This window comes from Yoonia sp., assembly GCF_017854565.1.
GTDB lineage: Bacteria > Pseudomonadota > Alphaproteobacteria > Rhodobacterales > Rhodobacteraceae > Yoonia.
Map to the genome: position 1 here is coordinate 1 of NZ_JAFMHJ010000025.1, position 50,130 is coordinate 50,130.

41 protein-coding genes and 2 pseudogenes are annotated in these 50,130 nt (G+C 59.4%); 27 read left to right on the plus strand and 16 right to left on the minus strand.

Annotated features, from left to right (window positions below; translation table 11 throughout):
• Nucleotides 1–279: 279 nt before the first annotated feature.
• Nucleotides 280–477, plus strand: a pseudogene (locus QZ196_RS11065) (Tn3 family transposase); the annotation flags it as partial.
• Between the two features lie 447 nt (nucleotides 478–924).
• The gene (locus QZ196_RS11070; RefSeq protein WP_296426386.1) at nucleotides 925–2,091 is read left to right on the plus strand and encodes a Hint domain-containing protein; all 1,167 of its coding nucleotides are present in this window, start codon (nucleotides 925–927) and stop codon (nucleotides 2,089–2,091) included.
• Between the two features lie 3 nt (nucleotides 2,092–2,094).
• Here the strand turns inward: QZ196_RS11070 and QZ196_RS11075 are convergent, their stop codons facing one another.
• From QZ196_RS11075 to hemB, 4 genes are all read right to left on the minus strand, one after another.
• Nucleotides 2,095–2,685, minus strand: a complete 591-nt coding sequence (locus QZ196_RS11075) for a nucleotidyltransferase family protein (protein WP_296426389.1) — start codon at nucleotides 2,683–2,685, stop codon at nucleotides 2,095–2,097.
• Entirely contained in the window at nucleotides 2,682–5,090 is a 2,409-nt protein-coding gene (locus QZ196_RS11080; RefSeq protein ID WP_296426391.1) for an FAD-dependent oxidoreductase, read from the minus strand. Before QZ196_RS11080 ends, QZ196_RS11075 begins: the two co-directional genes overlap by 4 nt.
• Nucleotides 5,091–5,210: 120 nt before the next feature.
• Entirely contained in the window at nucleotides 5,211–5,768 is a 558-nt protein-coding gene (locus QZ196_RS11085) for a YSC84-related protein (protein WP_296426393.1), read from the minus strand.
• 167 nt (nucleotides 5,769–5,935) lie between these two features.
• On the minus strand, nucleotides 5,936–6,934 hold the full coding sequence (hemB, locus tag QZ196_RS11090) for a porphobilinogen synthase (RefSeq protein ID WP_296426395.1): 999 nt from the start codon (nucleotides 6,932–6,934) through the stop codon (nucleotides 5,936–5,938).
• A gap of 123 nt (nucleotides 6,935–7,057) precedes the next feature.
• Between hemB and QZ196_RS11095 the strand changes: the two genes are divergently transcribed.
• Together QZ196_RS11095 and mfd are read left to right on the plus strand one after the other, a co-directional pair.
• Complete coding sequence (locus QZ196_RS11095) at nucleotides 7,058–7,582, plus strand: hypothetical protein (RefSeq protein WP_296426397.1); 525 nt, start codon at nucleotides 7,058–7,060, stop codon at nucleotides 7,580–7,582.
• Nucleotides 7,583–7,621: 39 nt separating this feature from the next.
• A complete protein-coding gene (gene mfd, locus QZ196_RS11100; RefSeq protein ID WP_296426399.1) occupies nucleotides 7,622–11,068 on the plus strand; it encodes a transcription-repair coupling factor in 3,447 nt (1,148 codons plus the stop codon).
• A 6-nt stretch (nucleotides 11,069–11,074) separates the two neighbouring features.
• Here the strand turns inward: mfd and QZ196_RS11105 are convergent, their stop codons facing one another.
• From QZ196_RS11105 to QZ196_RS11115, 3 genes are read right to left on the minus strand one after another with little or no spacing between them, the layout of a single operon-like run.
• Nucleotides 11,075–12,301, minus strand: a complete 1,227-nt coding sequence (locus tag QZ196_RS11105; RefSeq protein WP_296426400.1) for a multidrug effflux MFS transporter — start codon at nucleotides 12,299–12,301, stop codon at nucleotides 11,075–11,077.
• The gene (locus QZ196_RS11110) at nucleotides 12,298–12,942 is read right to left on the minus strand and encodes a DsbA family oxidoreductase (RefSeq protein WP_296426401.1); all 645 of its coding nucleotides are present in this window, start codon (nucleotides 12,940–12,942) and stop codon (nucleotides 12,298–12,300) included. Before QZ196_RS11110 ends, QZ196_RS11105 begins: the two co-directional genes overlap by 4 nt.
• Entirely contained in the window at nucleotides 12,929–14,443 is a 1,515-nt protein-coding gene (locus QZ196_RS11115) for a class I adenylate-forming enzyme family protein (RefSeq protein ID WP_296426402.1), read from the minus strand. Before QZ196_RS11115 ends, QZ196_RS11110 begins: the two co-directional genes overlap by 14 nt.
• A 64-nt stretch (nucleotides 14,444–14,507) precedes the next feature.
• Between QZ196_RS11115 and QZ196_RS11120 the strand changes: the two genes are divergently transcribed.
• The gene (locus QZ196_RS11120; RefSeq protein ID WP_296426403.1) at nucleotides 14,508–15,137 is read left to right on the plus strand and encodes an XRE family transcriptional regulator; all 630 of its coding nucleotides are present in this window, start codon (nucleotides 14,508–14,510) and stop codon (nucleotides 15,135–15,137) included.
• Between the two features lie 41 nt (nucleotides 15,138–15,178).
• Here QZ196_RS11120 and QZ196_RS11125 read toward each other — a convergent pair whose 3' ends face one another.
• Together QZ196_RS11125 and QZ196_RS11130 are read right to left on the minus strand one after the other, a co-directional pair.
• Entirely contained in the window at nucleotides 15,179–15,826 is a 648-nt protein-coding gene (locus QZ196_RS11125; RefSeq protein ID WP_296426406.1) for an MIP/aquaporin family protein, read from the minus strand.
• Nucleotides 15,827–15,982: 156 nt separating this feature from the next.
• Nucleotides 15,983–17,797, minus strand: coding sequence for an extracellular solute-binding protein (locus QZ196_RS11130; RefSeq protein WP_296426408.1), 1,815 nt, complete (start codon nucleotides 17,795–17,797; stop codon nucleotides 15,983–15,985).
• A gap of 270 nt (nucleotides 17,798–18,067) precedes the next feature.
• Here QZ196_RS11130 and QZ196_RS11135 point away from each other — a divergent pair, with 270 nt between their 5' ends.
• Nucleotides 18,068–18,841, plus strand: coding sequence for a 3-hydroxybutyrate dehydrogenase (locus QZ196_RS11135; protein WP_296426410.1), 774 nt, complete (start codon nucleotides 18,068–18,070; stop codon nucleotides 18,839–18,841).
• Nucleotides 18,838–19,869, plus strand: coding sequence for a patatin-like phospholipase family protein (locus QZ196_RS11140; RefSeq protein WP_296426412.1), 1,032 nt, complete (start codon nucleotides 18,838–18,840; stop codon nucleotides 19,867–19,869). The genes QZ196_RS11135 and QZ196_RS11140 overlap by 4 nt, the downstream gene beginning before the upstream one ends.
• Here the strand turns inward: QZ196_RS11140 and QZ196_RS11145 are convergent.
• The 5 genes from QZ196_RS11145 to QZ196_RS11165 form a co-directional block, all read right to left on the minus strand.
• On the minus strand, nucleotides 19,862–20,464 hold the full coding sequence (locus QZ196_RS11145) for a LysE/ArgO family amino acid transporter (protein WP_296426466.1): 603 nt from the start codon (nucleotides 20,462–20,464) through the stop codon (nucleotides 19,862–19,864). The genes QZ196_RS11140 and QZ196_RS11145 overlap by 8 nt on opposite strands.
• 3 nt (nucleotides 20,465–20,467) lie before the next feature.
• Nucleotides 20,468–21,196, minus strand: a complete 729-nt coding sequence (locus QZ196_RS11150) for a DUF502 domain-containing protein (protein WP_296426413.1) — start codon at nucleotides 21,194–21,196, stop codon at nucleotides 20,468–20,470.
• Between the two features lie 80 nt (nucleotides 21,197–21,276).
• On the minus strand, nucleotides 21,277–22,182 hold the full coding sequence (locus QZ196_RS11155; protein ID WP_296426415.1) for a pseudouridine-5'-phosphate glycosidase: 906 nt from the start codon (nucleotides 22,180–22,182) through the stop codon (nucleotides 21,277–21,279).
• Nucleotides 22,179–23,072, minus strand: a complete 894-nt coding sequence (locus tag QZ196_RS11160) for a PfkB family carbohydrate kinase (protein ID WP_296426417.1) — start codon at nucleotides 23,070–23,072, stop codon at nucleotides 22,179–22,181. The genes QZ196_RS11155 and QZ196_RS11160 overlap by 4 nt, the downstream gene beginning before the upstream one ends.
• A 38-nt stretch (nucleotides 23,073–23,110) precedes the next feature.
• Nucleotides 23,111–24,037, minus strand: coding sequence for a DUF4198 domain-containing protein (locus tag QZ196_RS11165; RefSeq protein ID WP_296426419.1), 927 nt, complete (start codon nucleotides 24,035–24,037; stop codon nucleotides 23,111–23,113).
• Here QZ196_RS11165 and QZ196_RS11170 point away from each other — a divergent pair.
• Nucleotides 24,036–25,250, plus strand: coding sequence for a HupE/UreJ family protein (locus QZ196_RS11170; RefSeq protein WP_296426421.1), 1,215 nt, complete (start codon nucleotides 24,036–24,038; stop codon nucleotides 25,248–25,250). The two genes, QZ196_RS11165 and QZ196_RS11170, sit on opposite strands and share 2 nt — an antisense overlap.
• A 54-nt stretch (nucleotides 25,251–25,304) precedes the next feature.
• Here QZ196_RS11170 and QZ196_RS11175 read toward each other — a convergent pair whose 3' ends face one another.
• Nucleotides 25,305–26,717, minus strand: a complete 1,413-nt coding sequence (locus QZ196_RS11175) for a hypothetical protein (protein ID WP_296426422.1) — start codon at nucleotides 26,715–26,717, stop codon at nucleotides 25,305–25,307.
• A 254-nt stretch (nucleotides 26,718–26,971) separates the two neighbouring features.
• Between QZ196_RS11175 and rpsB the strand changes: the two genes are divergently transcribed.
• Nucleotides 26,972–27,748 (plus strand): 30S ribosomal protein S2, encoded by a 777-nt coding sequence (gene rpsB / locus QZ196_RS11180; RefSeq protein WP_296426425.1) that lies wholly within the window; start codon nucleotides 26,972–26,974, stop codon nucleotides 27,746–27,748.
• 73 nt (nucleotides 27,749–27,821) lie between these two features.
• The gene (tsf, locus tag QZ196_RS11185; RefSeq protein WP_296426427.1) at nucleotides 27,822–28,694 is read left to right on the plus strand and encodes a translation elongation factor Ts; all 873 of its coding nucleotides are present in this window, start codon (nucleotides 27,822–27,824) and stop codon (nucleotides 28,692–28,694) included.
• 230 nt (nucleotides 28,695–28,924) lie between these two features.
• Here the strand turns inward: tsf and QZ196_RS11190 are convergent, their stop codons facing one another.
• Nucleotides 28,925–30,031 (minus strand): GSCFA domain-containing protein, encoded by a 1,107-nt coding sequence (locus tag QZ196_RS11190; protein WP_296426429.1) that lies wholly within the window; start codon nucleotides 30,029–30,031, stop codon nucleotides 28,925–28,927.
• A gap of 127 nt (nucleotides 30,032–30,158) precedes the next feature.
• Between QZ196_RS11190 and aroQ the strand changes: the two genes are divergently transcribed.
• The 17 genes and pseudogenes from aroQ to QZ196_RS11275 all read left to right on the plus strand — a co-directional run.
• On the plus strand, nucleotides 30,159–30,605 hold the full coding sequence (gene aroQ, locus QZ196_RS11195) for a type II 3-dehydroquinate dehydratase (protein ID WP_296426431.1): 447 nt from the start codon (nucleotides 30,159–30,161) through the stop codon (nucleotides 30,603–30,605).
• Nucleotides 30,602–31,363, plus strand: a complete 762-nt coding sequence (locus tag QZ196_RS11200; protein WP_296426433.1) for a LuxR family transcriptional regulator — start codon at nucleotides 30,602–30,604, stop codon at nucleotides 31,361–31,363. Before aroQ ends, QZ196_RS11200 begins: the two co-directional genes overlap by 4 nt.
• Nucleotides 31,364–32,063: 700 nt before the next feature.
• Nucleotides 32,064–32,639: a DUF4255 domain-containing protein gene (locus tag QZ196_RS11205; protein WP_296426435.1), complete on the plus strand. Its 576-nt coding sequence runs from the start codon at nucleotides 32,064–32,066 to the stop codon at nucleotides 32,637–32,639.
• Nucleotides 32,636–33,382, plus strand: coding sequence for a hypothetical protein (locus QZ196_RS11210; RefSeq protein ID WP_296426437.1), 747 nt, complete (start codon nucleotides 32,636–32,638; stop codon nucleotides 33,380–33,382). Before QZ196_RS11205 ends, QZ196_RS11210 begins: the two co-directional genes overlap by 4 nt.
• Nucleotides 33,383–33,395: 13 nt before the next feature.
• On the plus strand, nucleotides 33,396–35,609 hold the full coding sequence (locus QZ196_RS11215; RefSeq protein WP_296426438.1) for a cadherin-like domain-containing protein: 2,214 nt from the start codon (nucleotides 33,396–33,398) through the stop codon (nucleotides 35,607–35,609).
• A 23-nt stretch (nucleotides 35,610–35,632) separates the two neighbouring features.
• Nucleotides 35,633–36,091, plus strand: a complete 459-nt coding sequence (locus QZ196_RS11220; RefSeq protein ID WP_296426440.1) for a phage tail protein — start codon at nucleotides 35,633–35,635, stop codon at nucleotides 36,089–36,091.
• Nucleotides 36,092–36,096: 5 nt separating this feature from the next.
• Nucleotides 36,097–36,552: a phage tail protein gene (locus QZ196_RS11225; RefSeq protein ID WP_296426442.1), complete on the plus strand. Its 456-nt coding sequence runs from the start codon at nucleotides 36,097–36,099 to the stop codon at nucleotides 36,550–36,552.
• 1 nt (nucleotide 36,553) lies between these two features.
• Nucleotides 36,554–36,730, plus strand: coding sequence for a hypothetical protein (locus tag QZ196_RS11230; protein WP_296426446.1), 177 nt, complete (start codon nucleotides 36,554–36,556; stop codon nucleotides 36,728–36,730).
• Nucleotides 36,731–36,736: 6 nt separating this feature from the next.
• Entirely contained in the window at nucleotides 36,737–37,423 is a 687-nt protein-coding gene (locus QZ196_RS11235) for a peptidoglycan-binding protein (protein ID WP_296426447.1), read from the plus strand.
• A gap of 4 nt (nucleotides 37,424–37,427) precedes the next feature.
• Nucleotides 37,428–39,206 carry a phage baseplate assembly protein V gene (locus QZ196_RS11240; protein WP_296426450.1) on the plus strand — a complete coding sequence of 593 codons (1,779 nt, stop codon included), beginning with the start codon at nucleotides 37,428–37,430 and terminating at the stop codon, nucleotides 39,204–39,206.
• Between the two features lie 13 nt (nucleotides 39,207–39,219).
• Entirely contained in the window at nucleotides 39,220–39,510 is a 291-nt protein-coding gene (locus QZ196_RS11245) for a PAAR domain-containing protein (RefSeq protein ID WP_296426451.1), read from the plus strand.
• 2 nt (nucleotides 39,511–39,512) lie between these two features.
• Nucleotides 39,513–39,953, plus strand: coding sequence for a GPW/gp25 family protein (locus QZ196_RS11250; RefSeq protein WP_296426453.1), 441 nt, complete (start codon nucleotides 39,513–39,515; stop codon nucleotides 39,951–39,953).
• 17 nt (nucleotides 39,954–39,970) lie between these two features.
• Nucleotides 39,971–40,897 (plus strand): hypothetical protein, encoded by a 927-nt coding sequence (locus QZ196_RS11255; RefSeq protein WP_296426455.1) that lies wholly within the window; start codon nucleotides 39,971–39,973, stop codon nucleotides 40,895–40,897.
• Nucleotides 40,898–41,013: 116 nt separating this feature from the next.
• Nucleotides 41,014–44,895, plus strand: a complete 3,882-nt coding sequence (locus tag QZ196_RS11260; protein ID WP_296426457.1) for a hypothetical protein — start codon at nucleotides 41,014–41,016, stop codon at nucleotides 44,893–44,895.
• Nucleotides 44,892–45,704 (plus strand): hypothetical protein, encoded by an 813-nt coding sequence (locus QZ196_RS11265; RefSeq protein ID WP_296426459.1) that lies wholly within the window; start codon nucleotides 44,892–44,894, stop codon nucleotides 45,702–45,704. Before QZ196_RS11260 ends, QZ196_RS11265 begins: the two co-directional genes overlap by 4 nt.
• Nucleotides 45,701–47,899, plus strand: a complete 2,199-nt coding sequence (locus tag QZ196_RS11270) for a hypothetical protein (RefSeq protein ID WP_296426462.1) — start codon at nucleotides 45,701–45,703, stop codon at nucleotides 47,897–47,899. The genes QZ196_RS11265 and QZ196_RS11270 overlap by 4 nt, the downstream gene beginning before the upstream one ends.
• Nucleotides 47,896–50,130, plus strand: a pseudogene (locus QZ196_RS11275) (hypothetical protein); the annotation flags it as partial. The gene QZ196_RS11270 and the pseudogene QZ196_RS11275, both read left to right, overlap by 4 nt.

Here is a 50,130-nt window from a genome sequence, read left to right on the forward strand (position 1 = left end):
CCCTCAAGTGTAAACTTTAGCCAGTCAAATGTCTCACGCTTATTGGCACGGAGGGTCCGCCTGATGATGTCCGCCCAAGCTAAATGGCGCAAACGCAACGGGGCCAATCGGCTGCCCGAGATCGTTCACGGGATTGCGTTCAAGGACGGGATCAAGCAACTTCAAACCGCCGGCTGATCACGCCGTCACCAACTTTTGGGCATAGCTCTTCTTCCCGTGCCCATGAGTCATCTCTTTTGCTGCACATTACGCTATCAAAGGAGCGGCACCAAACCGCGACAGGTCCACTATCGTATGGCCGGGCTGAACCTGCTCACAGCGAACATCATCTACTGGAATACAAAGCACCTCGGACAGGCGGTCGCCGCGCGAAAACGTGCGGGGCTCGACTGGTCGCCAGAGCTCTTATCGCATATCTCGCCCCTTGGATGCGCGCATATCCTGCTCACTGGAGAGTACAGATGGAAAAACCGGTAACGAACGCGCTTAGGGTGTCATTCTGCACCCAGCCGGATCAGACCCCACACAGGTGGATTGTGCAATTTGCTACGGTGTCCGGACGTGAACGCCAAAACGCCATAATATCGGCAATTTTCAAAGATAAGCGAGAAAATAACGGGCTTGCAGCATGTTTTGACCGCCCAAGGAGTAGTCAAAGCAAAAATATGGCTAGCTGCGATGTGCATCCGGGTTTATAACATACCCGAATTGTGCAGACGTAATTGGTTGCAGCGTATGTCTGCATTCCCGGGCCAAGCCGAATGAGTAAGGAACACTAGGGCGAACGACACGAAAAACAGATCGGCGGCGCATTTGCTGATCTGCGGTATTGACGACAAGATAGTGCGGCCTGGATGTGCCCGGTGTTTGCGATGGTTCAGGGTCCGGTCACAGGTCCGGTATCCAGTAACGGTAAGGTTTGTTATGACGGTTTTTAAGCTTGATTGGTCAAAGGCCAATACTGATGGCAGCTACTTGTTGACTGGCTCGGGCGATTGCGTAGCCGTTGCTGTTGCCACATCGGCCAATATCGAAAAAGATCAAAAAGCGAACAGCGCGGGTGCGGGATCGGGTCACGTTGCACCAACCATTACCACGCTTTCATTTGACCAGCCTGTGCAGGACTTCGTTTTCAACCTGTCCGACAGCGCAGCCCGGATTGGTGGTCTGGGCGACAAGATCACGTTGATCACGTTGGATGCGTATGGCAATCACGCAAAGGCTTCGTTTACCGATCAGACATCACGACAAATGGACGCGGGTACCACGCAGGCCAGTGTTCAGGTCGCCATTAAGGGACCGATCATGGGCCTGCAGATCATCTGCGACGTGGATGGCGGCAGCGATCAGCCAGTGGTCAGCGCTATATCGTTCTGCACGGTCGATCCTGACAGCTATGCCATGGATGTGGATTGCATAACCTATGATGCCGACAACCCCACAAGCGGCGTTGTTGCCTTCCTTGATGGGTCGACCATGGCGTTTTCAAAGATTGCGCATGCCGTTCCGTGCTTTACCCCCGGCACCCGAATCGCAACACCCAAAGGCGAGCGGCTGGTGCAGGACCTCAAGATCGGGGACAGGATTCTGACCCGCGACAACGGTATTCAAAGCATCGTCTGGGTCGGCCATCGGTCAATGACCAAGGCGGATCTGGCGGTAGCACCCGAACTGCGTCCGGTCTTGATCCGCGCGGGCACCCTTGGTGGTGGCCAACCAGAACGGCACATGCTGGTGTCACCAAATCACCGCGTCCTGATCGTATCCGAGATGGCACAGCTTTACTTTGAAGAAAGCGAAGTCCTGGTCGCAGCCAAATACCTGACCGATATCAATGGCATCGACGTCGTAAACGTGCCCGGCACGACTTATATCCACTTCATGTTCGAGAATCACGAGGTTGTGCTGTCGGACGGCGCGTGGACCGAAAGCTTCCAACCCGGTGATACCACGCTTCAGGGCGTCGAAGACGCACAGCGGGCTGAAATCTTTGCATTATTCCCTGAACTCACGACAAAAGAGGGGCTGCATAGCTACAGTTCAGCGCGCAAATCCTTGCAAAAACACGAGTCCGTCTTGCTCTTGAAGTAAGCTTCAGGCACCAGAGCCGCGCCATGCCGCCCAATCTTCGGGAGTGTCCAGATCAAGGCGCGCACGGTTTTCAGGCAGTCGCGTCAAATGGGTCTGGCCGCGCCGCTGCCGCACAATTGTTTCACCGCCGGCGTCACCGTGCAGCGCGGCGAATTCGGGGCGCAAGCTGTTGTCAAAAATGATAGGATGCCCCGGCTTTCCATCACCCGTCGCACCACGCCAAATCAGGTGGTCGGGGTGCGCGATACGCGCGTGAAGAACCGTCAAAAGATCATCCGTTTCAATAGCGACAAGGTCCGCAAGGACAATCATGAACGCCGGGCAGGCGGGCAGGCGGGCTATCGCACAGCGCATCGTCCCTGACATGCCTTCAGCGGCTTCTGGCACGATAATGGGCGTCACATCCAAATCCGCAATCACAGCCGTACGTGGATGATCCGCGGCAGGCACTGCCACAAACACCGGGTGGCCTGTGGCAAGGGCGCGTTGCGCTTGCAGGCGCAAAAGCGGGATGCCCGCGACCTGCTCCAACATTTTATCGGCACCCCGCATCCGGCGCGATCCACCGGCGGCAAGGATCACGATCGGGATCATCCGCGCATGACGCTGCCATCGGGATCAACCAACGGTGTCGTCACCCGTGTCGCTTTGCGGCGTTGCCCCATGATTTCTATCTCCACCTGTCGCCCGCCAACGGCGTCCGCACGGGGGATCAGCGCCATCGCAATGGATTTCCCCGCGTGGTGGGAATAGCCGCCTGATGTGCAAAAGCCTTTGACGTCACCATCAATGAACACCGGTTCATAGGCGACGACATCTGCGTCATCAGCATCGACTTCGAACGCGACAAGCGTGCGGGCAGGGGGATTGGCCCTCTCGGCCTCGGCTGCGGCGCGCCCAATAAAATCGACATTCTTTTTGAAACTGATAAAGCGGTCCATCCCGGTTTCGGCCGGCGTATAATCCGGCGAGAATTCACGCTTCCACGCGCCAAAGAACCGGTCCAACCGCAGCGACATCATCGCGCGCATACCGAACGGCGCAATGCCCATTGACTGGCCCGCATGCCACAGCGTCCACCAAAGTTGGCGCTGATCCATCGGATCGCAGTATATTTCATATCCTAAATCGCCGGTATAGCTGACCCGCTGCACAATACAGGCCACCTGGCCGACGGTCATGCGCCGCACGTCCAGAAACTTGATCCCGGCCACGTCACCGCGCGTGCACGCCCCAAGCAGATCACGTGCCTTGGGGCCTGCAATCTGAAAACCCGTGCGCCGGTCAGAGATATTTTCGACATGGGCATGGGGTGCCGCGTTCTGGATGAACCAGCGGTGGTGAATTTCTTGCGCGCCGTAGCTTGCGGTCAGTTGAAATTCGGTCTCAGCCAGACAAGACACGGTGAAATCGCCCCAAAGCCGCCCACCGGGTGACAGCATCGGTGTGAGAGACATGCGCCCGACCTGTGGAATCCGGCCCGCCATGATCCGATCCAGCCATGCGCGCGCGCCGCTGCCCGTGACGCTGAATTTACCAAAGTTCTGGACCTCATTGATGCCAACACCGCCGCGCACGGCTTTCACTTCGCGCGCAGTCGCATCCCACGCATTTGAACGTCGGAAAGTTGGCGTTTCATAGGTTGGGTCGTTATCCTGCGCAAAGTAGTTAGCCACCTCAAGCCCGAATTGATGCCCCCAGACCGCGCCAAGATCGCTGAAAATATCATACATTGGCGTGGTCCGGTGCGGACGGGCGGCGGGCAGTTCCTGATTGGCATACGCGACCGAGAAACGGTTTTGGTAATTCTGGACCACCTTGGGGCGCGTGTAGCCCGGCGTAATCCATTTGCCGTACCGCGCCACATCAAGCGCGGTGACACCGCGCTCGCATTCGCCCTCTATCATCCACTGTGCCAACATCAGCCCGACACCGCCCGCCTGACTAAACCCCGCCATGACGCCGCACGCCGACCAATAATTTTGGTGCCCCGGCACGGGACCAACCAGCGGATTACCATCAGGTGCAAAGGTGAACGGCCCGTGGATCACAGATTTGACGCCAGCCGTGGCCAATACCGGGAACCGCCGATACGCAAATTCAATCGAGGCTTCAACTTTGTCCAGATCGTCAGGCAGCAGTTCGTGCCCAAAATCCCATGGTGTGCCATCCACCGCCCAAGGTTTGCAGGGCTTCTCATAGAACCCGATGCAAAGCCCGCGCCCTTCCTGCCGCAAATAGCTTTCGCCACCGGGGTCGATCACATGCGGATGTTCGCTGTCGCGGTTATAGATTTCGGGGATGTCATCTGTGACGATATACTGATGTTCCATCGGGTGCAGCGGCGTGTAGATGCCCGCCATCGCACCAACTTCGCGCGCCCAGAGCCCGCCCGCATTCACCACATGTTCGGCATGGATCGTGCCCTTTTCGGTCACAACGTCCCATGTGCCGTCGGCCCGATGGTTTGTCTCGATAACCTTGCAATGCAATGCGATCGTGGCCCCGCCCATCCGCGCGGCCTTGGCATAGGCGTGCGTTGTGCCGGACGGATCAAGATGCCCGTCAAGCGGATCAAACAGCGCGCCCACGATGCCGTCAAGGTTGGTAATCGGCGCGATTTTTGCGATCTCGGCTGGGCCGACAATTTCCGTATCCAGCCCCATATACCGATGTTTGGCGCGTTCCGCGACCAGCATGTCAAAACGGTCTTGGTTATCTGCCAACGTCAGGCCGCCAACATGGTGCAATCCACACGACATGCCGGTGATTGCTTCCAACTCTTTGTAAAGATTGATGGTATAACCCTGCAGCGCAGCCATATTGGTGTCGCCGTTCAGGGTGTGAAAACCACCTGCGGCATGCCATGTGGACCCTGATGTCAGCTCTGACCGCTCAATCAGCATCACATCAGACCAGCCCAGTTTGGTCAGATGATAAAGCACAGAGGCGCCGACGACGCCGCCCCCGATGACGGCAACGCGTGTTGTGGTTTTCATGGGTGACCTCCGCTTTCACTTTAACCCACCATGCCGTTGCAGATGGTAACCGCCGAGCCGCAACGCGACATTTTGTGTCGCAAACGCGCCCCACCGGCAAAGATCAACGCGGCGTGATCGCTATGGAATGATGCGCGTGTATTTGGTGCCTTCCAGCGTGGCGCCCAACCGCAGTCCGGTTTGCGCGAATACGACCGCGATCACGGGCGACAGGCTGGTCGTCGTTTCAGCGCGCAGGGTTTCGCCCTTTTCGTTGATCGCATATTCGACATCTGCGCCGGCGGCCCAACCGGCGGACTGGCGGAAGTCCATCAATGCTTCATTCGTCATGAAGAACAAGACATGGCTAAATTGCTGTGCGCCAATCTGCAGGCCCGCGCTGCCCGATGCGGACGAATAGTAGTCCACTGTCGATTGCCCGACGCGCAACGCACCCCGGCCATACGACCCGCCAATCCCAAGGCCGATTTCAGTGACAAGCGGCATGACCAGCATCCCCGATGCTCTGCTCGCAAGATCACGGGTGCCGGGATAGGTCGTATACATAAAATTCAATGTACTATCGACACGGGCGTCGATTGTGGCGGCGCCTGCACCACCGATACCGTTGCCGCATGCGGCCAAAGTCGTGGTTGCCAACGCACCAAGCGCAAAGCTGCGCCGAGAAAAACTGCTCATGGTCTGTTCCGCCTTATTTGCCTGGAATGAGGCTGTTGTCGCCCCTAATACGCAAAACTATAAGCAAAAGTCGGCGTGCTGTCACGCGCAAGGTTGCGGCGACCTGATATTGGGCATGGCGCGACCCGCCGTTGTCCCCCATGCGATCCTGCGCAGGCCTCAAGACATTACCCGTTCAGCAGCTTTGCCGCCTTTGGGGCAAAATAGGTCAGGATGCCATCGCACCCCGCGCGTTTGAAGGCGAGCAGGCTTTCCATCATCACTTTTTCACCATCAAGCCACCCGTTTTGCGCCGCGGCCTGCAGCATCGCATATTCGCCACTGACCTGATACGCATAGGTTGGCACGCCAAACGCATCTTTGACCCGACGGCAGATGTCGAGGTACGGCATGCCGGGTTTGACCATGATCATATCAGCCCCTTCCATCAGGTCGCGTTCGACCAACCGCAGCGCTTCGTCAGAGTTGCCGGGGTCCATCTGATAGGTTTTCTTGTCTCCCGTCAGCGCCGATGACGCCCCAACCGCATCGCGGAACGGCCCATAGAACGCCGACGCATATTTGGCGGTATAGCTCAGGATGGCAACGTTTTGATGTTTTTCAGTCTCTAACGCAGCGCGAATTGCAGCAATCCGACCGTCCATCATGTCGGAAGGCCCAAGGATATCGGCGCCGGCGTCCGCTTGGGCCAGGGCCATTTTCACCAGCGCCTCGACCGTCCGGTCATTCACGATTTCGCCATTCTCAACAAAGCCGTCGTGGCCGTTGATGTTATATGGATCCAGCGCGATGTCGGTCATGATGGCAATGTCGGGCGCGGCATCCTTGATCGCGCGGATCGCTTGATTGGTCAGGTTGTCCGGGTCCCAGGCCATCGCGCAGTCTTCGGTGCGCGCCGCCATGTCGGTGTAGGGAAACAGGCAGATCGCCGGAATACCCAGCGCCTGCGCCTCGATTGCGGCTTTGACCACGCGGTCCACGGTCTTGCGCGTCACACCCGGCATGGATGCAACGGCGGTTTCATTATCGTGCCCGTCCATGACGAAAACCGGCCAGATCAAATCGTCCACCGTCAGCGTATTCTGCCGCGAAAGCGCGCGAAGCGCTGGCGTTTTGCGCATCCGGCGCAGGCGTGAAGCAGGAAAGGGGGCAACGGTCGGTTTCATGGGGCAGCCTCTTGCAGCGATAACAATTCTTGGTCGCATGGATTTTGCCACATCACAAGTCTGGGCAAGCGCCAGTCGTGTCGTTAGTGTCCGCACAACACGCAATGATGAATGAGCCCACCGATGAACTGGAACGACGCCATCTTGCAAGTGATTGATCTGCGGACGTTCTCCAACATTTGGTATTGGCTTGCGGTGGCGGTATCATGGTCGACGGTCAGTCATTGGATCATTGGCGTCCCGTTCGACATGATATTTCGGGCCCGGCGCAACGGCGGCGATGCCCTGTCTGACCTCGAGACATTAGTCGCCATCAACGTCCGCCGCCTGATGACCATCACCGCGCTGGGGGGCATGTGGATTACGGGGTTTATCAGCTTTGTGCTGACCAGCTTGGCCGCAATGGGCTTTTACTATGGGTTTGAACTGGCACAGGGGTTCTTTTGCCTCGTCTTTCCCATGTCATTGGTCGGCGTGATGACGATGCGGATAACGCGGCGGTATAGCGTGCAGCAGCCCGCCGGCGAAACGCTGGCGCGCGAACTGCTGCAGCTGCGGTTCTGGATCCAGGTGATCGCCATGATTTCCATCTTTTTCACCGCGATGTACGGGATGTATCACAATCTTTCCGTCACACCGGGTTTCTGAGTGGTTGACACCGTGACGCTGCACGGTAGTTGATCGCCCATGTCTGATCCCAACCATATCACCGTCAGTGGCGCCCCCGAGGGGTTTGATGCGCAGTTGATTCTGTCCGAGGTCGCAAGAACAGGCCCGATCATCCACGTCGCGCGCGATGATAAACGTCTGGCGGCAATGCAGGCCGCGCTTGGATTTTTCGCACCCGAGATGCCGGTGTTTGTTTTTCCCGCATGGGACTGCCTGCCCTATGACAGGGTGTCGCCGAACGCTGATGTCTCTGCCGCGCGCATGGCGACGTTGGCCGCATTGGTACACGGGATGCCAAAGCAATTTGTGCTGCTGACCTCGCTGAATGCGGCAATGCAACGGGTCCCCGCACGGGCGGTCCTGCGAGAAGCGGCGTTTACCGCAACAGTCGGTGAACGGCTTGATGAAACAGCGCTGCGCGGGTTCCTGGTCCGGATGGGATTTACGCAAAGCCCGACCGTCCTGGAGCCAGGCGATTATGCCGTGCGCGGCGGGATTATTGATATCTACCCGCCGGGGCAAAGCGGCCCGGTGCGCCTTGATCTGTTCGGTGATGTTCTTGACGGTGCCCGCCGGTTTGATCCGATGACCCAGCGGACGACCGAGAAGCTGTCGGAGATAGAGCTGGCGCCGGTGTCCGAAGTGATCTTGGATGACCCTGCCATCACGCGATTTCGCCAAAATTACCGGATCGAATTTGGGGCCGCAGGCACCGATGACCCCCTGTATGAAGCCGTCAGCGCCGGTCGCAAGCACGCCGGTGTCGAACATTGGCTGGGCTTCTTTCAGGACAACCTTGAGACCCTGTTCGATTATCTGCCCGGCGCAACAGTGACATTGGATGATCAGGCAACCCCGACCCGGCTGGCCCGCTGGGACAGCATTGCCGACCAATATGGCACGCGGATGCATGCGCTCAACCAAAAGGGGCGGGTGGATAGTGTATACAAACCTGCACCGCCGAATTTACTTTACCTCAATGATGATGCGTGGGGCGCGGCAGTTGCGGACCGGCGGCTGTTGCAACTTTCCCCGCTTAAGCAGGCAATTGGCCTTGGTACGATTGACGCGGGCGGGCGCATAGGCCGCAATTTTTCGCCTGAACGCCAACAGGAACATATAAGCCTTTTCAGCGCATTAGCAGATCATATTCGTGCAAGGCTTGCGGTTGGCCCCGTTGTTGTCGCGTCCTATTCCGAAGGCGCGCGCGAGCGGCTGGAAGGTTTGATCGAAGACGAGGGGATCGTCGAAACCATCGCCGTCACGGATTTTTGCCGGGTTGGCAAGCATGGGGTGCATCTGGCGGTCTGGCCGCTTGAACATGGCTTTGAAGCGCCCGGACTGACGGTGATTTCCGAACAAGACGTGCTGGGCGATCGTCTGATCCGCCAGACCAAGCGCAAGCGCCGGGCCGAAAATTTCCTGTCCGAAGCAAACAGCCTGAACCCCGGCGATCTGGTGGTCCATGTCGATCACGGTGTCGGTCGTTTTATCGGCATGGAGGTGGTAACGGCACTGGGTGGGGCACATGAATGCCTGTTGCTGGAATATGCCGAAGATTCAAAGCTTTACCTGCCTGTCGAAAATATCGAACTGCTGTCCCGATATGGTCATGATACCGGCCTGCTGGACAAATTGGGCGGTGGTGCGTGGCAGGCCAAAAAGGCCAAACTCAAAGAGCGTATCCGCCAGATTGCCGAACGCCTGATCCGGGTCGCGGCGGAACGGGCCTTGCGCACCGCGCCCGTTCTCGACCCGCCCGACGACATGTGGGAACAGTTTTTGGCACGCTTCCCCTACGCCGAAACCGACGACCAGCTTGCCGCGATCGAAGACGTCCTCGAGGATTTATCGTCGGGCAAGCCGATGGATCGGCTGATCTGCGGTGATGTGGGCTTCGGCAAGACCGAGGTGGCGATCCGCGCGGCCTTTGTTGCCGCGCTTTGCGGTGTGCAAGTGGCGATTATCGCGCCGACGACATTGCTGGCGCGGCAGCATTACCAGACCTTCGCAGAACGGTTTCGCGGCTTTCCGGTGAACGTGCGGCCATTGTCGCGGTTTGTATCCGCCAAGGACGCAGCCCTGACCCGCGACGCGATCACCAAGGGGACGGTGGACATCGTCATCGGCACCCATGCGCTGCTGGCAAAGGGCGTGCGGTTCAAGAACCTTGGCCTGTTAGTCATTGATGAAGAACAGAAATTCGGTGTGCAGCACAAAGAGCGTCTTAAGCAATTGCGCACCGATGTACATGTGCTGACCCTGACCGCGACACCTATTCCACGCACCTTGCAGCTGTCACTGTCAGGTGTCCGCGATCTGTCGATCATCGGCACACCGCCCATCGACCGGCTGGCGATCCGGACCTATGTCAGCGAATTTGACACGATCACCACGCGCGAGGCGCTGCTGCGGGAACATTATCGCGGCGGACAATCGTTCGTGGTCGTGCCCCGGATCACCGACATGGTCGAAATGGAAGAATTCCTCAAACGCGAAGTGCCCGAAGTCTCCTTTATCACAGCGACCGGCCAGATGGCGGCAGGCGAACTGGATGACCGGATGAATGCATTTTATGATGGCAAATATGACGTGCTGCTGGCGACAACCATTGTGGAATCGGGTCTTGATATTCCAACGGCCAACACGATGATCGTTTGGCGTGCAGACATGTTTGGTTTGTCGCAGCTCTATCAAATTCGTGGGCGCGTTGGCCGGTCCAAAACCCGCGCCTATGCCTATCTGACGACAAAACCGCGGCAAAAGCTGACCGATACCGCGCAAAAGCGGCTGCGCGTCCTGGGGTCGCTGGATACGCTGGGCGCGGGATTTACGCTGGCAAGCCAGGATCTGGATATCCGCGGTGCGGGTAATCTGTTGGGCGAAGAGCAGTCCGGTCAGATGCGCGAAGTCGGCTACGAGCTTTATCAGCAGATGCTGGAAGACCAGATCACCGCGATCCGGTCGGGAACCGCCGAAGGCATCATTGACGATGGACACTGGGCGCCGCAGATCAATCTGGGCGTGCCGGTCCTGATCCCCGAAGAATTTGTGCCGGATCTGGACGTGAGGCTTGGACTTTACCGGCGCTTGTCGGAATTGACCACCAAGGTCGAACTGGAAGGCTTTGCCGCCGAACTGATTGACCGCTTTGGCAAACTACCCCGCGAGGTGAATACGCTGATGCTGGTGGTGCGGATCAAGGCGATGTGCAAGCGCGCCGGTATCAGCCAGCTTGACGCGGGACCGAAAGGGGCGACCATCCGGTTCCACAACGATAAATTTGCCTCGCCTGCCGGGCTGGTTGATTTCATCAATGACCAGCGCGGGCAGGCCAAGATCAAAGGAAACAAGATTGTCGTGCAGCGCGATTGGGCGGTCGAACGTGACAAGATTCAGGGTGCGTTCAACATCGCGCGGGATTTGGCGCAAAAGCTGTCTGATGAAAAGAAAAAGGCGAGGTAACGCTCCCTATGCCTCGCCCGGCCTTTTGATCATCGTGGTCAGCCAAAGCGCGAGGCCCGCACAGACCAACGCACCCACCGCCATCGGCATTGGCGTGCCGTCGAATGTCAGGGCAATCGGGGCCGCAATCAAAACCGCGCCAACAGTCGAAACCGCCGCAATAACCGACGCGGCAAGCCCGGCAATATGACCCATTTCCTCCATGGCCAGTGCGTTGAGGTTCCCGATCGTCAGACCCGCCTGAAAGAAATTGGCAGTCACCCAAAGCACGTAGGTCCCGAAGGCAAGCCAATAAGGGCCATTGGCGGCGGTGATCACGATCATCAACAATGTGATGCCGATCTGGGCGCTATACATCGCCTTGATGATGGCCCGCATTCCCAGCCGCACGACGATCCGGGCATTCAAGACGCTGGCCGATGCCGCGAAAATAGCGATGCCACCGAACCACAAATGAAACACATCGCCCTGCCCAAAGGTGATGTCGAATACTTGCTGTGTCGATGAAAGCACGGTGAACAGCATGCCGAATGTCAGGGTTTGGATCAGGATCGACAGCCGTGCGGTGCGGTGGGCGAACATCTCTTTTATGGCATCGACGACGCTGCGCACCCGAAGCGGTCTGCGGTTTTCAGGGGCCAGCGTTTCGGGCTGGCGCACGAGCAACCAGATCATCGAGGCCATGGAAAACAACACAAACGTGACAAAGATCGCCCGCCAGCCAAAACCAAGAATGATGTAATACCCCATGGTAGGGGCCAGTGCCGGGACCAACGCGAAAACCACCATCACGAACGACATGATCCGCGCCATATCACGACCGCTGTAAAGGTCCCGCACCAGCGCCATCGCAACGACACGGGGGCCGGCCGCCCCCAAACCCATCACAACCCGCGCCGCCAACATCGTCTCCAGCGTCGGGGCGGCCCATGCCACGGCACAGGCGCAGATATACACAAATGCCCCGCCCACAACGACCGGCTTGCGCCCAAAGGCGTCGGACAGGGGGCCTGTAAACAATGTCCCCAAACCCATGCCCAACACAAAGCTGGTGATAATCAGTTGCGCCTTGTTTGGCGTGTCCGGTGCAAGCGCGGCACCGATTTCGGGCAATGCGGGTAGCATCGCATCAATGGAAAACGCGACAGTTGCCGCCAGCATTGCCATCAGCGCGATGAACTCTGTCTGCGGTAGCTGTTTGTGCGGCCTGCTGCCCGCCGGGAGGCTGATCATCCAGCAGCCTTGATTTGTTCCATGATATCCTTGATCACCTGCGCCCACACCTCTGGCGGCTGTGCGCCGGGCACGGCGTGTTGCTGGGCTACGATGAATGTCGGCACCGAATTCACGCCCATCTCGCGGCTGTGTTGATCACGCGCACGGATATCGGCGATGTCAGAATCGCTTTCCAGCAGGCGGGTCACCATGGCGGCGTCCATTTCAGCGGTGTCAGCGATATCTGCCAGCACCTCGTGGGCACCGATATCGCGCCCCTCGACGAAATAGGCTTTGAAAAGCAAATCAACGACATAGCTTTGCCGCTTCTCGATACCGGCCCAATGGATCAACCTATGTGCGTCAATGGTGTTCGGCGTCGTCTTCATGGCGTCGAAATTGATGGTGGCACCCGTGCTTTGGGCCTGTGCCACGACAGGCGCATAGGCTTTGACCGCAGCGTCCTTGCCGCCGAACTTACCTTCAAGATAGGCGCGGCGATCCATACCGCCCGCAGGCATGTCGGGGTTCAGCTGGAATGGGTGCCATTCGACCGTAAACGGGTGATCGGGGACGGCTGCCAATGCCTTGTCCAGATTGGTTTTGCCGATATAGCACCACGGGCAGATCGGATCGGAAATAATATCAAGCTTGACCATGTGCGGCCTCCCATTCGGTTCGCAGCACACGCCGCAAAAGTTTGTTGTTGGCCCCGCGCGGCAGCGCATCCATTGCGATATACATGCGCGGCGTCTTATAGGTCGCAAGGCGGGCGGCCACCCAATCGCGCAGTTCCGCTTCGTCTATCACGTCTGTCGCCACGTAAAAGGCCGCAATAACGAAGGTTCCTGTGCGAACTTGCACAGCGCAGGCGCCGGCTTCGGAAATTGCCGGATGCGCGGTAAGCACGTCTTCGACTTCGACCGGACTGACCCGGTAACCGCCTGCATTCATCATGTCATCTGCGCGCCCGGCATAGGTGATCGCCCCGCTGGCGTCCATGATGCCGATGTCACCGGTCATGAACCAATCACCTTGAAACCGCGCGGCGGTTTCGTCGGCGGCCCCAAGATAGCCCAGCATCAGACCGGGGTCGGTCGCGTGGATTGCGATGGTTCCCGGTGTCCCGCGCGCGACGGGCCCGTCAGGACCGATCAACGCCACCCGGCGCCCGGGCTGCGGATAGCCTGATGTCCCTTTTGGGGCGGGATTGGTCGGGCTGCCAGAAATGAAGGTCGAACATTCGGACATGCCAAACGCCTCGTAGATGGGGGTGCCGGTGGCGTTGCCCCACGCGGACGCATAGTCATCAGCCAGTTTTTCACCGGCGGACAGACCGTGGCGCAGCTGCGGCAGCGGTGGCATTTGCGCCCGCAGCACGCGGCGGTAGACGCCGGGTGCGGCCGCAAAAATCGTCGCGCTGTGATCTGCCAGAAGACCAGGCAACTGGTCTGCGGTGACGCCATTTGCCGGGATCAGCGCTGTTGCACCGACCGACCAGGGGTCCATCAGCCCGGTGCCCAGCGTATAGGTCCAGTTGAAAGCACTGGCATGCATGACCCGGTCGTCTGCGCACAGGCCATACCAGCCATGCCACATCATCTGCCGCGCCCAGATCGCGCGGTGCGCATGCACAACAGGGCGTGGTTTGCCGGATGTTCCCGAGGTGTAGATGATATAGGCGGGGCGCTCCGGGTCGCCCATGTCATAGGCGGCGGGTGGCAGGTTCCAGAATGCGCGCAGGCTTTCCGCCGGGCGGAACGGGCCGGGGGCTGCAGCCAATCCTGCGGCCCGGATGGTCAGCGCAGGCTTGATTGTCGCGACAATGTTTTCTACTTCTGGCGTGGTCAGCTGCGACGAAACCGGAACCGGGATGATGCCCCCCGCGATAGCCCCCAGATAGGTGATTGGAAATTCGGGCGTATTGCCCAGTTGCAGCAACAAGTGATCACGGGGTTTCAGGCCCAGTTGCCGCAGCCCCGTCGCCGTGCCCAAGACGGCCTCTTCAATCTGCGCGTAAGTAAAGGTTTCCGGCGTCGGCCCCACGATTTGCAGGGCCGTCTTACGCGCCAGCTTTTGGGCATGGGTCAGCACGTGACGGGCCATATTGAATGGCGTCGGCGCGGGGGGGAACCCGCTGGCATTTGTCAGCGACAGCATGACTGATCGCTAACGGCATGGCGGGGCAGTTGCAAGATGCCGGGCTGCGGCTTATGACAAGCATATGTCCGATATTGACCCCAACAAGCTGATCCGCATTGCCCGTGAAAATGGAACCACTACCGTTGCAGAGCCTTTGGACCTTGGCGCGCGGGTCCGCGCGTTGCGCAAAGCCCGCGACTGGACGCTGGAGCAAGCCGCGCAGCAGGCTGGTCTGGCGCGGTCAACGTTGTCGAAGATCGAAAACGGCCAGATGTCACCGACCTATGACGCGCTGAAAAAGTTGGCCATTGGCCTGGAAATTTCTGTGCCGCAATTGTTTACGCCCCCGTCCACGGATCAGGTCAACGGGCGCATGGCCGTCACCCGAAACGGTGAGGAAGCCTCGAAAATCACGACCACCTATGAACATGCGCTGCTGGCAGAAAGCCTGACCCAAAAGAAGATGTTGCCATACCGGGCCCGTGTCCGCGCGCGCAGCATGGATGATTTTGACGGCTGGATTCGCCACGACGGCGAGGAATTTCTATATGTGCTGACCGGTCAGGTGCGGCTTTACACGGAATTTTATGAACCCGTCGATCTAAAGCGCGGCGATAGCGCCTATTATGACGCCGCCATGGGCCACAACGTCGTGTCGATCAGTGCGGACGATGCGACGATCCTTTGGGTGACGTCGCTTTCTCGGAACTGACCTGCGCCTCCGGCGGGGATATTTTTTCTCGGAAGAAGCGGTTAGTCTTTTGAAAACAGCAGCGGCAGCACGACTGCCGCAATCCCAACGGCAATAATTTGCATGGCTATGAACATTGGCACATGAGCGGGGTTAATACCTGCGAAGGTATTGGTTAACGCTCTTGCGATGGTGACTGCAGGATTGGCAAAGCTGGTGGATGACGTGAACCAATACGCGCCGGCAATATACAGCGCGACCAACGGCGGAACGGCATCGACCCGGTGCTTTATGCCGCCAAAAATCACGAAAAGCAGGCCGAACGTGGCGATAATTTCCGAAAACCACTGCGATATCCCGGTCCGGTCGGTGTTTGAAAACTGCAGAATTGGCAGGTCGAACATGATATGTGCCGCCCAGACTCCGATGATCGCGCCAATGATCTGCGCAATCACATAGGCGATTGCGTCGGCAACGGTGATGTCGCGTCGGATCAAGAACGCGAGGGTGACTGCGGGGTTGAAATGGGCGCCTGATACCGGGCCAAGCGTGGTAATCAGTACATAAAGGATGCAACCTGTCGCGATAGCATTGGCCAGCAGGGCCACGGCGGTGTTCCCGTCGGCCAAAGCCGCGCCCATGATACCAGAGCCGACCACACCAATTAGCAAAAACGCGGTCCCCAGACCTTCTGCGAGCAGTTTTTGCATGGCCTAGGTGCCGATCTGGTTCAGGGCCGTTTGAAGCGCGATAGGGCAGGCCGCGTTACCGGCGCACAAAACAGGGATGCTCATGACAGCTTTCGTTTGTTTCGGCCTCGCCTAAGGATGAAATGTAACGCCACGGTGACAGCGGGGCCGGACACGTTATTCTGCGTACCACCACACATCCGGTTGCCAACCCGGCCAGTCACCAAAGATCGGCACAGTGTCTGGGAAATGCAGGCTTTTGGAATGCGCCAAGCGACTGATATTCCATTGGTAAATCGGGATGACATAGCGCCCTGTGGTTAACACGCGGTCCAGCGCATGCACCGCTGCGACAAAGTCATCCTGACTTTCCGAGGTCAGCAACCGCCCGATCAATGCGTCCACTGCGGGGGATTTGACACCCATCAGGTTGCGCCCCCCCGGTTGATCCGCCGATGCTGCGCCAAAGTAGTTGTACTGCTCATTTCCCGGCGAAAGCGACAGACCGACCCGGTAGTAGGTCATGTCAAAATCTTGACCGTCTGTCCGTTCCTTGAACTGGGCACTGTCGGCGACCGTGATTGTCGGGGTCACACCGATGCGCAACAGTGACTGGGTAAACATGTCAATGATCGACTGATTTTCGGAACTGCCGGTTTGCAGCAGAATGTCGAAGGTAAAGGGCGTGCCGGCCGCATTCTTCATCACGCCGTCTTGCACGGTCCAGCCCGCCGCTTCCATCTGTGCAAGGGCGGCGGCGGTGCCGGCGCGGTTCCGCTCGGTCCCGTCGCCTTGGGGCAGGGCGTATCCGTCCAGCGCGCCCGGCAACAGGTCATCCACAAACGGCGCGAGAAACTCCGCAACCCGCCCCTCGGCGGGGCCGTCCGACATGGCAAGCGGCGAATTTGACCAATACGACGTGATACGTGGTTGCGCAGAGCCTGTCATCGCTTCGTTGATAAAGGCGAAATTGAACGCATGCAGCATCGCATCCCGGACCCGCCAGTCTGCAAACTGCGCGCGGCGGGTGTTCATCACAAATCCGGTCATGCCGGACGGGCGTTCATGCGGCACGACGGACAGGACAACATCACCGTCTTGCACGGCCGGGAAATTGTATTGGCTCTCCCAGCGCGCCACGTTGAATTCACGGTTGGAATTCACTTCGCCGACCTTGAACGCCTCGAACGCGGCGGTCTCATCGCCAAAAAACTCCAGACGCACTTCGTCGATGTTGTTGGTGCCGACCCGAAAGGGGATGTCATCGCCCCAATAATCGGGATTGCGGCGCAGCGACACAAATCGCCCGGCCTCGAAATCATCAATGACATAGGGCGCGGATGTGATGGGCACTATTTCGACCGTGCTATCTTCAAAGACAACGCCATCCCATTGCGCCTTTTTCAAGATTGGGCGCAGACCGGCCAGCAATGCAAGCTCGCGGTCCTCAATATTAAAGGTAAAGCGCACGGACCGATCACCGGTTTGTTCCATGCTTGCGACCTTGGCCCAGAATCCTTGATATCGGGGGTGCCCAACCGTGCCGAGCGTTTCATAAGACCACATCACATCTGCGACGGTCACAGGGGACCCATCCGAGAATTTGGCCCCCGCGCGCAGCGTGAACTCTACCCATTCGCGATTCGGTCCTGTCTCAATCGATTCGGCCAAAACACCGTAGAGCGTGAATGGTTCATCAAGCGAGCGCCCCATAAAGCTCTCTCCGAGGAAAAACCGTAGCTGCCAGGGCACCGATCCTTTGCGCACGAATGGGTTCAGGCTGTCAAAGCTGCCGACCTCAGCCGTCGCGATGCGACCGCCTTTTGGGGCCTCCGCATTAACATAGGGCAAAGACACAAAATCCGGTGGCAGGGCAGGGTCGCCATACATAGCTATGCCATGCTGGGGTTCGGCTGCTACGAAACTGCCTGCCGTGATCAATGCAACTGCTGCGGCAAACCGCCTCGCTGATGCGCCATATTGTGCCGTCATTTTGGGTCTGCCTCTTGGTTTCGTTTCATTGTTAACGACGACCTTAAAGATGCTTCTCAACCTTTTCAAACTTTTAGCTTGGATGCGGGCAAGGGATTGCTTATAAAGAAGTCACTGCTCGATAGGTTTCTTGCCTGTATGAAACCTGACTCAATAACTTTACGCCCGCCTTGTGCGGGCGTTTTTTTATGGGCAATCGGTGGGTGTGGGTGGCTTTTGCAGGTGCAGCATATATGGTGAGTCGCAACGCAATATATTGGAGCCCATACTATGTCTCTTGCAGGAAAAACCGCCGTCATCACTGGATCAAATTCCGGTATCGGATTGGGTGTGGCCCGTGAGTTGGCCAAGGCTGGCGCAAATATTGTCCTGAATTCATTTACCGACACCCCCGAAGATCACGCGCTGGCCGCTGAAATCGCCAAAGTGACCGGCGTCGCCGCGAAATATGTGCAGGCCGACATGTCCAAGGGCGATGACTGCCGCCGCCTGATCGCCGCAGCCGGTGGCTGCGATATATTGATCAACAATGCAGGTATTCAGCATGTTGCACCCATTCAGGATTTCCCGACCGACAAGTGGGACGCGATCATCGCGATCAACCTGACATCGGCGTTTCACACGACCGCTGCCGCCGTGACGGGCATGCGTGAAAAGGGCTGGGGCAGAATCATCAACATCGCATCGGCACACGGTCTGACCGCGTCACCGTATAAATCGGCCTATGTTGCGGCGAAACACGGTATCGTCGGCCTGACCAAGACCATCGGTCTTGAGACAGCACAGGACCCCATTACCTGCAACGCAATCTGTCCCGGCTACGTCCTTACCCCGCTGGTCGAGGCACAGATCCCCGATACGATGAAAGAATACGATATGTCGCGCGATGATGTGATCAAGAACGTCATGCTGCAGCGGCAACCCTCCAAGGAATTTGCAACCGTCGAACAGCTCGGTGGCACGGCGGTGTTTTTGTGTTCACATGCGGCGGCACAGATCACCGGGACGACGATTAGCGTCGATGGTGGCTGGACAGCCCTGTGAAGCGGATCAACCTTGCGCTGCAAGGCGGCGGTGCACATGGGGCATTCACTTGGGGTGCACTCTGCCGCATCTTGCGTGAAGATGACATCGAAATCGCTGCAATTTCAGGGATTTCGGCTGGGGCATTGAATGCGGCTGCGTTGAAATCCGGCTGGATCGCAGGCGGTCGCGAAGGTGCGATTGAAAATCTCGAATGGCTTTGGGAACAGGTCGGGGCCATCACCGACCCGCGCTTTACGCAATGGGTGTCGTCCTTGACGCCCAGCGCCCACCTGTGGGCCAAAGCGATCGAATATTCGCCGGCCTATGCCGCGATTGACATGACCTCGCGGATGTTTTCGCCCTACATATATGGCCCGACGCTGCGAAACCCGCTGGAACAGATTGTTGCCAAATTCCACTATGACGCGGTTTGCGCGTCAGACGGGCCGGCGCTGCACATCTGTGCCACCAACGTCCGGTCCGGAAAAATCCGCGTGTTCACCGGGCACGAAATAATGCCAGAGGTGATCATGGCCTCGGCCTGTTTGCCCAGCATGTTTCAGGCGGTGGAATTTACCGATCCCCAGACCGGCAAGTCAGAGGCGTTCTGGGACGGTGGCTATACTGGAAACCCAGCGCTTTTCCCGTTATTTGCCAGTGACTTGCCCGACGATATTCTAATCGTGAACATCAACCCGCTGCGCCGGAAAAATCTGCCCACGGACAGCCAGTCGATCCAAAACCGGATCAACGAGATCAGCTTTAACAGCTCGCTGTTGCGCGAACTGCGTGCGATTGATTTCGTGAACCGGCTGCTGCACGATGGCACTGTTCCAAAAGGCAGAATGAAGGACGTGCTGGTTCATATGATTGCCGATGATGGTTTGATGAATGAACTGAATGTCGCGACCAAGACGATACCCACGCCGATCATCCTTGCCCGCCTGAAAGAGGCGGGAGAGGCGGCGGCGGACATTTTCCTGTCACAGCACAAGGCCGATCTGAACGAACGCAGCACGGTTAATATGTCCGAGATGTTCAGCTAAGCAGCTTGGCGGCCAGCGCCCACATCACCAGCCCGATGAGCAGATCCAGCATGCGCCACGCCCGTGCTGACTGCATGACCGGTGCCAGAAATCGCGCGCCGTAGCCAAGACCGAAAAAGAACACGAACGATGCGCTGACCGCACCGATCCCAAAGGCGGTTTTCGCCGCAATCTCAATGTATTGCGTTGAAACCGCCCCCACCAGCCCCAACGTATCAAGATAAACATGCGGATTAAGCCACGTGAACGCCGCAGCCGTGCCAAGCGTCGCCCAAAGACCGGCTGATTTGCCCGCAATCTGCAACGCGTAGGTGCCCTGCCACGCAGCCCAAAGCCGCAATGCGCCATAGACGATCAAAAACGCCGCGCCGCTCCAAGCCATGATCTGCGGCAACATCGGATAAACCGTGACAATCGCCCCGAAACCGAACACGCCTGCCGTGATCAGCAGGGCATCGGACACCGCACAAAGCAGGCACAGCCAAAATACACGTGCCCGCGCCAACCCCTGTCGCAAGACGAATGCATTTTGCGCTCCGATGGCAAGGATCAACGAAAACCCGGTCGCAAATCCGGTCAGTGCGGGCGCGATCAGCACCTATTCGGTGGCTTGCGCCAAGGCCGCAGCCGCCTTGTCATTGGGATAGACAAGCCCTGCTGAAATCACCAGCTTGGCGGCGTCCTCGACGGACATATCCAGAATCATGACGTCGCTCAACGGCAAGAACAGCAAGAACCCCGATGTCGGGTTCGGCGTTGTGGGCAAAAACACCGTCACGACGGGATCGCCGTTTGATAGCTTGGCATCAATTTCACCCTTGGCGTTGGTCGAAACAAAGGCGATGGCCCAGATACCTTTGCGCGGATATTCCACCAGACACGCCTTGTCGAACGACGTATCGCGTTGTGAAAAGACGGTTTCTGCGATTTGCTTGGCCGCATTGTAGATAGACCGCACAACGGGCATCCGGTCCACCATGCGTTCGCCGATACCCAGAAATGACCGCCCGATCAGCCCCTTGCCAATCCATCCGACCAGCATGGTAAACAGCAAAAAGATAACAACACCGATCCCACGGACATTGACCTGGATTTCATCGTCGGGCGCGCGGCCCAACAGGTGGTTTATCAATTCTTCGGGTTGGTACGCTTGCGGCACGAACGGCCAGACCCAACTGTCAATCCAGCCCACGACCGTCCAGATCAGCCAGAACGTCAGGCCAATGGGCGCGACGATAATCAATCCGGCCAAAAAGTTACTGCGCAGCCGCGCGATTATGCCGGGGCGGCCGCGACGTTTGTTATCGTCATGGTCAGGGTCAATCATTTTTGCATCCAACGAAACATACTGGTCGACAACTAGGCACTGCCGGGTCCAGCGGCAAGCAGCGGGAGCGATTGATTGCGTTATTTGACCATAGCGATGGCAATTTGTGCAGCAAGGCGCGCATTGTTGCGCACAAGGGCGATGTTGGCCTGCAACGACCGCCCCTCGGTCAGCTCAAAAATCCGCCCCAGCAGAAACGGCGTCACCGCTTTGGCGTTTATGTTCCGGGTCTCTGCCTCGGCCAGCGCCTGCGCAATGATTGGCGCCAATATGCCTGCGGGGATTTCGGCGTCTCTTGGGATCGGATTGGCAATCAACTGCCCACCTTTCAACCCCATGGCCGTCCTTGTCTGCTGCGCGCGCGCAATATCGGCGGCACTGTCCATCCGCAGCGGGGCGCGCATGTCTGAAACGGCGGACCAAAACGCGGGCAGCATATCCTGACCATAGGCGATGACCGGAACACCCAGCGTTTCAAGCACCTCAAACGTCTTGGACAGATCCAGAATGGCCTTGGCACCGGCGGCCACGACCGTCACAGGCGTTTGCGCCAATTCATGCAGGTCCGCAGAGATATCGAATGTGTTTTCGGCCCCGCGATGCACACCGCCAATCCCCCCCGTGGCAAAGACGTGGATGCCCGCAAGATGTGCGGCAATCATCGTGGCCGCAACGGTTGTGGCCCCGGTGCCCGCAGTCGCGATACATGCGGCAATATCAGCGCGCGACAGCTTGGCCACGTTTTGCGCTTGCCCCAGCGCGTCAAGTTCATCGGCCTCAAGCCCCACATGCAGCACGCCATGCAGCACAGCGACCGTCGCAGGGGTTGCGCCGCTTTCGCGCACGTCGGATTCCACCAGTCGCGCCGTTTCCACATTATGCGGAAAAGGCATTCCGTGGGTGATGATTGTGCTTTCCAGCGCAACAATAGCCGCGCCGCTGTCGCGGGCTTTGGCGACTTCGGCGCTGTAGGTAATGGGGATCATAGTGGCGTTTCTCCGGACACATAGGTGGCTGCAGCATGCAACGCGCGGGTCAGGGCGGCGGCACGGTTGATGCCTTGGGCCTCGGACGCGATATGGGCTGCCATGAACGTATCGCCTGCACCGGTGACACGGGTCACCATCACAGCGGGCGGTGTTTGGGTGATGATGTCGCCTGCGGTGCCCTCGGATGCCGTGTTGCCGCCATCGGTGACCAGCACACGGTGCGCACCGCGCTCGATCAGGGCCGCAGCGGCAACCTGAGAGCCGACAAATACCGTCTGACACAGCAGACCGGCCTCTTCGAGGTTGACATAAAGCGTGGCCGACGGGTGCCCAAGCAACGCCAACAGCCGCTCTGCCTTGCCCGGCGATGCGGGTGCGACGCGCAAATCGGCGGCCCGGAACATGGGGGAATGGGCGATATCCTGCAGCAGATCGACGGTCAGGTTCCCATCAAGCGCGACAGGCCCCGCAAACGGCGTGTCTGCCGTGCCAAGCGCGCCATTGGACAAGGGGCGCAGGATCTTGTTACCGGCGGCCTCAAGCGAATGTGCATCGGCGATGGCGGCGACCAGACCATTTGCCCCTTCGATCGCCATATAAACATCCGTGGGCAGGTCTTCGGAGCGATAGATATGGTCGCAGATCAACCCCATCCGGCGCGCCTCGGCGATCAGTTCATCGCCTTCTGCGTCCCGCCCGATGGTGGTCAACAGGGCCGGGGTCATGCCAAAGCGGCGCAGCGTCATGGCAATATTCATCGCCACGCCGCCGGGCAGGCGGGTAATGCGCCCCGGCACATCAGAACCGACCCGCATATGCGAGGCGGCGCGCCCGATCACATCCCAAAGGACGGACCCGATACAAAGGATATCCGGTGTCTTGCTCATCGCTGCCTTGTGGCCAAACCGCGCGCCAAGGGCAAGCGTTACTCAGGTACCGCGAACGTCAGGTTCGCCCATAGCGTTTCCCAATAGGACCCGGTAAGTTCGGCAAGCGCATCATTCGGTTCACGCAAAACGACGGCATCCACCATGTAGCTATAACCGGGTTGCACCGGAATGCTGGCAATGCCCTGCGCGTCAGTGCGGTATAATTCCACCGTTACATTTCCATCCGCAGCTTTCTGGAACACTTCGACCTGTGTGTCGGCGCGGACATTTTCACGATAGAACAGTTGGACCCGCATGCCATCTGAAAGATCGTCGGTATATGGGTTGGTCAGCGCCACGATCTCGGTCTCCAGACCGACGCGACGGTCGGCACCAATGCTGTTGCCGACCCCAAACAAGGTCTTGGAATACCGCGAATACACCTCCGAAAACCCATCTTCCGGCAGCCCGCGCTCCCTGTGCCGGGTCAGGACATCGCCAAAGTCCTTGTGGTCCACAAAGTTTTGAAATTTTTCCCAGTTTTCATAGCTCACAGTGGCATTCTTGGCTTGATAGGCGGCAATATTCAGCCCTTCGCCGACCGGTGCCTGCTGCAGCGCGGGCATGTCGCCCGGACGCCCTTGCACGCGTGCGGCCGCGTCATCGGCAAATAGCACAAAATTCGCAAACCGTTGTGGCAGATAGGCTAATTTTGACCCTGTAAAGTTCTGACCATTGACAATATCGGCCTCAAGGCTACCGTCCGCCGCGACCTGATAGGCCACGGGCTCAAGCCAAAACTCGTGCGCCGCAACCGGTGCCGCAACAAGACTAAGAATGAGAGACAGTATGCGCATGATTTTATCCTCTTTGATTTCGGCAAAGGTGTCCTTCATCAGGATATTGTCAAGCTTTGTTCTGATTTGGATCACAACCCTGTCAACCGCCACCGCCCACGAGGTACTGCCGTCAATTGCCGACATGACCCAGGAGAATGGCCGCATTGTCTTTGAAATCAGGGCCAATCTCGAAAGCTTTGTTGCAGGGATCAATCTGACCGAAACCGCCGACACCAACGCGGCGCCACAGGCGTCCACCTATGACCAGCTGCGGGGACTTGACGCTGCAGCACTGGAAGACCGGTTTCGCGCCTTCTGGCCTAGGATGGCCGCCGGGATCACATTGACGGCAGATGGCACCACCTTGGTTCCCACACTGGACGCCGTCAGTGTCGGACCCGTCGGAAACCCCGAATTGGTGCGCGCATCAACCATCCGCTTCAGCGCGGCCTTGCCCGACGCGGCCAGCACGGTACTGGTCGGCTGGGCACCCGCATTCGGGGTCTTGGTGATCCGCCAGATGGGGGTCGATGCGCCCTATGATGGCTACCTCGAAGCGGGCGCTCTTAGCGATCCCATTCAACTTGCGGGTGGGGATCAGGCGACAAGCTGGCAATCATTTCTGCGCTACATTCCGGTTGGGTTCGATCACATCGTGCCCAAGGGCCTTGACCATATTTTGTTCGTGCTGGGCCTTTTCTTTCTGTCAACACGGTTGCGCCCGCTTTTGACGCAAGTGTCCCTGTTCACTTTGGCGCATACGATCACGCTGGCACTGGCCGCTTTGGGATACGTATCAATCCCCGGCACCATCGTAGAGCCGCTGATCGCCGCCTCGATCGTGTTTGTCGCCGTCGAAAATATCTACATGAAAGGCCTGAGCCGATCACGACCGTTCGTGGTCTTCGGCTTTGGTCTGTTGCATGGCCTTGGCTTTGCGTCGGTCCTTGGGGAATTCGGGCTGCCCGAAGGTTCATTTATCCCGGCTTTGATCGGTTTCAACGTGGGTGTCGAAATTGGCCAGCTTGCGGTGATCACCGTGATGTTTCTATGCGTCTGGCAGGCGGTCCGGGTGGACCGTGGCCGCAACGAAGCGGGGCAGGGGCTGGGCTTGTATGCGGCCTTGCTGGTTGGGGCGGTCGTGCTGATCGCGGTGGACCCGGCGCAACTGGCGTTCGTGTTGGACACACCGGTCTGGCTTTTTGCCGGGCCGCTGGCTGCGGTGTTCGCCCTGTGCACGGCGTCGATCCTGTTTCGCGACCAGCAAGAGGCGTTCCGACGGATCGTCGCAATCCCCGCGTCCTCGGCGATTGCCCTTGTCGGGACCTATTGGTTTGTTGAAAGGGTGTTTTTGTAACGCTCTGGGTTCGATGCGCGGTCGCATCGAACCCATTTTGCCTGATCCAGTGACCTACTGAACCGTCACGCCTTCGACATCAAAACCGTCGGCAATGTCAGAACTGACGACCGTCAGCGTGCCAACCCCGTCATCGTCCTGCACCACCTCGACCCCGGTGTCGTCGCTGTCATCGTTGTTGGCGGTTGTGACGTTGGTGATCGTCACGGCTACATCTCCGGCATCTTCCTCTTCAAAGACCATACCCTTGCCGCCGTTAGCGCGCGCACCGGAATGGTCGATAATCCCAGTCACATCGCCCGCACCGTACTCGGACATCTTAAAGCCGTCGTCGGTGTTTTCTTCTGCCGATGTCGCCACGAACGACACATGAATATCGCCCGCACCTTCCTCGTCAAAGTCGATACCTTCATCCAGATTGCCCGCGACGCGCGCACCCAGCATGGTCGCGATCAATGATCCGTCACCAGCTTCGTCCAGATCAATCCCGTCATCCAGATCCAGACCAAAGGCATATTCCGCGACAAAACCGCTGTCATAAAAATCGACTTCACGTTCAATACATGCGTTGTCAGGCGCATCTGTGATGGGGCCGGGGATGGCATCGGCGGCTGTTGTGCCATCATCAAACGCGGCCTCTGCCTGATCCGGCAGGAACGCCCCCAGGACCGACGGATCGCAATAATTGCCATTGGCCGAGAAGACAGAGTCGACGACCAGCACCGTGATATCGCCCGCGTCACCTTCATCCAACTCGACGCCATCCGCGCCGACACCATGGAACGTCGATCCGATGGCGGTGAACGTGATGCTGCCGGGGCCGCGTTCATCAGCGCGCAATCCGTCGGCATCAAAACGACCATAGCCAACGCCATCAATAGTCAGGTTTGTCGCATTGATCACAAGCGACGCAGGCGACCCATCGCCACCACCACCCGCACCGCCGCCACAGGCATCAGCAAGCGAACAATCCGAGATGTGCACACCATGCCCCGCCACATTTTTGACGGTCACATCGGTCAGGTTCAGATGGATGGGGCCGATTGCGTCGATAGGGACACCGATAAACAAACCTTTGCCCGCCGGACCATCCAGATCGCCCCGGTTGTTGATGTCAAAGCCGCCGGGCCCAACCAACGTCAGGCCGGTCAGCGTCAAATCCGCGCCGTTGGGCACCGCTATCAATGTCACATTGTTGCCTGTCATGATCATCTGGCCGGTGCCGACAATGGAAAGCGAGGCGCTGCCTTCGTAGCTGAGAGTGGTTTCGATCGCAACAGGGGTGCCGGCGGCCAGCAATATCTGGCTGGGTGTTTCTGACACGGCCGCCGTTGCCAATGCCGCGCGCAGGCTGCCGGGGCCGCTGTCTGCCGCTGATGTCACGATGATGGTTTCAACCGGCTGTGCCGCAGCAAGACCCGCTGTCAAAAGCATTATGGCCGTTGCCGTCAGTAGGTGCGATTTCATGAATGCGTATCCTTCGATATTGGGTAAGTCTGTCTCGTTTGCCATCTATCATCACCAACGTAACAGTATAAAATCACCCGGTTTGACGCCCATCGGACAGATCCACGCTTGCGCTTTGGCGCGATAGCATCTAATGGGCAGTCACTTAATCCCGCAGGCGGGGGCGGGTCGGCTGGGGAGAAATCCCAAACGATCCACCGGTTGGGCAAATGCCTAATCCCCCGCTGAGGCTGAAACCGGAAAAGGAAAACGACATGGCTCTTCCCGAGTTCTCCATGCGCCAGCTGCTTGAGGCAGGCGTACACTTTGGTCACCAGACCGCCCGCTGGAACCCCAAGATGGGTCAATACATCTACGGTTCGCGCAACGGCATCCACATCATGGACCTGACACAGACCGTTCCAATGTTGGATCAGGCGCTGCAAGTCATCCGTGACACCGTCGCCAAAGGCGGCCGCATCTTGTTCGTCGGCACCAAGCGTCAGGCGCAAAAGCCGATCATGGACGCCGCCGAGAAATCCGCACAGTTCTACATGAACCACCGCTGGCTCGGTGGCACGCTGACCAACTGGCAGACTGTTTCGCTGTCGATCAATCGGCTCAAGCAAATCGACGAAGCCTCCGCAAATGGCTTTGCCGGCCTGACCAAGAAAGAGCGTCTTGGCATGGAGCGTGAGCAGGGCAAACTGCAGGCATCCCTTGGCGGTATCCGCGAAATGGGCGGCGTGCCTGACCTGATCTTTATCATTGACGTCAACAAGGAAGATTTGGCCATCGCAGAAGCCCGCAAACTGGGTATTCCTGTTGTTGCCGTTGTTGATACCAACTGTTCGCCTGCCGGCGTTGACTATGTCATCCCGGGCAACGACGACGCGGCACGCGCCATCGCACTTTATACCGATCTGGCTGCACGTGCAGCCCTTGACGGTATGCAGGCTCAATTGGGCGCCGCTGGCGTTGACATGGGCGCGATGGAAAACCTCGCCGAAGAATACGTCGCCGAAGAAGCTGCAGCCGCAGCCTCGTCTTAAGCGTCACAAAATAGTCGGGCAGGGGGCCTATGTTCCCGCCCGCAGACATTCAAATCCGCTAAGGAGAAGTAACATGGCAATCACCGCTGCAATGGTGAAAGATCTGCGCGACAGCACGGGCGCAGGCATGATGGACGCCAAGAAGGCGCTGACGGAAACAGATGGCGATATGCAAGCCGCTGTTGACTGGCTGCGCACCAAAGGTCTGGCGAAAGCCGCCAAGAAATCTGGCCGCACGGCTGCAGAAGGTCTTGTGGCTGTCGCTGTTCGCGATGGCAAAGGGATCGCTGTCGAAGTGAACTCTGAAACCGACTTTGTCAGCAAGAACGCTGACTTCCAGAAAATGGTTTCCGGGATCGCCGAAGCGGCGTTGGGCGTATCGGACATTGATGCACTCAAAGCGGCTGACATGGGCGGCAAAACCGTCGAGCAGACAGTCGTCGACGCCGTCGCGGTGATCGGTGAAAACATGTCCGTGCGCCGTATGGCCGTGCTGGAAGGTGACAACGTGGTCAACTATGTCCACAACGCTGCTGCACCCGGCATGGGCAACATCGGCGTGCTGGTTGCAATGACCGGCGACAACGAGGCATTCGGTCGTCAGGTCGCGATGCATATCGCCGCTGCGAACCCCGCATCGCTGTCAGAGGCCGATCTTGACCCGGCCGTGGTCGAGAAGGAAAAGCAGGTCCAGATGGACATCGCCCGCGAGTCTGGCAAGCCTGAAGCCGTGATCGAAAAGATGATCGTTGGCCGTATGAAAAAATACATGGCCGAAGTGACGCTGCTGAACCAGCAGTTCGTCGTGAACCCGGATATGACCGTTGCGGACGCCGCAAAAGAAGCTGGCGTTGAGATCACAGGCTACGCACGTCTGGAAGTCGGCGAAGGCATCGAAAAAGTCGAAGAAGACTTTGCCGCAGAAGTCGCCAAGCTGAACGCCTAAGCACTGTACAACGGCACCGTTACAAACGAACGGCCCGCGGGACATACCCGACGGGCCGTTTTTCATGTGCCGCACACGACAACAAAGATTCAGGGGATGTGTCCGAAGACCATGGGTTTGGATCGGCATCAATAAGACGCATAATCAGTATTATGTAATATAAATACCTAACTACATTTGAGCACTTCGTGATGTAACGCACTGATAGTACGTTAACATTCCGAATTTATTCATGTGCTGCACGCAGATGTGCCAGCATTGAACTGCTCCAATTCCATTTCTTCGCAAATGATGTCGTCCTGCGCCAGCGCGGCAGCGACGGCTTGCTCGGTTGCGCTCGGACCAGTGTGATCGGTGCCACCCGTCTGATCTGCGCCGACCCCAAGCCCGTCAAAAAAGTGCTGCATAACATAGTTGACGGCATCAGGTCGGACAGATCGCCGATCAGGCGCAAACATGTCGCGGGACAAACCCGGATGTGTCACCAACTCGTATGACGGGAAATAATCGACGTCATCGTGAAGATCGCAGAACGCACCGGCAGCGGCCCGCAGGATCGACGATCCAACCGTCGACGTCAAAACATGGGTGCGCGGCACAGCCGTCGCAGCAAGCGGCACGGGCGATACGGTCAGCAGCATCCGGATATCGGGATTGATCCGCCGCAACAATGTCCGCACGTCGTGCAGCAGTTCCATCACGTCGGGATACCCAAGGTTGCGAAAACCATGATCCTCAGACGCAAAGCTGCCCGCGATCGTGCCCGGACAACTCGAATAGACCAGACCGCTGGCGCGATTATACCAGCATTCGGTCAGCCCAAGCGTAAAGACAAAGACAGACGCGTCTTTGACACCATTGCGGATCGCAGCAAAGGTGGCATCGCGCGCATCGCATAACTCTTGTTCGGTTTCAAAGCCGCCGGGTTCGATCTGCGGGCGCAGCGGGTCGTAAAACACCCCCTCCTCCGCCCATATTTCACGGTCCTGCGCTGCGGGGTCCAATGCCCAGGTCAGCCATGATTTCAAGACGTCGGGCGTATAGATATTGCCCACGCGGAACGAAAACACTCCAAAGTGGAATTCCTTTTGCAGCGCCGCACTTAACCCGAATGGCGCTGGTTCTGCATTGTGCCATGCAAACCCCGCAGCGCTCAGCGCGCGCCCGATGTGTTGGGCAAAGCACGATCCAACGGTCAGGATCTTTTCATCGCGCGTAATTTCATAGGCCGGCGTCCATAAATCCGCCAATGTCGCTTGCGATGTTGCCGCGCGTGCGACGGACGTCTGCCAGTAGCTTGATCGCGGTAGCCGGGTGTACGGGGTGTTATTGGTCATATGCACACTTTTTAGATTATCCGTTGTCTGATACCAAATGACATGGTTCAAGGACAGCGTAACTAACAAGTCATATTTTGCGCAAAATCTGTTTTGCCGAACAACTCAGAGATGCTAGAGGATACGCATGACACGCTCGATCTTGATCCTGAACGGCCCTAATCTGAACCTGCTTGGCACACGCCAACCAGAGGTCTATGGCCCCACGACGCTGCAAGACATCCAAGACATGTGCAGCGCAAAGGCGGCACAGCTTGGTATCAGCATGGTATTTCGGCAAAGCAATCATGAAGGCGAACTGGTGGATGCGCTGCACGCGGCGCGCGGCACCCATGCCGGTGTGATCCTGAACGCCGGCGCCTATACGCATACCTCGGTCGCGCTGATGGATGCGATATCGTCGATCATGCTGCCGGTGATCGAACTGCACCTGTCAAACATCCACGCCCGCGAGGCGTTTCGCCACAAATCCTATATCGCGCCTGTGGCCATTGGCCAGATTTGCGGCTTTGGCGCTGCGGGGTATCCTTTGGCGATGGATGCACTTGTTTCCTATCTGGGCGACGCGGAATGACCGATTTCGTGCAGCAGCTTGAAAAACTGACAAACGCCCGCACCGTCGAGGAGTTGTGGAACATCCACACCACCCAGATGGTCGCATACGGCTTTGACCGGCTGATGTATGGTTTTACCCGCTATCGCACCTCCAGTTCGCTGGGCGACCCACAGGATTGGGTCCTGCTATCGACGCAAAGCCCGGAATACATGAAGGCCTTCTTCGACGAAGGCCTGTATTACCACGCGCCGATGTTGAAATGGGCCTTGGCCAACAATGGCGCCTGCAGCTGGCGCTGGATGATGGACATGAGCCGGATTGATAACCTCACCGCCAGTGAACAGCGCGTGATGGAATTCAACCGACGCATGGACGTCACGGCTGGCTATACCATCAGTTTCCGTTCCATTTCGGAACGTACCAAAGGCGCAATCGCGCTGACCGCACGGCCCGGCATCAGCCAGGATGCCGTCGAACAGACCTGGGCGCGCCACGGTGATGCGATTATCGTGATGAACAACGTCATGCACCTCAAACTGCTGACCCTGCCCTATTCTGGCGAACGGCACCTGACCAAACGCCAGCGCGAGGTGCTGCAATGGGTCGGTGACGGCAAGACGACGCAGGATATTGCAGTCTTGTTGGGATTGACGCCCGCGACGGTGGAAAAACATCTGCGTCTGGCGCGTGATGCGCTGGATGTGGAAACCACCGCACAGGCCGTGCTCAAGGCCGCGTTCTACAACCAGATGTTTATCATCGACGCCGAAGCCTGACGCCGGCTTGTCGCGTTTGCCCCAAGGGCACAGATCACAACCCAGCGCAGGGTCAGGTTTCCCTGACTTTCTTAACGCTACGTAACTTGCCACAGTGGCGGTGTTCCGTGAGTGGTGGCCTTAGGCCTGGGAACAGCGGGTCAGACCCCTTGCGATTTCAAGGCTCTGTGATCTGTGCCGGGCAACCGGACGCTGGCGCCCTGGGTTTGCCCTGTGGCGTCGGCAACCCTGACGCGTGTTTGTTCCGGTCCCGTCGGACAAGCACGATTATCGTCGCGGCACCGCATTTCTCCCGAGTGCGGTGCCGCATTTTATAGCGCGTCGCCTCATCAAAAATAATTTAGCCGCAGCACAATATTTCCGATCTTCATAGATACAGATAACTTTCAACATATTTTTAAGGCGATGCGCTGCCTTCTGCCGATATAGGCACGCAATCGCCATCGCCGTTGGCGTTTGTCTGTGCGGTTTGACACCAACACAATGCTTGCAAAGCGGTTTGGAATTGTGTTTGGGTGACGCTGGGACAACCATTTTTCCGAGTGTAACTTTTGCTGTCCATGGATGCGTTGTGTCGCAAGCCGCCATATTATTCGGCCCATCAAAGGGGGGGGACGTTGTCCGCTCACACCGTCAACTTACATGGCCTTAATCGCAGGTCCGCTGGCTTGAATGCGTGGTCGCTTTGATCGACCAGGCAATGACAGTGACTGTAGACCGATTAAATGGTTTTTTGGGTGGGCAGTTCTCCGTACCTGAAGATATTGTCGTTTTGTCGCCGTTGACCGATGCCGAAGGCAAGCCTGCAGATGCGGCCCGCAACCGTCTTGCATTTTTCATTACCAATATCACCGAAGATACCGTGCCCAGACGCGGGCACGCGCGCGGCGGTGCCTTTGGCGGGCTATCGGGCGAACAAGATCCGGTGCATTTGGATATCTACGCAATGCTGGCGGCGTCATATGATGCCAACATCTATGCCGAGGGCCTCAAGATGCTGTCCGCAGCCTTGATGTATTTCCAGACGTTCCCTGTTCTGACGCCGCAAAACACCCCCGAGATGCCCAACGGCATTCAGCAGCTCTCGTTTGAGATCAGCAACCTCAAGCCCGAAGAAATGGGTCAGATGTGGGGCAATTTCGGTGGCCGCTATGTGCCTTCGGTCATGTTCAAAATCCGATCCGTCAGCCTTGTGTCCGGTGCGATCAAGTCGATCATTCCAACCATTCGCAAGCCAAGCGCCTCTGCCAATCCCGACCGTGGGAGGGGCAGATGAGCTATCACGTCGCGCTATCTCTCAAGATTTTCCATGCGTTTTGGGGCAACGAAACACCCCCTTTGCGCATCGTGCCGCATGATCCGCGCGGGTTTTCCCGGCTTGACCTGCTGGCGAAACCCGGCGCGGCCAGCCTTGATATCGTCGCTGAAACGGCAAAACTGACCGATCCCGTGATCGTGTCGTTTGACGTGATTGCCAATGATCCAAATATCGCCGCACTGACCGCGGGCTTTGATTGGGCCTCCCTGCCCCGGATTGATCTGACCGCAGACACTGATGATGTCGACGGTATAGTCACGGCATATGCCGCGCCGGTTGCCGACAGGCGGATGCCGGGTGATCCGTTGATGCGCATTGACCTTGCAATCCCGGCCACAGGTCTGCGCCGCGTGACCCTGCGCTGCGACGCACCTGCTGCTCTCTGGGCGTATCACATCACCGGAAAACGCGCCGTCGGGCCGCTGCAGATTGTCGATGCCGCCAAAGCCGTCGCTTTCGAAGACCTCGGTGAAACCGCGTTGCCTGATGGCACCCCCGCGCGTGTTCTGCGATCAACCGCGCCGATTGCGCTGCGCTATCGGTCTGCGATGCGTTTCGCCTTGGAAGAGACACAAGATCCACCTTTTGACCCAATTACCCTGATCCCGGTCCTGCCCGTGGCTGGTATCAACTTGCGTCCGGCCCCGGATATGGCCGCCGCAGCTTCACTTCAATCCGACATTTTCGTCAGCCTATGGTAAAGGAGAATTTCCCATGGTCATGAAGACCCCCGGCGTTTACATCGTCGAAAAAAGCGCATTTCCGAATTCGGTGGTGCAAGTGGCCACAGCGGTGCCAGCATTTATCGGCTACACGCAAAAGGCGCTGAACGGCAACGTATCGCTTGATATGACGCCAAAGCGGATCACCTCAATGGGTGAATTCGTCAACTTCTTCGGCGGCCCACCAGAGCCGATGTTCGACATCGTCGATGTCAAAGCCCCCGAAGGCCCGCTGCCTTTATCCGCCGAAGGCGTCGGCAAGGTTGATCCGCTGCCGCGCGCGATCTTCACGACCAAAGGCCCGCTTGGCATGGTCAAACACGAACTCAAGCAAGTGACCCCCGCCTTCGCGCTCTATGGTGCGATGAAGCTGTTTTTCGAAAACGGCGGCGGCCCCTGCTTTATCGTTTCGATTGGTGAATACACCGTCGACGTCGAAGGCTCCGACACAGGTGCCCAGGAAGACAACGTCATCGACGCCAACAAGATGAAGGCCGCCATTGACGCGCTCAAGAAAGAATCCGAGCCGACGATGGTCGTCATCCCCGAGGCGACCCGTCTGTCGCGTCAGGATTGCGTATCGGTTCAGCAAAAGATGTTGGCGCACTGCGGCCTTGAGATGCGCAACCGCTTTGCCATCCTTGATATCTTTGCCGGTCACCTCGAACAGGACGGCCCCCTTGGCAAACCCGTCGAGGCATTCCGCAGCGATATCGGCATCAACCAGCTTGATTTCGGCGCGGCCTACTATCCTTGGGTGAATACTTCGGTCTTTGGTGTGCGCGACTACACCTTTGAAAACATCATCCCAGCGGCCCGCCAGAAGCTGATCAAGCTCCTGAAAATGAGCGTCCCAGGCGACAAGGAACTCGCCCGCGAGATCGAGCGTACCAGTGCCCCTGCCCTGACCGGCGACTTCACCCTGTCCCTGACAAAGGGTCTGACCGCACCGATCACCAAGGCCGATATCAACGCCGAGGATGACGACAGCGGCGATGACAAACTGACCTACACCGTCATTGGCGACGCATCCAAAATGGGCGGCAAGCTGGTCAAGACAGCGGCCCCCGACACAGCCGTCACCAGCTTTACCCAAGAAGAACTGGAAAGCGGCGCCGTCAGCTTTACCCACGATGGCTCAACCGCCGAGGGCAAGTTTTCGGTCGTCGTGACCGATGAAAACGGGATTGCCACAGATGCCCGCGACATCAAGGTCGAAATCGTCGGTGGCCTGCTTGATTTCTCAGCCATCAAAGACAAGCCGGTTGTCGAAATTGATGTGGCAGCCGACAACGAAGGTGCCGATCCCGAAAGCATCGTGCTGCGCGACGCCACCAGCGATGACGGCAAGACCAAAGAGGTCGCCAACGTCGGTGTCTGGACCGCAGCCGCCGGCAAGGTGACATTCACCCCGGACGAGGCCTTTGTCGGCCCCGAAGCCAAGGTCGCCTATACGATGACCAAGGATGACACCGCATTGCCATTCGCAAATCTGCGGGTTCTGGTTGAAAACAGCCCGCTGGCCGTGATCAAGACGGACGGCCCGTCACCTGCGACCATCGACAAGACACTGCGCGCGATCGTGCCGCTCTATAACGACGTGATCGGTGCGATGACCAAGCGGCTGAACTCCATGCCGCCATCGTCGGCAATGGCTGGCCTTTACACAATGGTCGATGGCACCCGTGGTGTCTGGAAAGCCCCCGCAAACGTCAGCGTTGGGTCGGTCACATCGCCAATGGTGAACATCAACCACGAAGAGCAGGAAAACCTCAACGTCTCGACAACCGGCAAGTCAATCAACGCGATCCGGCCGTTTGTGGGCGAAGGCACCTTGGTCTGGGGCGCGCGTACGCTCGACGGCAACAGCCTTGATTGGCGCTATATCAACGTGCGCCGCACGATGATCATGATCGAGGAATCGATCAGGCTCGCCTCCAAAGCCTATGTATTCGAACCCAACACAGCCAATACATGGGTGACGATGCGGTCGATGATCGAAAACTTCCTGACCGGTATCTGGAAACAGGGCGGTTTGGCCGGGGCAATCCCCAGCGATGCGTTCAGCGTCCACGTCGGTCTGGGCGAGACGATGACAGCCGTCGATATCCTCGAAGGTATCTTGCGGATCACCGTTCTGGTCGCTGTCGTGCGGCCTGCGGAATTCATCGAAATCACGTTCCAGCAGCAAATGCAGAAATCATAAGAGTTCTAGAAAGGATTTAAAAAATGGCAGATGACGGTTCCGCCCAAACACAGGCGATCTGGCCCCTCCCAAAGTTCCACTTCCAAGTGAAGTGGGACGACACCGAGCTGGCGTTTCAAGAGGTTTCAGGCCTCGATATTGAAACCCAGCCTATCGAATATCGCGCAGGCAACAGCCCGGTGTTTTCGACGATCAAAATGCCGGGCATGATCAAATCCGGCAACATCACCATGAAAAAAGGTGTGTTCGTCAAGGATAACGCGATCTGGGATTGGTTCAACGAGATCAAGATGAACACGATCACGCGCAAAGCGTTGACCATTTCATTGCTTGACGAATCCCATGCCCCGACGATGGTCTGGAAAGTGCAAAACGCATTTCCGGTCAAAGTGACGGGAACTGATCTGAAGGCCGAAGGTAACGAGGTCGCCGTGGAAAGCATTGAGATCGCGCACGAAGGCTTCGTGATCGAGAACGCATAAGATCCATGGACCTTTTTACGCCACCAACGGCGTTTCACTTTAACGTCGTATTTCTGGGAATGGTGCCGCCAATCCCAGATATGGCCTTTCAGGAAGTCAGCGGTTTGGAGACGGAACTGTCCACTGAACCGCTGCAAGAAGGGGGCGAAAACCGGTTTGTGCATAATCTGCCCAAACAGGTCAAGCACCCCAACCTGAAGCTAAAACGCGCGATGACGACAATGGCGAGCGGCTTGGTCTACTGGTGTAAAACCACCCTCGAGGGTGGTTTTGCCGAACCGATCAAGCCGCGCGACATGGTCGTGTCATTGCTCAATGACTGGCACCTGCCGGTCGCAACCTGGTCGATCACCAATGCCTACCCGGTCAAATGGACCGTCGGCAACTTTGACGCGATGAAAAACGAACTGGCCGTTGAAATGATCGAACTGAGCTATCTGAGCGTGGAAAGGAAGCAGTAACATGGCGATTGAAATCGGCAGCCTTGTGGTGCGCGGGTCCTTCGGGCAACCGGCCCGTGACCCAGATACGCTGACCCACGATCAGGTGCGGGTCATGATAGACCGCGTTCGCCGCGACTTCCGCGATGCGCTCAAAACACAGATTGCCGCCGCCGAACAGCGGATCAAGGAAGGCTAAGCGGTCATGACCAAGCTGACCATCACCCGCTGCGAAACCAGCACCGATCAGATTTCGCCAATGTCCGGCGACGCCAATATTTTCACGACCACGATCAATCCGTCGTCGTACAACCGCAAATACGGCACCAAATTTTCCGGCACCGGAGACGAACAGGACACCGCCATCGGCAAAGCCGCGCCCGTGGCCAAATTTGCCCGTTCCGAGCCGGAAAAAGTGTCGTTCAGCCTGACGCTGGATGGCACCGGTGTCGTACCCGATGCAGCCGACACGACGGTCGCAGAACAAATCGCAAAGCTGCGCAGCATTGCCTACGCCTATTCGGGCGAAGAACACGAACCCGACGCGGTCCAGGTTGACTGGGGCGATGAGCTGTCCGCGTTTCAGGCCCGTTTGACCAGTCTGGAAATCGACTATTCGCTGTTCGACCCCGACGGCGCGCCCCTGCGGGCCACGATGAAGCTGGAATTCATCGAAGCCCTGACCGAGGCGCAGGTTGCGCTCGAGGCGAACAATCAATCGCCTGACCTGACCCATATCGTCCGCGTCCGCGAGGGGGACACCCTGCCCCTGCTGTGCGAACGCATCTACAAAGACGTGTCGAAATATCTGGAAATTGCCCGCTTCAATGATCTGGACAGTTTCCGCAGCCTGACGCCGGACACGCTTTTGCGTTTCCCGCCAATGAGATAGCACAATGGCCGTGTCCCCCATCACCGACAGTGACGGCCCCCTTGGCGTCGTGATCAAGGCCGCAGGTGCGGCCATCGCAGATGACATCGCAGTCATGGCAGTCCGCGTGACCAGTGATCTGAACCGGATTCCGCAGGCCACAGTCACAATTGCGGACGGCTCGGTCGCCACCAATGAATTCCCGCTGCTCGACGGCGATGATTTCAAGATCGGCACCGAGATCGAAATCGCCGCCTTTTTCGGCGATGGCGAAGCCCAGACCCTGTTCAAGGGCGTGATCGTCGGCACCGGCCTGCGCCTTACTGCGGGCGGTGGCCAGCTCGAACTAACCTGCCGGGACAAGGCGATCCAACTGACGGACGTGCGCCGCACGACAAGCGCCGTGCAGGTCACAGATTCCGATGTGATGACTCAGGTCATTGGCGATGCTGGCCTGACCGCTGACGTTGCGGCGACAACGGGTGCGGCCGCTGATGTGGTGCAATATGATTGCACCGACTGGGATTTCCTGCGGATGCTGGCCGACCGCAACGGCCACGTGATCGCGGTCGAGGATGGCACCGTGAAGACGGCAGAACCTGATCCGACGCTCGCCGCGACCATGACGTTGACACTTGGCACGGACATATTGGAATTTGATGCCCGCGTCGATGCCGTCTCGCTTGTTGCCAGTGCCACGGTCACCGGCTGGGACCCCGCTGCACAGGCGGTGACCGCCGAAACCGCAACCGTCAGCAACACTGGCCAATGGGGCAATGCGACGTTCACCGAACTGACAGGTGCCACCGGTGATCGGGTCCACAACGCAACGACCCCCTATGCCGCAGGCCAGGTTGATCTGGCCGTTGTCGCGGCGGCGCGCGCGCTGCGCCCCCCACTGGGTGCAATTTCCGGCACCTGCATGTATCCTGGATCGACCCTTGCCGTGATTGGCGGCACCGTTGAACTGGTCGGACTTGGCGACCGGATGGGCGGCACGGCTTTCGTGTCGGGCATTGATCATCATATCAGCGCCGGTGTCTGGACGACGACCGCGCGCATGGGTCTGCCTGTGGGCTGGCGCAGTGACAGTTTCGGCGTGCCCGGACCCGCTGCCGGCGGTCTCGCAACGCCCGTGCAGGGCCTGCATGTGGCAACGGTTCTGGCCATCGTCGACAGCGGCGGCACCAATCCGTTCAATGACGCGACGATGATCCAGATCAGCCTGCCACTGATCGGCGAAACACCTGCCGAACTTTGGGCGCGCTACGCACAGCCCTATGCCAGCGGCGGCGCGGGTATCCAGTTTTTGCCAGAAATCGGCGACGAGGTTGTCGTCGGTTTCCTGTCGGCAGATCCCGGTGCCCCGGTCATCCTTGGGTCGATGCACAGCGGTAGCTTGGCGCGCACCAACGCCGCCACCGAAGAAAACGAGCTGAAAACGATCACGACAAAATCCGGCATCCATATCACCTTTGATGATGACAAGATCATCCTGACCGCCGAAACACCCGCCGGGCAATCCATCGTGATTGACGATGACGGCAGCACGATCACGCTGACCGATGTGACCGGAAATACCATCACCATGAGCGATAGCGGCATCGCATTGTCGGCCCAAGGGACGCTTGATCTGACAGCCACAGGCAATATCACGATTGCCAGCGATCAAGATGTCGAAATCACGGGCCTGAACGTCAGCGCCACCGCCGATGCCGAACTCAGCGCCAAAGGCAGCGCCTCTGCCAGCTTCAGCTCTTCGGGCCAAACCAAGATCGAAGGCTCGATCGTCATGATCAACTAGAAATGGATCGCATATGCCACCCGCCGCACGTTTGACAGACATGCATACCTGCCCCTCCGCCACCGGGCCGGTGCCACATGTTGGCGGCCCCATCGTTGGGCCGGGCGAAGCAACGGTGCTGATCGGCAAAATGCCGGCTGCGGTGGCCGGCGACAACTGCGTCTGCGTCGGCCCGCCGGCGACGATTGCCAAAGGATCGGCCACCGTGATGATCGGCGGCAAACCGGCCGCACGGATGGGCGACAGCACGGCACATGGCGGCAGCATTGTCGCAGGTCTGCCCACCGTGATGATCGGAGGCTGACGATGGCACAGGACCACCCCGGTTTTCTTGGCCGTGGCTGGGCGTTTCCGCCCGCCTTTGATGAATTTACCGGCGGTGCGGTGCTGGTCGAGGCCGAGGAGGATATCAACCAAAGCCTGCGTATCCTTTTTGAAACCCGGCCGGGTGAACGGGTCATGCATCCGACCTACGGCTGCCGGATTCACGACTACATCTTTGAACCGATGAACGCGCCCACGATGCGCGCCATGGAAGCGGCGATTGCGCGCGCGATCTTGTTCTTTGAACCGCGCATCACGGTCCAGCAAATCAAGGTGCATGTGGCCGACGCCGCTAATGGCCGCCTGCAAATCCGGATCATCTACACCGTGCGCCAGACCAATTCGCGCAGCAACGTCGTGTTCCCGTTCTACATTCACGAAGGCACGCTGATCTCGAGCGCCCCACAAGCCGAGGCCGGATAATGGGCCGGATCGCATCTTTGACCAGCACCACAGTGGCCGCCCTCCTGCTGGGCAGTTGCGCGGTTTGGGATGCCGCAAAAACCAAGGTTGAAAACATTCAGGAACTCCCCGCCGTCGAGGTGATCGGCCTTGGCGTGAATGAACCCTGCGCTGTGGATCGTTCAGGTGCGCGCCGCCTGTCTGGGGCGTACCTGCGGACAGTTGCCGGATCTCTGGGCGGTATGACATTCGCGGTAACCGGCAAGGCGAACAAACCATCCACAGCCCCGCTGCCCCGGAACATGGCGATTGACGACAGGGTGCTGCGCAGTCTTGGCGCGGACGACGAGGGTCAACTGACCGGCTGGCGCCAATCCGTCGCTGCGCCGATTGCGGCCCTCAATACCCGGACCACATTGCCACTCGCCTATAATCTCAGCTATCGTGCGGCGGGCACGGATTATACCGGACCGCTGGTCGTGGGTATTCCGCCCTTGCAAGATAACGTGCCGCTCTTGGGGCAGGCCAGCCACAGCGGCGCGGTCGCCATCACCTATACCACGGTCGGCGATGATGGCAGCACAGCGATCAGCACCGCCATCGGCAGCTTCACCATGCTGGTCGGATACGGGTCAGGCCGTGCCACGTTCCGAGCCGGTGATTTCACCGTAACGGACGGCGCCGCCCTGCCCTTTGCGCGCCTGCGCTGGACCCGGCTGGGCCTGTGCGGCGCCCGGCTCGTCAGCAGCGGTCAGGGCGTGGCCAGCCTTTATGACGCGGATGAACGGCGCGTACCGACGCTGGGCCCGAATGCGGACCCCACTGCGGGCGTTTTGCTGTTTGATGCCAGCCAGTTCGCCGCAAGCGACACCACCGATGCGCCATCGGACGTGGGTGGCGTCTTTGCCATTCAGGGCGATGCGACCAGCCTGACAGGTGTATTCTTGTCACGCCCGCCACCATGACATAAGGCACAGACCATAAGCCTTTGCCACATTTACGATTTCAACTGCGAAACTAACCCTTGAAAGCAACCGTGCCCCAAGATTGGTCCACCATAAAAGTCACGCCAGGTTCGCGCATGGATGACCGGTTGCCAGATGCTCTGGCCCGGACAACACCCAATTTGCGCCCCGATTTACTGGCGGTGTCATTTGTCCGGCTGGCAACGGCCGCACCCGTGCCATGGGCCGATATGTTGCGCGGCGAAGCGGCGCTTGTCGTGGCGCAAATCATCGCCTTCCGGCTTGATGATGAAGTCAGGCGGTTCGATCTGGCCAATGAAAACGGACCCGCCGCCGCCGCCGCCGAAATCAAGAACCTCGCCCAGCAGCTGGACGATTGGCTGACCCGGATCAGGCAGCAATTGCCTGCGGCGTTCAGCGATGTTCTGCGCGCACTTGACCAACAGATGTCCTTGACCGCCCGCACCAAGGTGCTGGCCGATGCCAGCTTGGCCGAACTGACCGGCGTTGTGCGCAGCCGGGGTTTTGTGACCGCCGCAGATGGCAATGCACTGACCCAGGCCCGTGCAATCCGCGCCGGGCTCAGTGCGGCACACCGTCAACTGGTCCATGCGATCACATCCCTGAAACCGGCGGCCCAAATCGCCTTTGATGCGCGCATCAAGGCCGGCACGATTGAGCCTGCCGCAGGCCTGATCCTGGCCGAATTGATCACCGCTGGCGTGGTCGATGCCCGCCTGAACGACTTTACCCAGCGCCACACCGATTTCTATTACCGCGACCTGATCGGCCAGACCCCGCGCGGGGCTGCGCCCGAACGCGCCCTGCTGCATTTACCATCAGGTGCGGTCCCCAAACTGCTGCGCGAAGGGACCGGTATGATTGCGCGTCTCGAGAATGGCAAGAAAGTGCGCTTCGTCACCGAAACCGACGTGCCCATCACCCCCGCACGCATCACGGCAACCGCCGGGCTGACCTATGACACAGACACCCAAGTGTCGCTGTTTTCGACCCTCGGCGCGATCACGGGCGTGCGTGCCGCGTTTGAACCGGCACAATCGCAGCCCCTGAACCGCAGCGTGTTTGTCGCGCCAGCCGCGCCACAGGTCGCCATGGGGTTGGACATCGCATCCGACATGTTCGGCCTATCCGAAGGCCACCGACGGATTGACGTCACCCTGTATATGCAGCGCGCCACGGACCTGCCCGCCGCATCACCGTCGGGCGCGCCGCCACCGGGCAGCGACCCGGACCCCGATATCGCGCTTGAACTGCGCTCTGATCCGACGCTGATCCGCGCCCTTGGCTTCCAAAGCACGTCTGAAGGCATCGCAACCTTGGTAGCGGCGGTTCACGCCAAGGCGATTGAACGCAACTGCGGCCCATCCATGGACCTGATATACGAGGTCATCGCCAGCAAGATCCTGACCGTCTCACCGCTGCGCATCCTGCTTGGCCGGATTATGACGCTGGCGCTGGTCGAGAATCACCCCTGGCCCACCGGCGCCTATTGGGGCGCGCTCGAGGCCCGGATCATCGCCTGCGAACGTGCCCTGACCGGGCAGCGCGATGATGCCCCACCCAAACCGCTGGCCGCCGGGCAGACGCGCGTCGCAGGTGACATCGTCGAGGCGTTTATCCGCGAAAAGTCCAAAGATGGCGAAAAGGGCGCATTTATTTACGCCCCCTCGGACATGTTTGAAAAGCTGCTTGGCGATGCATTCTCGGTCAGCCTCTCCACCGCCGACGGTCCGCTGCCGGCAATGGTCACGCAGGTGATGCCGATCCGCGCGTCGCCTGATGGGCCCAAGTCGCCCGCAGGGTTCACTATCCGCCTGATCTATGGCGCCGACATGCCGCCCATCACAATGCCTGCCGAGGGCACCGGCACGGCACCGGTCTTGGCGCTGCGCTGGAACCAGCAGGCGCGCGTTTGCCCAATCAGCTTTTTTGAACGCTACACGCTGGATGAGATCGGGATCGTGGTAAAAGTCGATGGCCTGCGAACCCTTGCGGGGTTCAGTGACGATGGCGCGGTGGCCCCTGCGCAGGCGTTCCAACCCTTTGGCGCCCGCCCGACCGAAGGTGCGACGTTCACCGTGGCCGCCCCCGAAATGGCCCGCAAGCCGGTCACCGATGTCCGGCTTGACCTGCAATGGGCCGACCTGCCGGATCAGCCGGGTGGCTTTGCGCCACACTACGCGCATTACCCCGAGCAGACCAAAGTGCCCGCGCCGAAACTGACGGTCGATTATCTGTCCGGCGATGGCTGGAAACCAGTGATCGAAACGGCAATCCCAATGATCGACGCCGACCCCTATGACCGCCACCTGTTGCCGCATTGGCATATGGCTGGCCCGGTACAGGGTGGCGGCGTGCCGGCCAGCGGCCACATCCCCGCCAAGCTGCCCAAGTCGCGCGCGCAACTGCGCGCCGGTGCCGTGCGCCTGACCATGACCGGCGCGGGTGACTTCGGGCAGGCGCAGTATCCGCTGGCGCTCATCGAGGCCATGCGCCCGCGCTTCATCCCCCTGCGGCCCCGTCACATCCCCGCAGCCCCCTACATCCCAAAGCTCGACAGCCTGCAACTGGGCTATACCGCCGCCGCGATCATGTCGCTCGAGGCGCCGGACAGCGCGCGACCCGGCGACAAGGTCACCCAGATCACCCCCTTTGGCGCGCGCGAGGCGTTCCCTCACCGCATCCTGCGCAATCTGGGGCTGTTTCCGCCGCGTCTGGGGCTGGGCACGCTTTATATGCAGTTGTCGGGTGCCGGGGCGCTGCGGCAATTGGGCATCTTGTTTGATATCGCCGACAGCGGGCATCTGCGGCTGGTGCCGGCGGCGGTGCCGTTGGTGTGGCATTACCTGACCGGTGATGGCTGGGTCGCATTGCCTGCCACGGCAATTTCATCGGATACGACGGATGGGTTGCTGCGCTCTGGCGTGGTGACGATCGACTTGCCCGATGATGCCGCCACCCCTGACGGTGAAATGCCGGGCGGCGGTGTCTGGGTTGCGGTCTCGGCCCCGTGGCGCGGGTTTGAAACCCATCCGATCCTGACCCATGTGCGCACCAACGGGGTGTGGGCCATCAGTACCCAAACCAACGAGGTCCACGCAGCCGCCGCGCGCGACTGGCGCTTCGAAGTCGCGTCACCGGGCATGTCACCCCCCATCGAGGCCAGCCGCCGCGCACCGCCCCGCCGGTCCGAAGAACGCGGCGATTATCTGGCCCGTGTCAGCGAACGCCTGCGGCACCGCCAGCGTGCGGTCACCCCATATGACGTCGAACGTCTGATCCTCGAAGCATTCCCCGATGTCTGGCGCGTGAAATGCCTGCCACATCTGACCCGCACCAGCCCGCTACCCCAGCCGGGCTGCACGACGGTCGTCGTGGTCCGCCATCCCGCCGCTGCGGACGCACCGCAAGCAGCCATCGGGCAGGAACGTCGGTTTGATGCGGGCACATTGGAAAAGATCCGCGCATTTTTGGGGAAACATGGTCCTGAAAATGCCAGATACGAGGTCGTGAACCCAGCCTTTGACCGGCTGCATGTCCGGGCCGCGATCCGTTTTGCCCCATTCCTCGATGATGGCGCCATCGCCAGCAAATTGCAGCGGCACCTGTCAAGTTTACTGTCGGTCTGGACAGCCACCGATGATCTGTCCCGCTTTGGCTGGTCGCTCAACGTGCCGATGCTGCGCGCGCAGATCGCCGCCCTTGATGACGTGATTGATGTCACCGATTTTTCGGTGCTGCACTTCATTGCCGACGACACCGGTAGTTACCGTCTCTGCGACACCGCGCAATCGGATGCGCGCGGCCCGCTTGGGTCCATCATCCGGCCTTCGCGGCCATGGGCGCTGGCACTATCCACCAGCGATCATTCAATTTCAGCGGTTGAACGCAATCAACCAATCACCCCCACACAAAGCGGCATCGGGCGTCTGCGCATCGGTGACATGCTTATTGTTGGTCAGGAGGGTCGCCCATGACCAAAAAAGATCGTACCACCCTCAAGGCGTTTTTCCGCGATGGCGCCCTGCCCACCGCCGAACATTACCGCGATTTGATTGACAGCGGCGTCAACCAGATCGAGGACGGCTTTTCCAAAACCCCCACCGACGGGCTGCGGCTGACGTCGGTGGGCGGCTCCGTCCGCATGATCAGCCTTTACGAAGGTCTCAGCGCGCAGGACCCCGCATGGATCATCGACCACGGCAAAGACAGCAGCAGCCTGCACTTTAAACGCGGCGCTGAAACGGCGCAAAAACTACCCGGCATCAGCTTTTCACCCGATGGGCGGCTGGGTGTGAAAACCGATACGCCGGAATGGCGGCTGGATGTCGATGGGGTGCAGCGCAGTCGTGGCCGCATCGGTTTTGCCAGCGATGAGATCCCCCACATCCCCGCCGACAGCAAATGGCATGACATCACCGATGAAATGACCGGATGTCAGGCCTTTGACGTGATGGCAGGCGTCGGCGGCGATGAAAACGCCGGGCGCTATTCCATGGTGCATGCCATTGCGATGAATGCCTATCATCCGCGCAACTGGCTGTTGAATATGGTGTTTGGCCGCCGCCGGATCAGGGCGCAGACGGCGATGTACGGCAGCTATGCCGACCGGATCCGCCTGCGCTGGGTCGCCACGCCAAAGCGTCACCATTTCAAATTGCAGATGCGCACCAATGCCGATTTCGGCAAGGACAAGGTGATCCGCTACTACCTGACCCGGTTGTGGTTTGATCCGAAAATGGAAGGGTCGCGCGGGGGCATGCCCCGCGAGGCCGGCCTTTCATGACCAAAGACCTGCCGCCGCCACTGGACTTCAACGCATTGCGTGCCAAAGGCATTGCCGCCGCCCAAGACGCGTCCGGCAAGGTCTGGACCGACTACAACCTGCATGATCCCGGCGTTACCCTGCTGGAACAGACGGTGTTTGCGCTGACCGAAGTGGCGTTTATCGGCGACCACGCGGTGCGCGATCTGCTGACGGATGCGGACAGCGGGTTTTCCCCCGATACCTTGGCGCTGTTTGGGCCTGATACCGTGTTGCAAGGGCGCCCGGTCACGCGCGCCGATCTGGCCAGTTACCTGTCTGATCTGCCCCAGATCGAACGCGTGTTTGTGCGAAATGGCCCCGCTGCGGGCTTGGTCGATCTGATCGTGATCCCCCACGACGCGATTGATCCAGCCGACCGGGCCCTGCGGTCGCAGGCCAGTTGGCGCACCGATCTTATAGCGACCCTGCGCGCCGGTTTCGCTGAAAACCGGCTGCTGACGACGGATATCAACCGCATTGATGTGGCGACCGCGCAACCGGTCCGTCTCTATGGCGAAATCGCAATCGGCCCCTTTGCCGAGGCGGAACGGGTCATCGCCGAAACCATTCATCAGGTGCGTCTGCTGCTCAAGGGGCTACCGCCTGACCTGACCGATATCAACGGTGTGATCGGGGCGACCCGCGCCGATGTGTTCGACAATGTGAACGCGCTATTGCCCACACTTGCCGCAGATGCCAATGACGCCACCCGTTTCGAAGCGATCCTTGCGACCCTGCGCCAGATCGCAGGCGTCGAGGCGATCAGCGGATTCGCAATCGTCACGGCCGACACGGGCCTCCCGGTGTCGCATAAAACACATGGTCCGGAAATTTATCACGACCCAATCATCCCCGGCCCCAATGATCCGATGACGCTGGTGGCGACCCGTGGCGGTACCAAAGTCGTGGCAGATCCCAACACCATCCACGAGGAATTGGGCCGGATCGACGCGGCCCGGATCGCAGGTCAGGGCAACCGCAAAAACGATGACGATTGGGATGTGCTGCGCCCCGGTCGGCACCGCGATACCACGCGCGCGCCGCTTGATATCGCCCTGCCAGAGCCGTATCGCGTCAGCCGCACGGCAGACAAAGCGGGCCGTCAGACCTTGCCGCGCTATCGCAGCATGATGGACACCCATCTTGACAGCATGCGCGCGCCGATTGCCGTTTTACATCAGACATATGGGCTGACCCACGCCATTGATCTGTCCGATCCCGCCGCCGTGCGCCACCGGATCGAAGTGCTGGATTATCTGATCTCGCTTCAGGGTGATGAAATGCCGGTGACGGACCCATCGTATATGCAGGCCTATCGCGGCATCAAAGACCGGCTTGCATGGCAGGTCAACTGGCGCCAGACGTATCTGGCCAATCTGCCATTCTACAATCATTTTGGGGGCACCGGTCACACCAGCTTTGGTTTTGCCGCACGGCTTGCGCATCTGGCAGATATGGCCGTGGGCACGCCCGATGATCTGACCGCCGGTCAGGACGACATGCTGCGTCTGGATGCCACGCTGGCCGTACCGGCCCCCACGCTGGACCCTGCACAGGTCATCTTGCCATCGCGCCCTTTGGATGTGTTCATTGCCCGCACCGATGACGTGCCGGGGCTCAGCTTGCAGAAACTCGCGCTGTCGTGTCCGTGGATCGTGGACCGCACCACAACGCCCGCCCTGCTGCAACAGGCCACCCGCCCCGAGGCCTACAGCCTCGCGCGTAACCGCAAAAGCGACTGGGAGGTCCTGTTTGAACCCGTCGCTGGCGGGCACCTCTATCCTTGCGGCAGCAATCAAAGCCGCGCTCGGGTCGAAGTCTGGGCAAACCGGGTCCGTAAATCCTTTGCCTCCATGAACCAATCCGCCGAACGGCTGTGGCTTATCGAAGATGTGTTGCTGCGCGCCACCAGCACAGACTTCGCGCCGGCAACGGCCACAGTGCTGTTGCCCGACTGGACCGCCCGCACCGCAGACCCCGCCTATCGCAGCTACGTCGAGGATCTGGTGCTGCGGCTGGCACCGGCGCACCTGTACGTCAAACCGCAGTGGCTGGCATGGCATGAAATGGACGCGCTACGCCCTGCAATCGCCGATTGGAAATCGGGCAAGACCGGCGCCGGACCCGCATTGCGCGCTGCGCTGCGTGCAATTGCGGCGGACCAGACAGCATGAGCCAGCCAAACGCCGCCCAGCAGCCCAAAACCGCCGCGCAGCCCAATCGTATCGGCACGTTGGAATTTGCGGTCGATGTGGCGTCGGACGGCGGCATCGGCCAAAGCGAGCTTGCGACGCCAGACAGGCTACTGCTGGCAATCCGTCAGGAATTGCTGGGCGAAATTGATGCCGTCATGGCAGCCGCCGGTCAATCGCACAGCGACCTGACCATCCCAGCGCTGGAACTTGATCTTGGCGCCTTTCCCGATCCCCCCGATTGGGACACCGTGCGCGATGTGCTGCGGCGCGCGCTGCAATCGGCGCTGGCGCCCTACCTTCACCCACGCCCCGCCCCGGCACACATCCCGGCACGCGCACCCCTGACCATGATCGCCCCACAAGCCATTGAAAAGGCGTCAGATATTGCAGCCCTACGTCTGGTGCTGACCGGACACAAAAACCCAACCGAGACGTATTTGCATGCCGCCTTGGGCCGACTGCAGCCAGAGGCGCTGCAGGCTCTCTTGCAAAAGCTCGCGTATCTTGAACAGATACCACAGCAGGCTGCAAACGGTCGCAGCCACGCAGCCAACGACGACACCGCCGGCCCCGCGCAAGCCACGCCGCTGACAGCCACGCTGCGGCGACAGCTCGTGCAGGCGTTGCAATCAGACGATCCCGTGCCGCCTGAACCCGCCGCCGTCGTCCGGACCACCGATGCACCGCCCGCCGATACATGGCAAAACGCCGCCTTTGCCAACCTCGGCCACCTTGCGGGCGTCACGCTCACGGCCACCCATCTGCAGCGCCTGATCCCGACCGGTAAAAGCCCCGCCAACGGGCCACGCCCTGACGCCGCCGCATTGCGCGTCTGGGTTGCCGGTCGACATGCGCGCGCCGAGGTCATCGTCGCCGCCCTCTCAGACCCGCAGGTCAAGGACTTGATTTCCGCCCTCGTCCCTCAACAAGCCGACGCACTGAAAACCGCCCTGTCAGGTCTGGACCAGGTCGACAGTCCATCCGCCGCCCGCCGGTTGGCCGCCACCGACTTGCTTGTGCGATCGGCGCTGGATATCGGTGCAATCCGCAATGCGGCCCCACCGCGCACACTCCGACCGGAAATCGCATTGGCGCACCTGCTGGCGGCGCTGGGCGACACACCGGTGCAGGCCGCGACAACTGCACTGTATCTGGCCAAGGCAAATTCCGATCCCGCGCAAAACACCGTCCCGCGCACAAACGCCGCGGTGTCTGCCGATACCCCGGCACCCGGCACGGCACCGAACGCGCCAAGCCCCGATCAGCCGCCCCGCGAAACAAACACCGCCGCCGACGCAATCCGCGCCCAAACACCCCCAGCCCGGACGCCCCAAACCGGGCCGGCACATGATCCCGCCATAGCCACTCAGGACCAACCTCCCGCGTCAGACCCCCACAGCCCCGCCGCGCCTTCCACAGGCAGCAGCCAACCCACGACCACGATCCGGCAACCCAAGGCGGCCGGAACCATACCCGACCCAAACCGCGCGCCTTTGCCGGTCCCGCAATCTTATCCTGAAACCAATGTCGCCGGAACCAGCGACCAGGCCGACGCCGACGCCACGACGCATGACCCAAACCCCGGCGCGCAATCCCAAAGCCATCCTGCGGATAGCCCCATCGCCCAAACGCCGCCACGGGTCGCACCCGCGCTGGGCGATGGCGCAGGGCTGGCATCGACCACGGCGCCATCCATTCCGCAAATCGGCAAGATCACGCCGCCGGATCATCCGCTGGATACGTCCGCCGCGCCGGACCACGTCACCCCGGACGCCGGCATGACACGTACACAAGCACTCGACCCAAAACCACGGCCAGTTGACGCGGCCGACATCGGCCCTAAAATACCTAACCCTTTGTTACATAAAGGCAAAGACGTGTCGCCAGCGCGCGATCCCAACCGTGCCGGCATCCAAGATACATCCCGCCACATGACGCCGAAATCGCCCGACGCTATTTTCAATGACCCGGACCAATCCCAAAACCCTGACGTCGCACAAACCAAGCCGACGTCCGACCAGCCCGCTGACCCATCGGCGCCTGAAACGACCCTTTCATCCCCGGCCCCAACGCCGTCCGCAAAACCCACCCAAATCCCCGACATGACACCGAAATCGCCCGACACTATTTTCAATGACCCGGACCAATCCCAACGCCCTGACGTCGCACAAACCAAGCCGACGTCCGACCAGCCCGCTGACCCATCGGCG

Excerpts from the sequence above, each read along its gene's own strand:
- QZ196_RS11235 (WP_296426447.1), top strand. The coding sequence starts at position 36,737 with ATGACCAAGCTGACCATCACCCGCTGCGAAACCAGCACCGATCAGATT.
- QZ196_RS11190 (WP_296426429.1), bottom strand. The coding sequence starts at position 30,031 with ATGACCAATAACACCCCGTACACCCGGCTACCGCGATCAAGCTACTGG.
- QZ196_RS11170 (WP_296426421.1), top strand. The coding sequence starts at position 24,036 with ATGACCCAGGAGAATGGCCGCATTGTCTTTGAAATCAGGGCCAATCTC.
- tsf (WP_296426427.1), top strand. The coding sequence starts at position 27,822 with ATGGCAATCACCGCTGCAATGGTGAAAGATCTGCGCGACAGCACGGGC.
- rpsB (WP_296426425.1), top strand. The coding sequence starts at position 26,972 with ATGGCTCTTCCCGAGTTCTCCATGCGCCAGCTGCTTGAGGCAGGCGTA.
- QZ196_RS11270 (WP_296426462.1), top strand. The coding sequence starts at position 45,701 with ATGACCAAAGACCTGCCGCCGCCACTGGACTTCAACGCATTGCGTGCC.
- QZ196_RS11135 (WP_296426410.1), top strand. The coding sequence starts at position 18,068 with ATGTCTCTTGCAGGAAAAACCGCCGTCATCACTGGATCAAATTCCGGT.
- QZ196_RS11205 (WP_296426435.1), top strand. The coding sequence starts at position 32,064 with ATGACAGTGACTGTAGACCGATTAAATGGTTTTTTGGGTGGGCAGTTC.
- QZ196_RS11175 (WP_296426422.1), bottom strand. The coding sequence starts at position 26,717 with ATGAAATCGCACCTACTGACGGCAACGGCCATAATGCTTTTGACAGCG.
- QZ196_RS11125 (WP_296426406.1), bottom strand. The coding sequence starts at position 15,826 with ATGCAAAAACTGCTCGCAGAAGGTCTGGGGACCGCGTTTTTGCTAATT.
- QZ196_RS11075 (WP_296426389.1), bottom strand. The coding sequence starts at position 2,685 with ATGATCCCGATCGTGATCCTTGCCGCCGGTGGATCGCGCCGGATGCGG.
- QZ196_RS11220 (WP_296426440.1), top strand. The coding sequence starts at position 35,633 with ATGGCAGATGACGGTTCCGCCCAAACACAGGCGATCTGGCCCCTCCCA.
- QZ196_RS11165 (WP_296426419.1), bottom strand. The coding sequence starts at position 24,037 with ATGTCGGCAATTGACGGCAGTACCTCGTGGGCGGTGGCGGTTGACAGG.
- QZ196_RS11245 (WP_296426451.1), top strand. The coding sequence starts at position 39,220 with ATGCCACCCGCCGCACGTTTGACAGACATGCATACCTGCCCCTCCGCC.
- QZ196_RS11160 (WP_296426417.1), bottom strand. The coding sequence starts at position 23,072 with ATGAGCAAGACACCGGATATCCTTTGTATCGGGTCCGTCCTTTGGGAT.
- QZ196_RS11070 (WP_296426386.1), top strand. The coding sequence starts at position 925 with ATGACGGTTTTTAAGCTTGATTGGTCAAAGGCCAATACTGATGGCAGC.
- QZ196_RS11225 (WP_296426442.1), top strand. The coding sequence starts at position 36,097 with ATGGACCTTTTTACGCCACCAACGGCGTTTCACTTTAACGTCGTATTT.
- QZ196_RS11210 (WP_296426437.1), top strand. The coding sequence starts at position 32,636 with ATGAGCTATCACGTCGCGCTATCTCTCAAGATTTTCCATGCGTTTTGG.
- hemB (WP_296426395.1), bottom strand. The coding sequence starts at position 6,934 with ATGAAACCGACCGTTGCCCCCTTTCCTGCTTCACGCCTGCGCCGGATG.
- QZ196_RS11080 (WP_296426391.1), bottom strand. The coding sequence starts at position 5,090 with ATGAAAACCACAACACGCGTTGCCGTCATCGGGGGCGGCGTCGTCGGC.
- QZ196_RS11200 (WP_296426433.1), top strand. The coding sequence starts at position 30,602 with ATGACCGATTTCGTGCAGCAGCTTGAAAAACTGACAAACGCCCGCACC.
- QZ196_RS11150 (WP_296426413.1), bottom strand. The coding sequence starts at position 21,196 with ATGATTGACCCTGACCATGACGATAACAAACGTCGCGGCCGCCCCGGC.
- QZ196_RS11130 (WP_296426408.1), bottom strand. The coding sequence starts at position 17,797 with ATGACGGCACAATATGGCGCATCAGCGAGGCGGTTTGCCGCAGCAGTT.
- QZ196_RS11250 (WP_296426453.1), top strand. The coding sequence starts at position 39,513 with ATGGCACAGGACCACCCCGGTTTTCTTGGCCGTGGCTGGGCGTTTCCG.
- QZ196_RS11085 (WP_296426393.1), bottom strand. The coding sequence starts at position 5,768 with ATGAGCAGTTTTTCTCGGCGCAGCTTTGCGCTTGGTGCGTTGGCAACC.
- QZ196_RS11095 (WP_296426397.1), top strand. The coding sequence starts at position 7,058 with ATGAACTGGAACGACGCCATCTTGCAAGTGATTGATCTGCGGACGTTC.
- QZ196_RS11260 (WP_296426457.1), top strand. The coding sequence starts at position 41,014 with ATGGATGACCGGTTGCCAGATGCTCTGGCCCGGACAACACCCAATTTG.
- QZ196_RS11230 (WP_296426446.1), top strand. The coding sequence starts at position 36,554 with ATGGCGATTGAAATCGGCAGCCTTGTGGTGCGCGGGTCCTTCGGGCAA.
- QZ196_RS11110 (WP_296426401.1), bottom strand. The coding sequence starts at position 12,942 with ATGGTCAAGCTTGATATTATTTCCGATCCGATCTGCCCGTGGTGCTAT.
- aroQ (WP_296426431.1), top strand. The coding sequence starts at position 30,159 with ATGACACGCTCGATCTTGATCCTGAACGGCCCTAATCTGAACCTGCTT.
- mfd (WP_296426399.1), top strand. The coding sequence starts at position 7,622 with ATGTCTGATCCCAACCATATCACCGTCAGTGGCGCCCCCGAGGGGTTT.
- QZ196_RS11120 (WP_296426403.1), top strand. The coding sequence starts at position 14,508 with ATGTCCGATATTGACCCCAACAAGCTGATCCGCATTGCCCGTGAAAAT.
- QZ196_RS11155 (WP_296426415.1), bottom strand. The coding sequence starts at position 22,182 with ATGATCCCCATTACCTACAGCGCCGAAGTCGCCAAAGCCCGCGACAGC.
- QZ196_RS11215 (WP_296426438.1), top strand. The coding sequence starts at position 33,396 with ATGGTCATGAAGACCCCCGGCGTTTACATCGTCGAAAAAAGCGCATTT.
- QZ196_RS11240 (WP_296426450.1), top strand. The coding sequence starts at position 37,428 with ATGGCCGTGTCCCCCATCACCGACAGTGACGGCCCCCTTGGCGTCGTG.
- QZ196_RS11105 (WP_296426400.1), bottom strand. The coding sequence starts at position 12,301 with ATGATCAGCCTCCCGGCGGGCAGCAGGCCGCACAAACAGCTACCGCAG.
- QZ196_RS11265 (WP_296426459.1), top strand. The coding sequence starts at position 44,892 with ATGACCAAAAAAGATCGTACCACCCTCAAGGCGTTTTTCCGCGATGGC.
- QZ196_RS11115 (WP_296426402.1), bottom strand. The coding sequence starts at position 14,443 with ATGCTGTCGCTGACAAATGCCAGCGGGTTCCCCCCCGCGCCGACGCCA.